The organism is Ruegeria sp. CDSC045 (assembly GCF_059610725.1).
Map to the genome: position 1 here is coordinate 171,651 of NZ_JBXWOE010000005.1, position 57,039 is coordinate 228,689.

A 57,039-nucleotide genomic window follows, 5' to 3' on the forward strand; every position below is an offset into this window, starting at 1 on the left:
GATGCACGCCGGCATCGTCGAAGCGCTGGGTGTATATCGGCACGTTTTCGTAAGCGTGACGCAGGGACCATTTCAGACGCTCCAACTGGGTGGCGCGGATTTCGTCAACCGAGGCGATCTCGATCGGGTCCAGGTCAGCTTTGTTAGGGGACAGGTCCTCCATCGCGTTACTCCTTCGGTCGCGAAGCTATTCTTGAAAATTCGTGCCACCAATCGCGCGGGACATGCCGCGGAATTCGGCGACCACGTTGCTGTCTTGATTGGTGACGCGCACGTCATAGATGCCGCTGCGGCCCGTAACCGAGACCTCGGTCGCGGTGGCCGTCAGGCGATCCCCCAGCTTGCCGGGGGCGAGATAGCTCATCATCGTGTGCTGGCCAACGGTCGCGTGATTACGGCTGTTGCAGGCAAAGGCGAAGGCGCTGTCGGCCAGGGCATGGGTCACGCCGCCATGGCACATGCCGTGCCCATTACAGTGATGCGCAACGACGGTCAGCGCCAGAACTGCGCAGCCTTCGTCCACCTCGACAAGCTCCATGCCAAACCATTTGCTGGCTTCGTCACTCGCCCACATCGCAGCGGCTGATTTGCTGGCACGTTCCTTTGGTGTCATCGTCATTTACCCTGAAAATTGGGCGCGCGCTTTTCAAGAAAGCTGGACACGCCCTCGGCATAATCCGCGCTTTCGCCGCAGATTTTCATCGCATCAGCCTCGAGTTCCAGATGATCGGACAAAGAGGTCGTCGCCGCTGCTTGGATACAGTGTTTGGTCTTGCCCAACCCAAGGGTCGGGCCATTGGCCAGTTGATCAGCCAGCCTACGAGCCTCTGCTAATAGCTGATCGTCGGGTATGGCTTTCCAGATCAGGCCCCAGTCTTCGGCCTGTTTGGCGGGCAGCGGCTGTGCGGTAAAGGCCAGCCCTTTGGCGCGCGCCTCGCCCAAAAGGCGGGGCAGGTGCCAGCTGCCGCCAGTGTCCGGTATCAGGCCGACCTTGGAAAAGCTCTGGATGAATTTCGCGCTTTCCGCTGCCAGAACCATGTCGCAGGCCAGTGCCAGATTGGCCCCGGCGCCGGCAGCGACACCATTCACCGCGCAGATGACAGGGCAGTCCAATGACCGGATCAGCCGCACGAGGGGGGCATAGAAACTGCGGACGGTCTTGCCCAGATCCGGTGGCCCGTCCATTTTCGACGGATCGCGGTCACCAAGGTCCTGACCGGCACAAAAGCCACGCCCGGCGCCCGTCAGCAGCACTGCCCGCGCGCCTGTATCGCGCGCGGAATTCAAGGCAGTCTGAAGCGCATGATGCATGTCTTCGTTGAACGAATTCAGCTTGTCTGGACGGTTCAACGTAATCTCGACCCAGTTCCCGTGATTTTCTACAAGAATCGTATCGCTCATCACTGCCTCGGCCGGTATCGTTTCAACTTTATGATTGCATTAACCGAACGGTTGGTCAATATATAAACGCAAGCCGAATCTGAGCAAATCAAAGGGATGGGTTATGGCAAAATCGCCGGTGGTGAGCGTTGAGCGGAAGGGTGACGTTGCCTGGGTAACGATCAACAATCCGCCAGTGAACGCGACATCCGCTGCGGTGCGTCAGGGGTTGGCCGACGCGGTAGGTGCCATCAAAGGCGCGCGCGTGGCTGTCCTGCGATGTGCGGGTAAAACCTTTGTTGCCGGTGGCGATATGACAGAGTTCGACGCCCCACCGGTTGAGCCACATCTGCCTGACGTAGTACAGATGATCGAAGACAGTGAAGTTCCCTTTATCGCCTGCATGCACGGTACTGTTCTGGGCGGCGGGTTCGAGATTGCCATGGCTTGCGCTTGGCGCATTGCCGCGTCGGACACCAGATTTGGTCTGCCAGAGGTCAATGTCGGCCTGATCCCCGGGGCAGGGGGCACCCAGCGTATTCCCCGTCTTGTGGGGATGGAGGCCGCGATTGACATGGCCTGCCGGGGCAAGATCCTGACTGCAGAAACGTTACTAGGGCTGGGTGGCCTTGATCTTGTCGCTGAACAGCCTGAGGCTGCCGTTGAGGCCTTTGCGGCCAACCTGCCGCAGCGACCAGTGCCAGTCAGTCAGCGTAGCCTCACCAGCTTTGCACCGGACCTGATAGAGGTTTCGCGCGCGGAACTTTTGAAACGGTCAAAGGGTCAGCAATCTCCGCTGGAAAATCTGACGGCATTGGGGTGGGCGACCGAACCCTTTGCCGATGCCTTGCCAAAAGAGCGCGTCCGCCATTTGGCCCTGCGCCAAGGTGCCGAAAGCCGAGCCCTTCGCCATGCTTTCTTTGCCGAACGGAGCGTGTCCAAACCTTCTTTGATCAGAGGCGTAACCCCGCGCGACATTAGCCGTGTCGCGGTGGTCGGCGGCGGTCTGATGGGGGCTGGGATTGCAACCGCCGCCCTGAATGGGGGGTTTTCTGTCACGTTGATTGAGCAGAACGCCGAAGCCGCTGCGGCGGCCTTGGGGCGTGTTAAGGGCCTGCTCGAAGGCGCCGCCAAACGGGGAAAGCTGACTGAGGCGCAGATGCAGAGCCGCCTGAGCGCCTTTCGCGCCGTTGACAGCTATGCCGACGCACGGGATGCGCAACTGGCCATTGAGGCGGTGTTCGAGGACATATCTGTCAAACAGCAGGTTTTCGCGGAACTCGCCCGGCATATGGACACAAACGCAATTCTTGCCACCAACACATCTTATCTGGATCCAAACCAGATTTTCGCCGGTATCGACAGTCCGGCCCGCTGTATAGGTCTACATTTCTTCAGCCCAGCCCATGTCATGAAACTGCTTGAAATCGTACATACCGGGCATTCGGACCCAGAGGTCATCGCCACCGGATTTGCGTTTGGCAAAAAGCTGGGCAAAGTGGCGGTCCTATCGGGCATTTGCGATGGCTTTATCGGCAATCGCATGCTGGCCGCCTATCGGCGCGAGGCTGATTATCTTCTGGCAGATGGTGCGCTGCCTTATCAAGTGGATCAGGCCATGCGCGACTTTGGTATGCCCATGGGTCCGTACGAATTGCAGGATCTGACCGGTCTTCAGATCTCATGGGCCAATCGCAAGCGCAATGCCGCAACACGCCCACCGGATGAGCGCTATGTCTCTGTGGCCGACCAGCTTTGCGAGATGGAGCGTTTCGGGCAGCGGTCCGGAAAAGGCTGGTATAGTTATGATGACGGCGACCGTACGCCGATCCGTGATACACAGGTCGAGGCTTTGATCGAAGCCAACTCGGCTGAACATGGCATCACCCGGCGCGCGTTTACGAGCACCGAGATTTCGTCCCGTTTGATCGCGGTACTTGCGAATGAGGGCGCATTGATCATCGAAGAGGGTATCGCCGAAAACGCGATGGCCGTGGATATGGTCCAGATCCATGGCTACGGATTCCCGCGCTGGCGCGGGGGGCCGATGAACTATCGGGATGAAATTGGGGTGCAGGTGTCGCGGGGAATAATGGAGACCGTCGCCTCTGAAAGCCCCGGGTCTTGGAGGATTGCGGGGCAGACCACATCACCATGACTATTGATGGTTACAAAACGGACTATTAACGCAGATTCAATGTATGTTTCAGAGGGAGGAGACAAAACCATGAAATTCAACAGTTTGAGCACGCTATTGGCCTCAGCCGCCTTGGCCGTTTCGGGCACCGTGGCGCTGGCCGCAGATTATACGCTGACCATATCCAGCTGGGCGCCGCCGACCCACGGTATCAACGCGAAGATGTGGCCAAAATTCGTGGAAATGGTTGAAGAGGCCACAGACGGTCAGGTCACCGCCGAACTGAAGTTGGGGATCGCGCCACCACCAGCACAGATGGACCTGATCATGGATGGCGCGGCGGATGCCTCGATCATTTTCCACGGCTACCAGCCGGGGCGCTTTGTCACCACAAAGATGATAGAACTGCCCGGATATGAAGGCTCGGCAGAGGCCGCATCGGTTGCATATTGGCGCACCTATGACGCGCATCTCAAGGCCGCGGACGAGCATCGCGGCGTGAAAGTGATCGCCCTGCATACCCATGGTCCGGCGCAGCTGCATTCCAGCAGCGCGGTGACCACGCTGGATGAAGTGTCGGGCCTCAAGGTCCGTATCCCGGGTGGGGTTGGCGGTGACGTCGGCACAGCGCTTGGCGCGACCGGCATCCAGGTGCCTGCACCGAAGGTCTATGAAACCCTTGCTTCGAAAGCAGCCGATGGCGTTGTCATGCCGTTTGAATCCCGCAAGGGTTTTAAGCTGACCGAGGTTGCCCAGAACGTTTACGAGGTTCCGGGTGGTCTGTATCGCGGGTCGTTCGCCTTTATCATGAACGAAGAAACGTTTGCCGACCTGCCCCCTGAGCTGCAGCAGGCGCTGGAGGAGAATGTGTTCGGTGAACCGCTGAGCCGCGAAATCGGCAAGATCTGGGACGAGATCGACGGGATCGGCCGCGAGGCGACCGAAGCCACTGAGGGCAACGCAATCAACGCGGCCTCGGCGGAAGATCTGGAAAAATTCAACGCGATCGCCGTTGATGTTCGCGCCAAGGTGATTGACGAGGTCAACGGCACCGGTGTTGACGCACAGGCGGCCTATGACATGATCGTAAATGAAATGGCTGCCCAGTAACGCAGTCCGGCTGGCGGGGTCTCTTCGCCAGCCAAATTCACCAGCCGGGACCCAATCATGCAATCTCTCGTGACTTTTGCGCGTCGCGTCAGCATCGCTCCGACGCTGCTGGCCTGTATCGCGCTGTTCATCCTGATGGTGATGACCTTTTTTGACGTCATCCTGCGGTCTGTCTTCAACGCCCCGATTGAGGCGGCGACTGAGCTGACACGTATTCTCATGGCGATCATGGTGTTTTCGGTTCTGCCGATGATCTCAGCCGGAAAGGGTCAGATCGCCGTCGACCTGACGGACGGAGTATTTTCCCGCTTGCGGCTGAGCCGAGCGCGTGACGCTGTTGTATATATTGTGTCGGGCGTGATGCTCATCTGGCCGATCAAACGCGTCTGGATTCTTGCCGAGCGCGCACGGGACTATGGCGATGTGACTGAATACCTGTCGATCCCGGTATTTTATGTCGGCTGGTTCATCGCCGGGTTCACTGCGATCACGGCCATGGCGATGATTGTCACGGGCCTGATTACTATCTTCTCCCCCCAATCCTTGTCGGAGACCTCTCAATGACCGCCGCACTTATCGGTTTTGCCCTTGTTCTGGTACTTGTACTGGTGCGTCTGCCTATCGTCTTCGCGATGGGTCTGGTTGGTACGCTTGGGTTCGCCTACGAACGTGGCGGCAGCATCTTTTCGGAGCGCGGCTTGAAGGCGGCGATGTCGATGGTGGGTCGCCAGATCACCGATACGGCACAGGATTACGGATTGTCGGTGGTGCCTCTGTTCATCCTGATGGGCCTGTTCGTGAACAAAGGCGGGCTCGCGCGCGAGCTTTATGCGGTATCCAATGCATTTCTCGGCCATTTCCGGGGCGGCATCGCCATGGCGACTGTCGCGGCCTGCGGCGGGTTCTCGGCAATTTGCGGGTCGTCTCTGGCGACAGCGGCCACCATGTCCAAGGTCGCGATGCCGGAAATGCGCCGGTATGGTTATGCGGATGAGCTTTCGACTGCGTCGATTGCAGCGGGTGGCACGCTTGGCATCCTGATCCCGCCCTCGGTGATTCTGGTCATATATGGCCTGCTGACGGAAACCTCGATTGGCAAACTGTTTGTTGCGGGCATTATCCCCGGTGTGCTTGGCATTCTGTTTTATCTTTTCGCGGTGCGCTGGACCGTCTGGCGCAAACCAGAGGCGGGACCGGCAGGCGAACGCCACGGTTGGGTCGAGCGCCTGAGGGCCTTGCGCTCAGTCTGGGCCGTGTTGCTGCTGTTCTTTCTGGTCATTGGCGGGCTTTATGGTGCCTTCGATTTTCAACCGCTGAACCTGACCTTCAGCCCGACCGAGGCGGCAGGGATGGGGGCCATGGGCGCCTTTTTGATTGCCTTGTCGCGCGGCGGGCTTAGCCTGGGTTCAACATTCGAGGTTTTGAAGGAAACCACCGCGACCGCAGCGGCCCTGTTCTCGGTCCTGATCGGGGCGCAGATATTTTCGAACTTCATCAACCTCGCCGGTTTGCCCGAAGCGCTGATCGCCATGGTCACAGCGTATGACGTTGCGCCCTTTGTGGTGATCCTGATGATCCTTGGCATCTACATCATTTTGGGGTGTGTTTTTGAATCCCTGTCGATGCTACTGCTGACCGTGCCGATCTTTTTTCCTCTGGTTACATCGCTGGGATATGACCCGATCTGGTTCGGCATTGTTGTGGTCGTCGTCACCGAAATCAGCCTGATCACCCCGCCCGTGGGGCTGAACGTGTTCATTCTGAAGGGTGTGGTCGGGGATGTGTCGACTGGGACGATCTTCAGAGGCGTCACGCCGTTTTGGATCGCAGATATCTTTCGGCTGGCCCTGATCGTTCTGGTGCCCTGGCTTGTGCTGGTTCTGCCGGAACAGATGGGGGCGATGGGCCACTGATGTTTGCGCTGACCAAGCTGCCTGACGGGTTCCACGATGATCCCTATCCTACCTATAGGGCGCTGCGTGAAGATACGCCCGTCTGCCTGCAACCCGATGGGTCGGTGATCCTGTCACGACATCAGGATCTGGACATCATCTATCGGGATACAACGCGGTTCATTTCGGACAAGAAGGCCGTGTTTGGCCCCAAATACGGGGTGGATAGCCCATTGTTTGAACATCACACCACCAGTCTTGTGTTCAATGATCCGCCCTTGCACTCGCGTGTCCGCAAGGTGATGGTCGGTGCGATGAATCCGCGCGCTTTGGCGCAGATGGAGCCGGGTCTGATCGAACTTGTCGACGCGCTGTTGGATCAAATGCAGGCCAAGGGCACAGTTGAGTTGATCGAGGATTTTGCCGGGGCGATCCCGATCGAGATCATCGGCAACCTGCTGGGAATCCCTCGGTCCGAGCGTGAGCCGTTGCGTGAGTGGTCCTTGGCCATTCTCGGGGCGTTGGAACCGCAGCTGACGCCCGAGCAGGAAGATTGGGGCAACCGCGCAGTCCGCGAGTTCAAAGCCTTTTTGCGCGATATCATCGACGACCGCAGGGCCAACCCGGGCAACCCGGAGACCGATGTTTTGACCCGGTTGATACAGGATGACACCGAGGGCGGCCTGACCGAAGTTGAACTGTACCAGAACTGCATCTTCATACTGAATGCCGGGCATGAGACCACAACAAACCTGATTAGCAACGCTTTGGATCTGTTGGACCGCCACAGGGATAAGCGGACCGAGCTGTTGGTTAATCCAGACCTGATTTTCACCGCAGTTGACGAGTTTCTGCGTCTGGAAAGCCCGAACCAGTTCGGCAATCGCCTGACCACTGAAGAGGTGGAATTTCACGGACATGTCATTCCAGCAGGAACCGATCTGCATCTTTGCATCGGCGCGGCCAACCGCGATCCGCGACAGTTTGATTGCCCCGACGACATGATGTTGGATCGCCGTCCCAACAAGCACCACGCGTTTGCGGGCGGACCGCATACTTGTGTTGGTCTGACCTTGGCCCGGATGGAAGGACGGGTTGCCATTAGCCGGTTTTTGAACCGGTTCCCTGATTACCAGATCACGGAAAGTGCTCAGCGTGGGGGGCGTATTCGGTTTCGGGGGTTCGCCCACCTGCCCGCGCAGGTTTGAACTAGCCGCGCTGCTTGTTCTGAAATTTATTGACCGACCGTACGGTTAATAATAAGATATCGCAAACGCCCCCGCGCGCTAGCCCTGCCGCGAGTAAGGAGAGACCTATGACGATCCAACAGATTTCAAGTTTTGCTGCGGGCGAGTGGATTGCGCCGGGGGCAGGTGCTCGCAACATCGCAAGCGCGGTGACGGGAGAGGTGATCGCAACAGCCGGAAACAACGCCTTGGACGTTCAGGGAATGCTGGATCATGCGCGCAATGTTGGTGGTCCTGCGCTGCGCAAGATGACGTTTCACCAGCGGGCCAAGATGCTCAAGGCGCTGTCTGTTCATCTGGGCAAGCTCAAGCAGGCGATGTACGATCTGTCCTTCAATACCGGCGCAACCCAGGCGGATCATCTGATCGACATTGACGGCGGTATTGGCACGATGTTCGTCTTTGCCTCAAAAGGGCGGCGCGAGATGCCGGACGGGCATGTCTATCTCGACGGCGAGGTTGAGCAGCTTTCGCGCAATGGCACCTTTCTGGGGCAGCATATCTGCACCCCGTTGAAAGGTGTTGCGATCCATATCAACGCTTTCAACTTTCCGGTATGGGGCATGCTGGAAAAGCTGGCTCCGACTCTTCTGGCGGGGGTTCCGGCCATCGTCAAACCGGCCACAAATTCCTGCTATGTGACCGAGCTGTGCGTTCGGTTGATGCTCGAGTCGGGCATATTGCCCAACGGTGCATTGCAACTGGTGTCAGGCGGGCTGGGCGACATGCTCGATCGCCTGACCATGCAGGATGTGGTCAGCTTTACCGGCTCGGCGGATACGGCGCTGAGGCTGCGCGCGAACCCCGTAATCCTGGAAAATTCGGTCCGGTTCGTGGCGGAACAGGACAGCTTGAACTGCTCGGTCCTGGGCCCTGATGCCGCGCCGGGAACGCCCGAATTCGATCTGTTCGTCAAAGAGGTTCAGCGCGAGATGACCACTAAGGCGGGTCAGAAATGCACTGCCATCCGCAGGATCATCGCGCCCGAGCCGCATGTGCAGGCCGTTATTGAGGCGCTGTCCGCGCGTTTGGCAAAGACCACCATTGGGGATCCGAAACTGGAAACCACCCGAATGGGTGCGCTGGTCTCGGCCAGTCAGAAGCGCGATGTTTTGGAGAAGGCCGCGATTATAGGGCACGAGGCCGAGTGCGTCTTTGGCAATCCGGACGACTTCGTGGTCGATGGGGCCGATGCGGATAAGGGCGCCTTTCTGCCACCGATGCTGTTCCATTGCAGCGATCCCGATGCCGCGCAACGTGTGCATGATACCGAAGCCTTTGGGCCCGTCAGTACAATCATGGGCTATCGCGATACCGACCACGCGATTGAGCTGGCGAACCGAGGGCAGGGGTCTCTGGTGGCCTCAGTCATCACACATGATGCTGATGTTGCCCGCAAATTTGTTATGGGGGCAGGGGCCTATCATGGGCGGCTCTATTTCAACAACCGAGACTCGATGAAAGAATCCACAGGCCATGGCTCTCCTTTGCCGCATATGGTCCATGGCGGTCCCGGCCGTGCTGGCGGCGGCGAGGAAATGGGCGGTGTGCGCGGTGTGATGCATTATATGCAACGTACGGCGATTCAAGGATCGCCGGACATATTGACAGCTATTGGCGAGAAATGGGTGCCGGGTGCCGCCGAGGAGGTCAATACGCCAGCCCATCCATTTACACGCCGCTATCACGATCTGGCCATTGGTGAGACGATCCACACCGCACCGCGGACCGTGACCATGGAAGACATTGAACACTTCGCCGAATTCACCGGCGACACCTTCTATGCTCACATGGATCAGGCCGCGGCTGAGCGTAACCCGTTCTTTCCGGGCCGGGTCGCACATGGATATCTTTTGCTGTCTTTCGCGGCGGGTCTTTTTGTGGAACCGAACGAAGGGCCGGTCCTGGCCAATACTGGGCTCGATAACCTGCGCTTTATGAAACCGGTAGAGGCAGGCGACAGCATCAAGGTGCGCCTGACAGTCAAAAAGAAAACCCGCCGCAATGATGAATATGGCGAGGTGCGCTGGCATGTCACCCTGACCCAACAAGATGATGAGCCTGTGGCCGAATATGAGCTGCTGACCATGGTGGCCTACTAAGATTCTTGGGCCGGATGGTAATTCGATCTGGCCCGATTATACTTGCCGTATGAAAGATTCAGCCCCCGATTGGTTTGAAACCTGCGTTAGCCATCTGACCTCTGAGGGTACGCAACGAGTGTGGTCCGTGCTGGTGACGATATTCGGTGATCTGGCGCAGGAAGAAACAGATCAAATAAGTGGTGCGGTGATCACCGCACTGACCAGCCTTGCCGGGATCAAGGCCGAAGCCACGCGTGTTGCCCTGCATCGGCTGCGCAAGGATGGCTGGATCGAAAGCACCCGCAAAGGGCGCAGCAGCTTTCACCGCCTGACCGCGTTTGGCCGTCATCAGAGTGTGACCGCCGCACCGCGTATCTATGCCAAGGAAACGCCGGAACCCGGCCTCTGGCATGTACTTATCGCCAGCAATTCGGACTCATCGCGTAAGGAATTGGCTGACCTGATGCTGACTGGGGACTACATCTCTCTCAATCCCGCAACGTCGATGGCTCCGGGTCAGGTTCCGGCGGGTCTTGAAGAGCTGATGGGCGTGGAAAGCAGCGCTATCTCTGTTCCTGGCTGGCTTCGGGATCTCTGCGGGCCAGAGGCGTTGAAAACCGCCTATGATCAGTTCTTGAGATCGACACAGATCATCGACCAAGAGATGCCGCCCGAGGGGGCGGGCGACCCGATGAAGGCGGCCATTCTGCGTGTCCTGATCGTGCATAATTGGCGTCGTATTGTTCTGCGCCATCCCGCCTTTCCTGCAGCGTTTCTGCCCGCTGACTGGAAAGGCGCTACATGCCGGGCGGCTGTATCTCAGTTGTTGGAAAAACTGCCGCGCCCGGATTTAACATCCTTGGAAGCCGAGCTGGACAGCTAGGTTTTCTTTAGCGTCACCTATCTGATCCGCCCGATGCTGGTCATTCGGCGATCAATGCGGGCGTTTCTCTCTCGCTTAATGTTACAGAAAAGCTAAAAAGTAAAAAGAATTCGTAACATAAAGCTTGCCTCGAATCGATGGACGCCCTAAAAACCGACCATGCGGTCAATGATACGGATCAGCACCTACAGGAGAACTAAGTGATGGACGCATTCATTTGCGACGCGACGCGCACTCCGATTGGGCGATATGGGGGGGCTTTGTCGTCAGTCAGGACAGATGATCTGGCCGCGATTCCATTGGCCGCCCTGAAAGAGTGCAACCCGCAGGTTGATTGGGCCAGCGTTGATGATGTGATCTATGGCGATGCCAACCAGGCGGGTGAAAGCAACCGCAATGTGGCGCGGATGGCGGCCTTGTTGGCTGGATTGCCGGTTGATGTGCCCGGAACAACAGTGAACCGATTGTGCGCCAGTGGAATGGATGCGGTTGGAATGGCGGCGCGGGGCATCAAGGCGGGCGATTATGATCTGGCTGTGGCCGGCGGCGTCGAAAGCATGTCGCGGGCGCCCTTTGTGATGCCCAAGGCGACCTCGGCCTTTACCCGCAGCAATGCGGTCTATGATACGACGATCGGCTGGCGCTTTGTGAACCCGAAGATGAAACAGGCCTATGGCATCGACTCGATGCCGCAAACGGCCGACAATGTGGCCGAAGACTTTGGTATCAGCCGCGATGACCAAGATGCTTTTGCGGCGCGCAGTCAGGCCCGATGGGCCGCCGCGCACGAGGCAGGTCTGTTCCGGGATGAAATCACCCCGGTCACGATCCCGCAACGCAAGGGCGATCCGATCATTGTCGATACGGATGAACATCCGCGCTCGGATGTGACCGTGGACAAACTGTCTGGTCTCAAAGGTGTCAACGGGTCGGACAAGACGGTGACCGCTGGCAACGCCTCGGGCGTCAATGATGGCGCTGCAGCCATTTTGATGGCCAATGAGGCGGCAGCGTCAAAGAACGGCCTGACCCCGATGGCCCGGGTCGTGGGCATGTCTGTCGCCGGGGTTGAGCCGCGTGTCATGGGCATTGGCCCGGTTCCGGCCAGCCGCAAAGTTTTGGCCCGCGCCGGGCTGAGCATCGAGCAAATGGACGTGATAGAGTTGAATGAGGCCTTCGCGTCCCAGGGTCTGGCGACACTGCGCGAACTGGGCCTGCCAGACGACGCGCCACAGGTGAACCCGAATGGGGGCGCGATTGCCCTTGGCCACCCGTTGGGCATGTCCGGCGCAAGGTTGGTTATGACCGCGGCCTATCAGTTGCGGCGCACGGGCGGGCGATACGCGCTGTGCACCATGTGTGTCGGCGTCGGACAGGGCGCAGCGCTTATTCTTGAACGCGTATAGGGGAGATGACGGGACATGTATGCTCAGATGGTTAAGTCCGAGGCGACACAGGAAGATCCTGCAAAGCTTGCTGCCTTTCAGGCGCGCATAGACGCTGACGAAAAGATCGAACCTAAGGATTGGATGCCCGAAGGCTATCGCAAGACGCTGATCCGCCAGATCGGCCAGCACGCCCATTCCGAAATCGTTGGGCAACTGCCCGAGGCGAACTGGATCACGCGGGCACCCACACTGGAACGCAAGGCGATCCTGTTGGCAAAAGTTCAGGACGAGGCCGGGCATGGTCTGTACCTTTACTGCGCCGCCGAAACACTGGGTGTCAGCCGGGATGAGATCACCGAAATGCTGCTGGACGGGCGCATGAAATACTCGTCCATCTTCAACTATCCCACCCTGAACTGGGCTGATGTTGGTGCCGTTGGCTGGCTGGTGGATGGCGCCGCGATCATGAACCAGGTGCCGTTGCAGCGCACGTCTTACGGTCCCTATTCACGCGCCATGATCCGCATCTGCAAAGAAGAGAGCTTTCATCAGCGTCAGGGCTATGACGCCATCCGCAAGATGGCCGAAGGCACGCCGGAACAGAAACGAATGGCGCAGGACGCTTTGAACCGCTTTTGGTACCCATCGCTGATGATGTTTGGACCGTCCGACAAGGACTCGGTGCATTCGACGCAGTCGATGAAATGGAAGATCAAGATGAACACCAATGACGAGCTGCGTCAGAAATTCGTCGATCAGACTGTGCCACAGGCCGAGTATCTGGGCCTGACCATCCCTGACCCAAAGCTGAATTGGAACGACGATCGCGGCCATTATGATTTCTCAGAACCTGACTGGTCCGAGTTCTTCGATGTCATCAGTGGCAATGGCCCCTGCAACACCGACCGGCTGGCCGCCCGAAACCAAGCCTGGGACGACGGCAAATGGGTGCGCGACGGGCTGATGGCCCATGCCGAAAAGAAACGCTCTGGCACAGTGGCTGCCGAATAAGTCGACCCTGAGGAGGAAACCCGATGAAAAACGAATGGCCCCTGTGGGAAGTCTTTATCCGCGGTCAGCATGGTATGAGCCACCGTCACGTCGGCTCGTTGCATGCCCCTGACGCGGAGATGGCCATCAAGAACGCGCGCGATGTCTATACCCGCCGCAATGAAGGTGTGTCGATCTGGGTGGTCGAGGCGAATAATATCTCGGCCTCCTCGCCCAGCGACAAGGGCCCATTATACGAGCCCAGCGAAAGCAAGGTCTATCGTCACCCGACCTTTTTCGACATCCCCGATGAAGTGGGGGCCATGTGATGGACCGGGACGCGGCATTTGTGCAATTCCTTCTGCGGATGGGCGACAACGATCTGATCCTTGGCCATCGCGTCAGTGAATGGTGCGGCCATGCGCCGGTGCTGGAAGAGGATATCGCGCTGGCCAACACGGCCTTGGACCTGATCGGGCAGACTCAGATGTGGTTGGGTCTGGCGGGGGAAATCCAAGGCGGCAAAACTGCCGACGATCTGGCCTTTCTGCGCGACGCCTGGGATTTCCGGAACGTGCTGCTGGTTGAGGTTCCCAACGGGGATTTCGGTCGCACATTGATGCGACAGTTCCTGTTCGATGCATGGCATTCCATCATGCTGGGACGCTTGCTCAACTCTACGGATGACCGTGTCGCGGCCATTGCCGCGAAAACCAGCAAAGAGGTGGCATATCACCTGGAACGCTCGGGTGACACGGTGGTTGGTCTGGGGGACGGAACAGCGGAAAGCCACGCCCGGATGCAGTCGGCTCTGGACTACCTGTGGCCGTATGTCGGTGAGATGTTCACCAGCGACGAAGTTGACGCCGAGATGGTCGCGGCGGGCATTGCGCCGAACCCCGCGGATCTGCGCGCGGAGTTTGACGCTTTGGTGCAGCGGATCCTGTCCGAGGCGACCTTGACGATCCCGGAAGGCGCGTTTGCCCATAAAGGTGGGCGTGACGGGCGGATGCATACGGAACATCTGGGTCATCTGTTGACACAGATGCAGTGGCTGCAACGCGCCTATCCCGAAGCAAGCTGGTAACGCCGATGGATCGGGCATCGACCAAACAAATCTGGGAATGGCTGGATGCTGTTCCTGACCCTGAAATTCCGGTGATTTCAGTGGTCGATCTTGGCATTGTGCGCGACGTGCAGTGGCAGGACGAGACGTTGAAGGTGACGGTCACTCCAACCTATTCCGGCTGTCCGGCAACATCCATTATCAGCCTGGATATCGAAACCGCCTTGCACGATCGCGGGATCAGTGACGTGCAGATTGAAACCAGCATCGCCCCGGCCTGGACCACCGACTGGCTCAGCGAAAAGGGCCGGGCACGGCTGGAAGACTATGGCATTGCCCCACCACAACCGGCGGGCGGCCCGGATCGCTGTCCACGCTGCGGCAGCAAAGCGGTCGAGAAGGTCAGCCAGTTCGGTTCGACCCCTTGCAAGGCGCATTGGCGATGCACCGACTGCCTGGAACCATTTGACTATTTCAAGTGCATCTGAGGAGGACCACCGGATGGCACGTTTCCACGACCTGAAAGTCACAGATATCCACAAAACCATTCGCGATGCGGTAGTGGTGACACTGGAACCTGTGAACGGCGCTGCAGATCAGTTCGATTTCACCGCCGGTCAATATCTGACATTTCGTCGCGAATTTGAGGGCGAAGAACTGCGCCGGTCCTACTCGATCTGCGCGGGCAAGGATGAAGGCGTGCTGCAGGTTGGCATCAAACGCGTTGAAGGCGGCGCCTTTTCCGGATGGGCGAATTCTGAACTGAATGTCGGCGACATCGTCGAGGCCATGCCGCCGATGGGCAGCTTTCATACTCCGATAGATGCGGGTGCGGAAAAGCAATATCTGGGCTTTGCAGGGGGCTCGGGGATTACTCCGGTGCTGTCGATCCTCAAGACGACCCTCGCGCGGGAACCGCAATCGCGCTTTACCCTGATCTATGCCAACAAGGGTATCAACACGATCATGTTCCGCGAGGATCTCGAAGACCTCAAGAACCTCTATATGGGCCGCCTCAACGTGATCCACATTCTTGAGACGGATTCACAGGAGATCGAGCTGTTCACAGGTCTGGTGACCCAGGAAAAATGCGCGCAGCTGTTCAAACATTGGGTCGATATCGACCATGTTGACACCGCGTTCATCTGCGGCCCGGAACCGATGATGCTGGGCATTGCTGCGGCGCTGCGCGAGCACGGTCTGGATGACGGCCAGATCAAGTTCGAGCTGTTCGCCAGCGCCCAGCCCGGGCGGGCCAGGGCCAAGCCGGTCTCGGCGGACGCAGCCACGCAAGGCAACCAAAGCAGCGCGTCGATCACGCTGGACGGATCCACCCAGACCGTGACCATACCCAAGGACCAGTCCATTCTTGAGGCCGCCCTGGCAAACGCTATGGATGCCCCGTTTGCCTGCAAGGCGGGGGTCTGTTCGACCTGCCGCTGCAAGGTGCTTGAGGGTGAGGTCGAGATGCTCGCCAATCACGCGCTGGAAGACTACGAAGTGGAAAAAGGCTATGTGCTAAGCTGCCAGGCCTATCCGGTAACAGACCGCGTGGTCGTGGATTACGACCGGTAGAAAGGGGGCAGATATGTCCGATTCAATGACACTCGACAGCTATCTGGCCGCAGGCGGTGTTCTGACAAACCCATCGAATGTGCCACCTCGCTATCGGGCCGAGCTGATGAAGCTGATGGCGACATTTGTCGACAGTGAACTGGCCGGGGCTGCCGGGTTTGCCGACATCATCAATCAGGGGCCGGGGATCAAAGAACGGATCGCCGCCGCAAAGATCGTGCTGGAAAAGTCAGATCACGCAAATTGTGTTCTCAGCATCATGGGCGAATTTGGCGCAGATACCGAACGCTATGCCAATCACCATCCTTGGACCATGCGCTTGTCGCGGGATGCGGATATCGGGGCCACCCGGTCCGAGCATGACATGCGTCTGGCGGTGTTCAACTATCCGCTGTCCGGCTGGACAGACGCTGTGGTCATGAACCTGCTGATGAGCCGCGCGGTGGCCGAACAACTGGCCGAGTATTCCACCATCTCGTATCAGCCTCTGGCCGAAGCCTTCCGATCCATCGCCCCGGTCGAGGCGCATCATGGCGAGCTGGCGTTGGAAGGGGCGGTCAAACTGATCGAGAACGGTGCGGCGGACGACATGCAGCACTCGGTCACTTACTGGTGGCCTCGGGTTGCGGTGTCCTTCGGCGGCGATGACCCGAAACGGTTCGAGCTGTTGAAATCAATGGGCCTGCGTCGCAACACAAACAGCGCATTGCAGGACCGTTGGGGCCAGACAATGGCTGCAACTCTGGCAACGCTTGGCCTCAAATCGCCTGCTTGAACGAAAGCGCCCTAGGCGGACACCCTTCTCGCCCTATCCAAAGAGCCGTCCGAACTGAGGGTTGAGGTCCTCAATGCCGGCCAATCGAAGCATATGCCAGGCAAGCGCCTGATTACTGGAAATGACTGGAATCCCGATCTTTTCTTCTGCCTGAACAATGACGTCAAGGCATCGCAGGTTCGTGCAAGAGACAATGACAGCATCGCAGGGCGCTTGAGCCGCGACCTTTTCAATAGCGTCAAGGATCGACCCTTCTGTGATCCGCGCAACAACGCGATCATTTCCTTCCTCGAACGACCCGAATCCTGCGATTTCGAAACCGGCCTGTTCCAGCTTTGTGCGCATCCCAGCGGAAACTTCGGGAATATAGGGGGTGACGAAGCCCAATCGTCGGGCTCCTAAATGCTGACCGGCAGCGATGATTGCCGCCAACGGATCTGTCACACGTGCATCCGGGCAGACCGTCTTTATCACCTTGGCCACATTCTCGGACCCGATCACGGTCGAGGCCGAGGTACAGCCAAATCCGATTGCATCAAAGCTGAGCGATGGTGGAAAAAGCCGTGCCGTCGCAGGCAGGTCCTGTTCCATCCGCGCCAGTGTGTCGGGTCGGATTTCGGGCACCATCGGAATCCGGCTGTGATAGAGCGCGACACCAGCTAGGCGCATGATCCGAGAGAATTCGTTCTCTAACGTCTCGTCAGTCTCAAGAACAATCACACCTAGATTGGCGCGGGTGCCAATGCCTTCGTCTGTTTCGAAATCAAGCTTCATGATTGGCCTCAGATGATTGGTAGTTCGGGCGCGGCGCGTTTGGTCAAAAGCTCTGCCCCACTTGCACGTATGACGATGTTCTCTTCGTGCACCATGACCCGACCGTCGCCATAGCCAAGCGATGGTTCAAGGGTCAGTACCATATTTTCGGTGATCTCAGTTGTATCCCAACTGGTGTGCGAGGGCCATTCGGTCAGCTGCATGCCAAGCCCATGACCCAGCCTGCCGACGTCACCACCCTGATCGTCGAGCTCAGCGATCACCTTCTGCATCGCTTGAAACAATTCTCGGCAAGTCGCTCCGGGGCGAGCTGCGGCGATCCCGGCCTCAGTCGCGCGCCAAAGAACATCATATGCACGGCGTGAGGCGTCATCGGCGCGGCCAATGGCCCAATTACGATCGAAGTCGCAAAAATACCCGTCCCAGTTGGCCCCCGTGTCGAGCATCAGCACATCGCCGCGCGCTAGCGGGCGGCGCGACGGGGGCGAGATGACGTCGTGATAGCCACCCGTATCCGCACCGCCGACCAAATACGGAACATCATCGGCACCCTGCGCCAGCCCTTCGCGCCGAAAGGAGCGGAAAACATCCTCAAGCGGCTGCCCTTCGCGGGCGATTTCGGGCACCCGCTCAAATGTGCGCGACCCGATGGCGCAGATATAGGTGAGTTTTTCGATCTCGGCATCGGATTTCACCATTCGCAAGCCTCGGACGATCTCGGTCGCGTCAGTGATCTTTAGCCCATTCAGGCCCGAGATCAGCCGCTCATAATCGCCAAGGGGCATCCGTAAATGGGTTTCGTGGCCCTTCATCAGGCCAACAGTCTCGCCGCGGCTGGCAAGCGGCGCCAGCAGTTCGGTCAACAGCCCGATACCGTCATCCTTTGGTGCAGGTGCGCCCCAGGTACGGATATCGGTGACCCAGGTTCGCCGCATAAGGTCTGCGCCGATCTCAGGGATGATTGCGATGGGCTTGCCGGTTGCCGGGATGAACAGGAACCATGGGCGGGTCGGGCTTTGCCAAAACAGCGTGTGGAACCCGCTGAAATAGCGCACATCCGGTTCAGTTGTCAGCAATATGCCCGCCATACCGGTTTCGGCCATCTTTGTCTGGGCCGCTGCGGTACGCGTTGCGAATTCTTGTTGGTCAAAACCACGTCGTGGGGCGTTCATGACTTTTGATCCTTTCGCAGGGGCAACCGGTCCTGAACCAATCGGGCCCAGAATTCAGCTCCGATCGGCAGCAGTTCATCATTGAAATCATAGTCAGAAGCATGGAGCGGTTGGCCATGCGGCCCGGTCTCGCCATTGCCCAGCAACAGGAAACATCCTGGCACGGCGGCCGAAAACTGGGCAAAATCCTCAGAAAAACTCATCGGTGCCCGATCTTTGATCAGGTCACAACCGGCGGCTTCGGCTGCGCGATATACCGCAAGGGCCGGGGTGGCAGCGTTGATGGTCTCAACGAACTGCGTATCAAAGCTGACCGATGCTTGAATGCCATGTGCTGCCGCTATCCCTTCGGTGATCTGGCGCATGAAACCTTCGATGGCGTTGCGGTCCTCGGGCGATCTGGCGCGAAAATCTCCTTTGAGAGTGGCGTTGCCCGGCAAGACGTTTCGCTGGCCGTCCGTCAGGAATTCGGTCACGGACACTACCGCGCCAGAGGCGGGCGCAAGCTTTCGTGCCACCACGGTCTGCAATGCCACCACAATCTCGGACCCTACGGTAATTGCATCAACGCCGGTTTGTGGCATCGAGGCATGACCGCCCTGGCCTTTAACCGTGATCTCGAACAGGGTTTCACTGTTACAGATAATACCGGCGCGGGTCGAAATCTGACCGGTTGGAGCGCCTGGCAAATTGTGGATTGCATAGATTTCTTCGACCGGAAATTGCTCTAGCACACCGTCGTCGATCATCGCGCGCGCGCCCAGGCCGTGCTCTTCGTTTGGCTGGAATAGAAAAACAACCGTACCGTCAAAGGTAGGTTCTTTCGCCAGACGCTCTGCCGCCCCAAGCAGCATGGTTGTATGTCCATCGTGGCCACAAGCATGCATCACACCGGGTGAGGTCGAGACATAGTCATGGGACGAGGTTTCGGTGATTGGAAGCGCATCCAAGTCAGCACGCAGGCCAATGGCTTTGTTGCCAACGCCGGATCGAAGCACACCGACAACGCCTGCGCCTTCGTGCACTTCGATCCCAAGGGCGCGCAGCCGTTCAGCGACAACCGACTTGGTCCGCGCCTCTTGAAAGCCCAGTTCCGGGTGCCTGTGCAAATCCCGCCGAAGCGCGATCATACGGTTTTCTAAATCGCTCATTTCTTCATCCGCGTGTGAGTTGCATCGGTTCTACAGGATAGGGCTGCGTGTTTCGCATCAAATTTCCGACCCTAAAGCAGAAAAAATTGCACAAAAGCGCCAAGTTCAGATCGGAAGTTCCAGACCAATCTTTGTACGGTCCATCGCGACGGATGTGCGAAATCTGCGGACATTCGAGTTATCGAAAAACAAGCGATGGGTCAGGTCCTCGAAATCCTCCATGTCCTGCGCGACGCAGATAAGAACAAAGTCGGCATCACCGGTCACATAATAGCATTGCTGAACTTGCGGCTCGTTCCTGGCGCGTTTTCGGAACAGATCGAGTTGCTGAAGCGATTCTCGGTCAAGTTCGACCAGAACAATGAAGGTCATCTTATAGTCAAAGCGCGACGGGTTGAGCACCGCGACCTCTTTCAGGATCAGCCCGGAATCTCGCAACCGCTTGAGCCGCCGCTGCACCGAGGGAACTGAAAGACTGCATTCTTGCGCCAGCTGTTCCAGCCCGATTCGACAATCCCTTTGCAGGGTTCTGAGGATTATCGTGTCTGCATCATCAAGTTGTTGGTTCATGAAAAATCCTCGCGATGGAAGAGGCAGGTTTGAAACATATTATCGAGATTAGGGTCAAATACGATAAATAGAAATAGGTCGGTCATGCACAATCTCTGCACATGGAAAAAGCGGATGAAAAATACATGACAGCGACGGACGACCTAAGCTTCGCCCCGGATTTCGTCCGTGCGCAGGAGTTTTTTCAGGGGCAAGAGATCTATGCTGTATCGCCGCTGATTGAAATCACGGGGCCGGATGGTCAGAGCATTCTGGCCAAGAACGAGACAGAGCGTATGGGGCTTGGCGCCTTCAAAGCTTTGGGGGCACCCTATGCGGTTGCACGCCTTCTCGAGGATGCATGGCACGAGAATACCGGTGAAACGCTCTCCCTCACGCGGATGAAGGATGCCGATTTTCGAGAATTCGCATCTGGCCACACATTCGTCTGCGCAAGTGCAGGCAACCACGGAATGGGCGTTGCGGCTGGGGCGCGGGCGATGGGTGCAAAGGCGCGAATTCATTTGGCGCAGACCGTACCGCAAGGGTTCGGCGACCGTCTTAGAACCTTCGGTGTTGAGGTTGTCCGTTCGGGCGATGTTTATGACGAAAGCGTCGCCGCCGCTATTGCTGACGCCAAAACCACCGGTGCCACGCTTTTGGCCGACGGAACCTGGCCTGGTTACACCGAGATTCCGAAACTGGTGATGGAGGGCTATTGCGTCATCGCCGAAGAGTTGCGTCAGCAGTTTGAAGCCTCGGGGCAGTGGCCTACGCATGTCTATCTGCAGGCCGGTGTCGGTGGATTGGCCGCCGCAATGTCGCATATGATCCGTCTGAACTGGGCGGAACAGCCTGAACTGATTGTTGTCGAACCCGGCGCTGCGTCCTGTTTGCGGGCCAGTCACTTGGCCGGACGGGCCACCCGCAGCGATGGGCCGGATTCGAATATGGGTCGGCTTGACTGCAAGGCACCGTCGATCGTGGCCTGGGATGTGCTCGAGCGCTGCGGCGTGAGCTACGAAACCCTTTCCGAAGAAGAAGGCCAGGCAGCCGCAGAAGCTGTCACAGCACTTGGAATCGCGACCACGCCGTCAGGCGCGGCCGGTTACGGCGCCCTGTGCAAGAGAACCAACCAACAGGCGAGGACGCAGGAAATACGTCCTCTTGTCATCATCTCAGAAGGGCTCGCATGAGCGGGCAAGAAAGGACTAACAGAATGACATCCATCTTTAGCAAGCTGATTACCTCGGCGGTTTTCGCGGCAGGTCTGTCGACTGCTGCCTTTGCGGACACCTGGAAATTCGCCTCGGAAGAGGACAAAGGCGACGTACAGGATATCTTTGCACAGGCCTTCGCCGAAAGTGTCAAAGAGCAGTCCGATGGCGACATCAAAGTGCGTATCTACTACTACGGTCAGTTGGGTACCGAGAACGATATTGTCGAGCTGACATCTAAGGGTACGGTCCAGTTCGTATCGGTGGGCACCGGTCACCTGGGGTCTTATGTGCCCGAGGCGCAGGTTCTTGATCTTCCCTATGTTCTGGGCGGTGATATCGACGTGATCCGCGAGGTTCTGACCACCAGCCCGACCATCTACGAAGACCTCAGCGAGAAATTCGAGAAGGTGAACCTCAAGCTGCTCACTATGATCTCGGAAGGCGACATGGCCTGGGGCGCCAACAAGGCGATCCGCAGCCCGGCGGATTTTGAAGGCCAGAAAATCCGTACCTTCACCTCGACCATTCCGGTGGAAACCTTCAAGGCGTTTGGCGCTAACCCGACTCCTTTGTCCTGGGGCGAGGTCTATGGCGCGCTGCAGTTGAAGACCGTCGATGGCATGGTGAACCCGATCTATTTCATCTACAACGCCAAGTGGCATGAGGTTCAGGATTACCTGATCTTCCCGGGCCAGCTTCCTTACGTCGGCACCGTTTCCACCAACAGTGAATGGTTCAACGGTCTGCCCGCGGATCAGCAAGAGATGGTCAAGAACGCCATCGCCGAGGGCGAGCAGGCTGCGCATGATTATCAGATCAAGATCAATCTGGAAAACATGGACAAGATCAAGGCAGAGCGCCCCGATCTGCAGGTCATTGTCCTGACCGAGGACGAGCGCGCTGTCTTTGAAGCCCAAAGCGCCACATTGCATGAAACATTCTTCGATGTGGTCGAAAACGCCTATGACGACGCCGAGAAACCTGCGGCCCGCGCGCAAGCCCAGAAGATCCTCGACGGCCTGCTTAACGAGGTGAGCGATGCGTCGCAATAAGAGCTGACATCACTGAAAGGCGCGGCGTCTAATTCAGGCGTCGCGTCTTTCATTTACGGAACGCTGACTGGCGGGCCGAGGGAGGGAAAATCATGAAAAGCGCATTGGTCGCCCTGAGTAGGGGCACCGAGTTCATCGAGAAATTCGTTATCATTCTGGCCATATTGTTGATGATGGTGAATTCGACCGCTAACGCCATTGGCCGCTACGCCTTTGGCAAAAGCCTGTTCTTCTCGGAAGAGCTGAACCAGTTTCTGATTGTCAGCGTGACCTTTTTTGGATTTGCCTATGCGGTTCGGAAAGGTCGGAACATTCGGATGACGGCGGTTTATGACACGCTGTCCCGCCGGTCCAAGAAAGTGATCCTGACGCTGATTTCGATCACGACCAGCATGCTGCTGGCCTTTTTGGCCTATAAGTCAGTGTTCTACGTGCTTGAGATCAAAGAGCTGAACCGTCTGAGCCCGGCGCTGCAGTTTCCGGTCTATATCATCTACTCGGTGATCCCGGTCGGCCTGTTTATGGCCAGCCTGCAATATCTGATCGCATTCATCATGAATGTCACTCATGTCGGCATCTGGCACTCGTACGAGGTCGAGGACAATGACGCAGTGGATTTAGGAGTCTGAGATGCCCGGATTCCTTGATTTCCTTGGCGATGTCATAGCTGGTGAGCTGGATATCTATGTCATCACCTTTGCTCTGGTCGTGGCGATGGTGGTTCTGCTGTTCCTCAGCTACCCGATGGTTGTTCCGCTAGCGGTTGCCACGCTGATTGGCCTTGTTCATTTCTCGCAAAGCGATACTGGCGTCATCATCCAGCAGATGGTCACTGGCATTTCGCCAAACGCGCTGATCGCTGTGCCGATGTTCATATTCGCCGCCGATATCATGGCGAGAGGTCATACGGCCAACAATCTGCTGGGGTTGATCGAAGCCTTTGTCGGTCACCGCCGGGCCGGATTGCCGATCACGGCCTGCATCAGTTGCACATTGTTCGGCTCGGTTTCGGGTTCGACTCAGGCGACCGTGGTTTCGATTGGTCAGATCATGCGGCCGAAGCTGCTGAAGGCCGGTTACAAGGACAGTTTTGTTATGGCGTTGATCATCAACGCAAGCGACATCGCCTTCCTTATCCCTCCAAGCATCGGGATGATCCTATATGGCACGTTGGCCAATACCAGCGTGGGCGAACTGTTCATTGCAGGAATTGGTCCGGGCGTTGTTCTGGCGCTGATGTTTTCGCTCTATTGCTATTTCTACAGCGTCCTGCAGGGCGATCTGATCGCGCGGGTGCCAAAGAAATCCGGGGCCGAGCGCCGCGCAGCGTTTCGCAAGGCCATACTGCCGCTTGGTTTCCCGGTCCTGATCGTCGGCGGTATCTACACCGGCGCAGTGACCCCGACCGAAGCAGCCTCGTTTTCGGTGCTTTATGCGCTGATCGTCGAATGCGTGATTTATCGGGAACTGAAACTCAACGACGTTTTGGATTCCGCTCTCAGCACAGGATTGATTACGGCGGTTGTGTTCATCCTTGTCGGGATCGGTCAGGCGTTTTCCTGGTATATTTCCTTCGAACAGATCCCACAGGGCTTGTTAGAGCCGCTGAACCTGGAAGGCGCGTCGCAGGAATACATCCTGTTCATCATCGCGCTGTGCTTCTTCGTGGGATGTATGTTCGTCGACTCGCTGGTCGTGCTTGTCATCCTTACGCCAATCTTCGTTCCGATCGTGGATGCCTCGGGGATTGATCCGGTTCTTGTCGGGGTTATGGTGACGCTGCAGATGGCCATCGGATCAGCAACACCGCCGTTTGGCTGCGATATCTTCACCGCAATCGCGATTTTCAACAGACCTTATCTTGAGGTGATCCGGGGCACTTTGCCGTTCTTCGCGATCCTGGCGCTGATGACGGCTATGCTGATCTACTTCCCGGGTATCGCGCTGTTCCTCAGGGATCTGGCGGCGTTTTGACAAAATGAATGACGGATGGCCGGTTGTTTTGAATCGGCCATCCAAACTTGATCCGAAGATCAGCGCCCAATACCGACGTAACTATCGAAGCCGGATTTCTTGACGGCGGGTTCGGAATAGATATTGCGCAGATCGACCATTCGGGGGGATTTCATCGTGCCAGCTAGTTCGCTCAGATTGAGCGCACGGAACTCGTTCCATTCGGTCAACAGCACAACGACATCCGCATCAGCAGCAGCAGCATAGGGGTCTTCGCACCATTCGACGCCGGGCAGCAGGGCCTCACCTTCGGAACGCCCCTGAGGGTCGACAACCCGCACCGTTGCCCCACCACCGATCAGTGCAGGCACGATAGTTAACGAGGGCGCATCACGCATATCGTCGGTATTGGGTTTGAAGGTCACGCCCAGAACAGCGATCGTTTTTCCATTGAAACTGTCGTCGCAGACATCTCGGATTTTCTGGATCATCCGTTTCTTGACCTCGTCATTCACCCGGATGACGGTTTCGGTGATCTGCATCGGGTGGGCATGTTCCTGACCGATCCGGGCCAGAGCGGCGGTGTCTTTTGGAAAGCACGATCCGCCATATCCCGGACCTGCATGTAGGAATTTATTGCCAATGCGCCCATCCAGACCGATGCCTCGGGCGACCTCTTTCACGTCGCCGCCAACACGTTCGCACAGGCCTGCGATCTCATTTATAAAGGTGATCTTGGTCGCAAGAAACGCGTTAGCGGCGTATTTGATCATCTCTGCGCTTTCCAGATCGGTGGTCAGGATCGGGAAGTCCCGCAGGTAAAGCGGGCGGTATATTTCCGCCATTACATCGGCGGCGCGGTCTGATTCAACGCCGACAACCACACGATCCGGGCGCATGAAATCATCAATGGCGGCCCCTTCGCGCAGGAATTCAGGGTTCGAGGCGACGTCGAATTCGGCCTTCGGGTTGGCGGCAGAAATGACCTGATGCACCTTGCGATTGGTGCCAACTGGAACGGTCGATTTGGTTACCACCACAGTGTAGCCCGTAATCGCATGCGCAATTTCTTCTGCGGCGGCCATCACATAAGTCAGATCGGCGTGACCGTCCCCGCGACGTGTGGGCGTGCCCACGGCAATAAAAACAGCATCCGCACCATCCACTGCTGCGGCCAGGTCCGTGGAAAAGCTGAGCCGACCAGCGGCTACGTTTTTGGCCATCAGGACGTCAAGCCCGGGCTCATATATCGGGACTTCGCCAGCCTGCAGCATCTCAATTTTCTGTTCGGCCTTGTCGACGCAAATGACATCATGGCCGAAATCTGAAAAACATACCCCGGACACCAAACCTACATAGCCGGTTCCGATCATCGCAATACGCATACTAAAATACCCTTCTTAACAAATACCGCCTTTGGCGCGCACACATTCGAAGAAAGTTCCGCCGGTTTCAATGCCTGTCAGCGTGCTTGGGTTGCATTCCGGGGATTCTTGCTGTTTTTGGGTCGGCAATCATACACATTTGTTTTCGTAGGGCGGAACTATGACAAAAACGGCATTAATCACCGGGATTACCGGACAAGACGGATCGTATCTAGCCGAGTTTTTGTTGGAAAAAGGTTATGAAGTTCACGGCATTAAGCGCCGCGCGTCCTCATTCAACACGCAACGCATCGACCACATCTATCAAGACCCACACGTTCCCAATCCCAAACTGCACCTGCACTATGGTGATCTGAGCGATACGTCTAACCTGACGCGAATCATTCGCGAAGTGCAGCCGGACGAGGTCTATAACCTTGGCGCACAGTCCCATGTGGCCGTCAGTTTTGAATCCCCGGAATACACTGCGGATGTGGATGCCATTGGTACTTTGCGTTTGCTGGAAGCGATACGTTTTCTCGGGCTCGAGAAAAAGACACGCTTCTATCAGGCCTCGACCTCGGAACTCTACGGTCTGGTGCAAGAGACCCCGCAACGCGAAACCACCCCGTTCCACCCACGGTCACCTTATGCGGTTGCCAAACTTTATTCTTACTGGATCACGGTCAATTACCGTGAGGCCTATGGCATGTATGCCTGTAACGGGATCCTGTTTAACCACGAAAGCCCGCGCCGGGGCGAAACTTTTGTTACCCGCAAGATCACACGCGGTTTGGCAAATATTGCGCAAGGGCTGGAAAGCTGCCTGTACATGGGCAATATCGACAGTCTGCGGGATTGGGGCCACGCGAAGGACTATGTGCGGATGCAATGGCTGATGCTGCAGCAGGACAATCCTGAGGATTTCGTGATTGCGACCGGGGTTCAGTATTCGGTACGTCAGTTCATTGAATGGTCGGCAGCCGAGCTTGGCGTTTCACTGGAATTCACCGGGTCAGGCGTTGACGAAACCGCGACTGTCGTCTCGATCGAGGGGGACAAAGCCCCGGGATTGAAACCCGGTGACGTCGTGATGCGGATAGACCCGCAATATTTTCGCCCGGCCGAGGTCGAGACCCTTCTGGGCGATCCCTCAAACGCCAAGAACAAACTGGGTTGGGTACCAGAACTGACCGTGCAGGAAATGTGCGCTGAGATGGTGACCGAAGACCTGAAGACGGCCAAACGTCACGCGCTTTTGAAAGAGCACGGGTTTGAGCTGCCAATGAGCCTGGAAAACGGCTGAGGAGGCCCTCATGCGTAAGATCTATGTTGCCGGGCATCGTGGTATGGTTGGCGGCGCAATCCTGCGCCGTTTGCAAAACCGCAAGGACGAAGGCGAAGCGCTGGAGTTGATCACGCGCAGGCATTCCGAACTGGATCTGACCGACCAACCCGCCGTGCGTGATTTTATGCAGACCGAGCGTCCGGATATGGTGATCCTAGCCGCGGCCAAGGTTGGTGGGATTCACGCAAATAACACCTACCCCGCAGATTTCATTTACGAAAACCTGATGATTGAATGCAACGTGATCCATCAGGCTTTTGCAGCGGGGGTAAAGCATTTGCTGCAACTGGGCAGCTCGTGCATTTACCCACGGGCTGTCCCTCAGCCCATGCGTGAAGACGCTTTGCTGACCGGCGTGCTGGAACCCACCAACGAACCCTATGCCGTTGCAAAGATCGCCGGGATCAAGCTGTGTGAAAGCTATAATCGCCAACATGGCGTCGATTACCGGTCGGTTATGCCAACCAATCTTTACGGACCCGGAGACAATTTTCACCCCGAAAACAGCCATGTCCTGCCGGCCCTGATCCGCAGATTCCACGAGGCACAGCGCGACGGGCTGGAAGAAGTGGTGATCTGGGGCACAGGAAAACCGCGGCGCGAGTTTTTGCATGTCGATGATATGGCCGAGGCGTCCTTGTTTGTGCTCGACTTACCGCGCGATATCTACGATGCGAATACCCAGCCGATGCTGAGCCATATCAATGTGGGATGCGGCGAAGATATCTCAATCGCTGAGCTGGCGGCCCTGGTGGCCGGAACAACCGGATTCACTGGTAAGATCACTCAGGATGTCAGCAAGCCTGACGGGACACTGCGCAAGTTGATGGATGTGTCCCGACTGGCCGATATGGGGTGGCGAGCACGCGTTGGACTCGAAGATGGTATCCGGGAGACCTATGCGTGGTTTCTGGAGCAGGCAGACACCGATTTGCGCGCCAAATGACCGCCTGGGCATAGCTCCGGACGGTCTAAAGCTCAGAACCAGCGACCGGTTGCGATTACCGTTGGGGACAGGCTGCTTGTGTCCGAGGATGCCGATAGAACCTTAAAGGGCACTTCTGTTTCAGTGGCCGCGCCCAAACCTATAAACCGGCTTGTCGCGCCGCCACTGCCACCGACCGAGGGTGAGGTTCCGGACGCAAAGGCTGCGGGAAAGCTCCAGGTGGTCTCGGCGCTGGAATACAGCGATCCTTCGGCGTTCACGCAATCGGTGGGCGTCAGAACGCCCGTGCAGATTTGTGTACCATCCGCAAACCGGACGTATTCGCCAATGGCGGTTGATCCGCGTTCGACGACCGCGCCGGTTGGCACCCCGGCGGTTTCTGACACAGAGCCCAGCAGGTTTCCGGGGCAGTAGCCATAGTCGGCCCGCATCAGGCGACCTGGGGTGATGTCTTCGGCATCGTTTTGAATGGCAGAGCCAAAGGCTGTTCCGGTGGCGGGGTCAAAGCTCAGCGCCTCGGTCCAGGATCCGCCATCAGCCGAGACTTTGATGGAAAAACCGGTATTGCCAGACAATCCCATTTCCGCATGGCCAACCCAGTTTGACTGGAACAAAAGCGACGCGGTATCCCCTGACGCCGCCTTGTTGATCTTCAACCGGTGACCAGCCCCGTCATGGCTGAGCAACGTCGCAGGCGACCGGATCGAAAGCCGATTGGTGCTATCATACCCGGTTGCGATACCCAACCCGTCCAGGTTTTGGGTCGCGACCTGAGGTTCGGACCAGTCTGCGCCGTCCCAGATCTTCAACCGGTTGGCCTGTTCATCCCAGGCCCGCCAGCCGATTCCCGGGGTCACAAAGTGCCAGGCGTCATCCAACCAGGCCGCAAGGGCGCCCGGCTGCGCGGCCCAATCCCCGGTAGGGTTGGCACCAAGCGCGTGAATCTCGCCCTGTTCCGGCACCGCAGGCGGGACCGAGGCGTTTGTCGACGCTACGCTCAGCTGGACAATCAGGTCCAGAGCACGCAGCGCCTCGTTATGGGTGACGTGTTTCTGGGCCTGCGAAGGTTGCAGGAAAGGTAAATCCAATCTGGGTGAGTTTTGTGACACGGGTGGCGTCCTCCTGTAGCTGTCGGTCCGACTATTGCATTGCGCGCTACATTGCCGTGCCCAGGATGAATCCGTTCTGATCTGACCGAACGTTCGAATAATCATTTGCTAACGTTTGGAGGATTCCATGGGGCGTAGCCAAAGGTCTGGATTCAACGAAAAAGGACAGCCGAAGCTGCCCTTAAGTTTACCAATCGCCGCTAAAGGTTAGCTGCGGGCGTACACATCCTCGTACCGGATGATGTCGTCCTCACCCAGATAAGACCCGGTCTGGACCTCGATCAGAACCATCGGCACCTTGCCCGGATTCTCCATCCGATGAACGGCGCCGAGCGGGATGTAGACAGATTGGTTTTCAGAGATCAGGCGCACATCTTCGTCGATCGTAACTTTTGCCGTGCCCTGAACAACGATCCAGTGTTCAGACCGGTGGTGATGAGATTGCAGGCTTAGTGAGGCGCCGGGGTGAACGTGTATGCGTTTGACCTGGAACCGATCCCCGATGACCAGGCTTTCGAACCAGCCCCAAGGGCGATGATCGACCGGCAGCGATTCCGCTTGTTTGGCGCCTTTGGCCTTCAGGGCCGCAACCGCCTGTTTGACGTCCTGAGCCTTGTCCATGCTGGCCACCAAAACCGCATCGGGCATGGCGACCGCAATCATGTTTTCCAGACCCATCGCAACAACTTCTTGCGTGGGGGTTTCTGAACGCACCAATACGTTCCGGCAGTCAATGGTGGTAACCTGGCCCGTGGTGGCAACGCCATCGGCGTCTGGATTGCTCAGCTCTTGAACTGCCGACCAGCTGCCGACATCCGACCAGCCAGAGGCGTAAGGAACAACGCTCAGATTGCGGGCTTTCTCCATGACCGCGTAGTCGATCGAGATATCCTCGACCGTGCCCCAGGCTTGGGGATCGAGGCGCAGAAACCCGAGGTCGGCCTTTGCCTCACGGACGGCCTTGCCGACCGGGTCCAGCAGTGCGGACGCATGTTCTTTGAATGCAGCAATTATGTCTTTGACCGCGAACAGAAATATCCCCGAATTCCAAAGATAGCTGCCATCGGCGATCATGGCTTGGGCATTCTGCAGATCAGGCTTTTCGACAAAACGGTCCAGCGCAATGGCGGTGTTGCCCGTATCTGGGGCATGGCTGAGCTTGAGATATCCATAGCCGGTTTCCGGCCGGTCCGGAGTGATCCCGAAAGTGACGAGATCCCCACGATCCGAAATCGCGCGCGCGCCTTCGGTAACTGCCTGATGAAAAGCAGCTTTGTCCGGGATGACATGGTCCGATGGGGCGACAAGCATGATCGCATCCGGGTTGCTGGCGGCCAGATACAACGCGGCGGCCAGAACCGCTGGTGCTGTGTTGCGCCCTTCGGGTTCGATCAGAATGGGGCCCGGATCTATGCCAATCGCGCCCAGTTGTTCCGGAACCACAAAACGGAATGCATCATTGGTAAGGATCAGCGGCTTGGCATAAGGCGCGTCCTTGGGTCCCTGCATTCGTTCAGCACAATCCTGAAGCAGGCTTGAATCACCGATCAGAGGGACGAACTGCTTGGGGTAACTTTTGCGCGACAGGGGCCACAGTCGGGTGCCGGACCCTCCGCAGAGTATGATGGGATGGATGGTGGTCATTGCGGCTTGCCTCGAAGGTTCTTGGACTTTGTCACTTTAGAAACGACATGCTGAAGGTTGCGGGCGCTATTGAGCGGCCTTCCCGGCGGCGACTATCTCGTTCAGATATTGGCTCAGGTCATCACGCAGATCGCTACGGGCCAGCGCAAAGGCAACAGTTGCCTGGAGGAACCCGGCTTTCGAACCGCAATCAAATCGCTGGCCGTCGAATTTATAGCCAAACACGGGCACACCGTTACAGATGTCTTCTGCGATAGCATCGGTCAGCTGAATCTCACCGCCACTGCCCGTTTTCTTTTGGTTGAGATTGTACAGCACTGACGGCCCCAGAATATACCGACCGATAACGGCTAGGTTCGAGGGGGCTTCTTCCGGCTTGGGCTTTTCAACCATTCCTCTGGCGCGAACCACTGAGCCGACGTTTTCGCCTACATCGAGAACGCCATAGGAACTGGTTTTTTCGTTTGGCACTTCCATCGTTGCGACCATATTGCCGCCGGTTTCCTCATAGGCTTCGACCATCTGCTGCAGACAGGGTTTATCAGCAGCAATGACGTCATCAGGCAACATTACTGCAAATGGCTCGTCGCCGATCAGACGGCGGGCACACCAGACTGCGTGGCCCAGACCAAGCGCCTTGTGCTGGCGGATATAGGCGATGGCACCGCTTTCCATATTCGTTGCATTCAGCGCTTCAAGCAGGTCATCCTTGCCCTTGGCCTTGAGCTCTTGTTCCAGAACGAGGTTGTGATCAAAGTAATCTTCCAGCGCAGATTTGCCACGCGAAGTTACAAAGATGAATTCGGTAATACCTGCGGCGCGGGCTTCGTCGATTGCGTATTGAACCAAAGGACGGTCAACCAGTGTCATGATCTCTTTGGGGACGGATTTTGTTGCTGGGAGAAAACGCGTGCCCAATCCCGCAACGGGGAAAATCGCCTTGGTGACCTTGCGTACCATGTTACCTCTCAAATTCAATTCTTGCCCGACCGCGTAGGGCAGGCCGGGGTTTCCTATTAGGCTGCGCAGTCAGAACAATCAATGACATCGCGGCCGCAGTCTAAAATCTGACAGGAAGGTGCCACCCGGGGTAGGGGAAGTCAAAACGAACCGCCGTTTGATGCCTTTGAAACCCGTCATTTACCGGTGTTTTGTTGTACAATCCGGCCCTTCGCCCATTCATTGACAAGAATACGCCAAGAATCGTCATGAAGTCGTGCAAAGCCGAACCTGTCCCCAAGGCTGTTCATGCGGCCTCGGGGACAGGGGATTTATGTGTTCGCCAGGATTGTCTCAAGCGGATCATGCTCGGCTACGAAATGGTTCGGTGCGACCTCGTTGAGCTGTGGAACATAATCGTTCTGACCGGCCGATAGCCGGCTGGGCAAGAACCTGAGCGCCGCTTTCGGGTCCATCGGCGAAGGCAGCTCTCCCGGTAATTTGAGGCGCTGGCGTTGCCGTTCCACATCCGGATCGGGGATCGGGACCGCCGAGATCAGCGATTTGGTATAGGGGTGCAGAGGCTGCGAACAGATCACCCCTCCATCTCCCAATTCGACGATGCGCCCCAGATACAGTACCATGATCCGGTTTGACACTGTCCGTACCACGGACAGGTCGTGGCTGATGAAAATCATCGACAGCCCGAATTCCTGCTGCAGCTCTTTCAAAAGCTCTACGATCTGGGCCTGGATCGACACGTCCAGAGCCGAGACCGCCTCGTCACAAATGATCAGCTTGGGCTTGTTGATCATCGCCCGCGCGATCCCGACCCGCTGGTTCTGCCCACCGGACAGCTCGTGCGGATAGCGGTTGATCATGTTGGCCTGCAGGCCGACCCGCTCCATCATTTCGCCGACCATTTTCTTGCGCTCACGCTCTGTCAGATCCGGGCGATAGGTTTTCAGCGGTTCGGCGATAGAGGCCGAGATGGTCATTCGCGGATCGAGGCTGGCCAGCGGATCCTGGAACACAATCTGCAGGTCCTTGCGGTACTTGTTCAGCTCGGCCCGCTTTAGCCCGACTATCGGATGGCCCAACCAGCTGACATTGCCACCGCTGGGTTCGATCAGCTGCAGAACCGCCCGCGCCAGTGTGGATTTGCCACAGCCGGATTCACCCACAACGCCCAGCGTCTCGCCCTTGCGGATGTCAAAGCTGACGCCGTCCACAGCTTTCAGCGGTACCTTGCGCCCGAACAACCCGCCCGACACGTGGATCGGGAAATGCACCTTCACGTCATCGACCCTAAGCAAAGGTGCGTCGGTTTCTTCCAGAGCTTTTGGCGCGTCACCGGCATCAATGCGCGGCATCGCTTCAAGCAGGGTGCGGGTGTATTCATGCTGCGGCGCGCGGAAGATCTCGCGTGTGTCCCCGGCCTCAACAAACTGACCCAGACGCATGACCTGAATGCGGTCACACATCCGTGCCACCACGCCCATGTCATGCGTGATCAGCGCAATGGCAGTGCCTTCGTCTTTTTGCAGGTGCACCATCAAGTCCAGGATGTCGGCCTGGACCGTCACATCCAGCGCCGTGGTCGGTTCATCGGCGATCAGCAGCTTTGGGTTGCACAACATTGACATGGCGATCATGACACGCTGGCGCATGCCCCCCGACAATTCGTGCGGGTATTGATCCAGACGACGGTTCGCCTCGGGGATGCGGACCCGGTCCAACCACTCCAGACAGCGCGCCCGAGCGGCCGCACCCTGCAACCCTTCGTGAACCTGCAGAACCTCACGCATTTGTTGCCCGACCCTCAGATGCGGGGTCAGGGCTGTCAGCGGATCCTGAAAGATCATGCCGACGTCATCGCCCCGGATCTGGTTCAGCTTGTTGATAGGCAGATTCAGGATTTCCTTGCCGTTCAGCGTGGCCGAACCGATTGCACGACCCGCTGAAGGCAACAGCCCCATCGCGGCCATGAAAGTCTGGCTTTTACCGGACCCGCTTTCGCCCACAATACCAAGGCATTCGCCCGGATTAATGTCAAAGCTGATGCCTTTGACGGCCTCGACCACACCATCGGGGGTGTCGAACTGGACGCTTAGGTCCTTAACAGAGAACAAGCTCATATCAGCGATCCTTTGGGTCCAGAGCGTCACGCAGCCCATCGCCGATGAAGAACATCGTGATGATAATGGCGACATAGAATGTCAGAGGGAACATCAGCTGCCAGAGGGTTCCGTACCCCATTGTGCCTGCCCCTTCAGCGATCAGACGGCCTAGCGAGGTATAGGGCTCCGAGATGCCAAGTCCGAGGAACGAGATAAAGCTTTCGGTCAGGATCATCTCGGGCACCAGAAGCGAAGCATAGACGATTACCACGCCCAGCAGGTTGGGCAGGATATGGCGATACATGATGGTGAATTCGCTGACACCGGCGGCACGCGCGGCCTCGATGAATTCGCGGTTTTTCAGGGCCAGAGTCTGCCCTCTGACGATCCGTGACATGGTCAACCAACCAACCGCGCCCAACGCGATGAACAGGGTAAAGAACGACCGACCGGCCACCACAAGCAACAGAATGATGATCAGAGTCGTCGGAATGGCCAGAAGGATATCGACGAACCGCATCATCGCGCCGTCAAGGCGCCCGCCAATATACCCGGCGGCGATGCCATAGCAGGTGCCAACAATCAACGCGGTGGCCGCCCCGACGAGCCCCACCAACAACGATGTTGTTGTGGCCTGAATGACCCGGCTGTAAAGGTCGCGCCCCAGATCGTCGACGCCAAAGAAGTGCCCGGTCTCGATCGACGGCATTCCCATGCCACGGATGTCACCCATAACGTTCCAATCGATTTCCTCATTGCTCCAAACGGCGAAATAGGGGCCGAAGATTGTGAACAGAACGATCATCAGCAATATGAATACGCTCGCCATTGCGGCTTTGTTGCGGACAAACCGCATCCGCGCATCCTGCCAAAGGGAACGCCCCTGAACGGCCGTGAAATCGGTGATGTCCTCGGCCAGATGGGCGGCTTTTTGTGATTTTCCTAGCATTTTGTGCCCCTCAGTACCGGATTTTCGGATCGAACCAGGCATATGCCAGGTCGGTCAGCAGGTTCACGATCACTGTCAGCGTGCCGTACAGGATCGTGACCCCCAGCAGCACCGCATAGTCACGCGACAGGGCCGAGCCGACATAAGCCTGCCCCAGACCACCGGTCGAGAAATAGATGTCGACGAAAACCGATCCGGTCAGAACATAGACAAAGACCGGCCCCAAATAGGACACCACCGGCAGAAGCGTGGGCTTCAACGCATGGCGCCAGATTACGGTCCTGGTAGGCAAACCCTTGGCCCGGGCCGTGCGGATGAAGTTCGAGTTCAGAACTTCCAGCATCGACGAACGGGTAATCCGCGCGATCGACCCCATATAGGAGGTGGCCAATGCGATGACAGGCATGATCAGGTATTGCCACTGACCGCCGTTCCAGCCACCACCCGGCAACCATCCCAGCCACAAAGTGAAGGTCAGGATCAGGATCGGGCCCATGATGAAGTTCGGCAGAGCCTGCGCAGCGATACCCAGACCTACGGCAAAATAGTCGATCCAGCTGTTGTGTCGGATGGCTGCGGCGATCCCAAGGCCAATACCTACGACACTCGCCAGCAGGAATGACAATGACCCGTAAGTCAGCGAGATCGGGAAGCCTTGCGAAATGATATCATTGACGTCCCGGTCCTTGAACTTGAAGGACGGGCCGAAATCGAAATGCACGACAATGTTGTACAGATAGTCCCAAAGCTGTTTCCACAGCGGTTGGTCCAGACCATAGCGCGCCTCGATATTGGCCAGTACCTGCGGCGGCAATGGCCGTTCCGAGGTAAACGGCCCGCCGGGCGCGTAGTGCATCAGAAAGAAACAGGCAACGATCAGCAACAGGATCGTTGGAACGGCGATCAGCAATCGCCGGATGATATAGGCAAGCATTTCATGCCCCCATTATTGGCTTTGCCCCGGGGTGATCCTCGGGGCAAAGCGTGGTCTAAGGAAGGTTATTCGGCGATCTTGTAGAGGTTCTTGGAGTACCAGTTCTGCTCTACGTTCTTGACCGGCCAGTTGCCGACATCGCTGTCCATCATGTAGACGCCAGCATAGTGATAGATCGGGATAACCGGAGTCTCTTGTGCAATGATCCGCTCAACCTCGGTATACAGTGGTGCTGCGTCATCTGCTGTCTTGGCCTGGGTCAGCAATTCGTCAACCTTGGAGTTGTTGTACTTGCCGTCGTTATAGCCGGAATCCGATTGCAACAGGTCCAGGAAGGTCGAGGCTTCGTTGTAGTCGCCACACCAGGCGCCACGGGCCAGATCGAAGTTCTGGTTGCCGCGCTCTTCCAGGAACACTTTCCATTCCATGTTGGCCAACTCGACCTGTACGCCCAGTTTCTGTTTCCACATCTGGCTCAGTGCCACTGCGACTTTTTTATGGGCCTCTGATGTGTTGTAGACCATGTCAAAGCTCAGCGGGTTGTCGGGGCCAAATCCGGCCTCGGCCAGCAGCTCCTTGGCCAGCTCGTCACGCTCGGCTTGCGTCATCGAAGCCATTTCGACTTCAGGGACGGTGAACCCAGCGGTTGCTTCGGGTGCGAACGTATATGCGGGCGGCTCACCACCGGCTTTAACGTTCTTGGTGATGATGTCGCGGTCAACTGCAAGAGACAGGGCTTGACGTACATTTGGGTTCTTGAATTCTTCCGGTCCGCTGTCAGACAGGTTGAATGTATAGTAATAGTTGCACAGGCGCGGGAAGCTGATGGCCTCTTCGGGGTGCTCTTTCTGTAGGCGCGGGAACTGACCAGCAGGTACTTCAGTGCGGTCCAGCTCGCCTGCGAGGTAACGGGTCAGGGCTACGTTTTCGTCGTTGATGACAAGGGCCACGACTTTTTCGACAATCGTATTGTCGTTATCCCAATACATCTCGTTGCGCTCACGGACCGAGCGTTCCTGTGGCAGGTGTTCGGTCAGAACATAGGCGCCGTTCGAGACGATGTTTTCCGGCTTAGTCCAGGCGTCGCCAAACTCTTCGATCACCTTCTGCGGGGCAGGGAAGGTGGTGGAATGGGTGGTCATTTGCGCGAAATAAGGCAGTGCTGCGCTCAGCTTGACCTCAAGTGTGTGGTCGTCGATGGCGGTTACGCCCAGTTCGTCCACCGGCTTCTCACCAGCAATGATTTCGGCCGCATTTTCGATCGACATCAGCTCCATGAACCACGCATAAGGCGAGGACAGAGCGGGATCGACGGCACGTTTCCATGCAAAGACGAAATCGCCTGCCGTGACCGGATCACCATTGGACCATTTGGCGTTATCACGCAGTGTAAATGTGTAAACGTCCTTGGTATCGTTTGTGGTATAGCCGGTTGCGACACCGGGCACCAAATTGCCGTCTTCGTCTTGGTTCATCAGGCCTTCGAACAGGTCGCGGACAATTTCCGCACCGGTAACGTCTTCAACAACCTGCGGGTCAACTGAACTGTGCTCATCCAGAACGCGATAGGTGAAGGTTTGATCATCCGCCAGCGCCTCGCCGGTTTCGGGATGGGTGCCGGCGGCAAATGCAGCGCCGGTGATCATGGTCGAGGTCAGTAGCCCCGCCAGAGATGTCCGAATGTATTTGTTCATATCTTTCTACTCCCATTTGTGTGGTGGCAAGGTACGCACATCCGTTCAGGATGGTCGCTGACCACCATGATTGTCCGACTCAGATAGACCGGGACTTGTTCGAATTTTGCTTTTTCAGATCGCAATGAACACCGCGTCGCAGTCTTTCGGTTTGCTGTCGGAAACGTAGTTGCGAAAGTCGCCTTTCACTGATGCAGAACGTGGCACTATTTCAAAAAAGGTTAAAGCCTTTGCGTGCAAAATGGCCAGGTGCGGCCGAAATCTAAAAAATTCCACGGGAGAACGGAAATATTATAATGATACGCGATGGTTTCTTGACATTTTTGTGAAGCTCTTGAGTAAGCGGTTGAGCGTTGACGCAAGGTCCGCTTTTGCGGCTTTCCAAAAATTGGCGCGAATCGCTATTGGGTCAGTGCCCGGACCATATGGGTCTGAGGAAAGCATGTGGCGGACTGATTGGTGGCCTCTTGCCAGCGCCCGATAGAGCGGCGTGTTCGAAAGCCCGGCAGGCCGTCAGCGCCGCCGACGTCATGGCCCATCTGTTCCAATGCGCGCTGCATGGCTGCTATATCCGATCGGTAAAGACCGCCGACTTTGTCCCACCGGCCGCGGAAATCCTGGACGCCATATTCTATCCTATCCCCAACATGGCCGACGAACAGGGCGTAGAGATCGCTTTTGTTGTATTCCTTCAGGACATAAAAATTGGGGGTGACAATGAAGGCCGGGCCATTGCGCCCGGCGGGCATCATCAAAAACCCTTGTCCCTGCATTTCTTGTTTTGGAAACGGCTTGCCAGATACACGGGTGATCCCCAACCCGGCCCAGTCGCGAATAGGACGGCCTTGATCCGGCCCTTCAAGGGTGCAGGAAACCGAAGACGGGACAGTTACTTCGAACCCCCAATCACGACCCGAGACCCAGCCATGTTGGTCGAGGTAGTTTCCGATCGATGAAATTGTGTCTTCGGCCGAGGTCCAGATATCCGCGCGCCCGTCGCCATTTCCATCGGCCGCATAAGTCAGGTAGTTCGATGGCATGAACTGCGGTTGCCCAAGCGCACCGGCCCAACTGCTTTTCATTTGATCCGGCGGTATGTGGCCAGCATCGGCAATCTTGAGCGCGGCGATAAGCTCTGACGTGAAATATTCTGAGCGGGTGCTCATGAAACCTTTGGTGCCCAGAACCTGAAACGCATTATGCCGGATAGCCACCTGCCCATATCCGCTTTCGCGGCCCCAGATCGCCAGAATGACGCGCGCTGGTACACCGGTATCGGATTCTACCTGTTTCAGTGTCGTGTGATAGCGCCGGGCCATCTTGCGTCCGACAGAAGTGGCCCCCTGAACCGAACCAGCGTTGAAATAGCGCCCGGGTGATCCGAACTCGGCCTGCTTTTGTTCCTTGGGAACCGCTGTTGCCGTACCCGGAGGAACCAGGTCTGGCAGTTTCCAGTTCAGCGTGACGCCGTTGAAGGCCCCGTTCATCGTGCGCTTTGAAACGCCCTCGGATTTCGCCCGCGCCCAGACCGTGTGTTTCAGCCATGACTGAAACTGAGCCTCGATCGCCGCACGATCCTGTGCTGTCGCACTTGTCGACAGGTAGCAAAGTCCAAGAGTAAGGATTAACCAACGCATTATCCTATGATCTCACCTGCGATCTGCTTTAAGTCAACCTACCAGAATGGCGTTTCTGCCGCTGTGATCGGGGTGGCAAGATCAAATCTCGGGAAACTGGCAGAGCTGCGTAAAAATCCTTGTGAATTTTCAGGACTCTGCCGATAGTTGTCCCAATCAATTTTGAAATGAGGATGAACAGGCGTGACATATTCCAGACCGTCTTTTGCATCCTTGGTTGTCTTGTCTGCCGCTATCGCAGGTCTTGGCTTTGTGCCGGTTGCCGAAGCCAGCAACAATTTCTTGGACCCTCAGGGACCCGTCGCCGCCCTTCAGAAAAGCCACCTTTTACGGGCAACTGTTCTGATACTGGTCGCAGTTGTTCCGGTTCTGATCCTGGTGCCTTTGATTGCCATACGGTATCGAAGGCGAAAGGAGGGGCAGGCAGACTATCGACCGGAATGGGATTTTTCCGCCCGGTTGGAATTTCTCATGTGGGGTATCCCGGTTGTTATTGTGGCCATCCTTTCATTCTATTTGTGGAAAGCCACCCACCGGCTGGACCCTTACGAGACCTCATTCGGAGAAGAACCGGCGCTTAAAGTGCAGGTTGTTGGTCTCGACTGGAAGTGGCTGTTCATCTACCCCGATCTTGGCATCGCCAGCGTCGGTGAGATGGGGCTCCCGGTCAACCAACAGGTGGCTGTCACACTGACAACAGATACGGTGATGCAGTCCTTTATGATCCCGGCACTGGCCGGGCAAATCTATGCCATGCCGGGGATGACGACCAAATTGCACCTTGTCGCCGATAGGCCCGAAACAATGCAGGGCGAAAATACGCAGTATAACGGACGCGGCTTTACCAAGCAGAAATTCAAAGCCATTGCCATGGCGCCTCAGGAGTTCAATGACTGGGCCGAGAATGTCCAGGCAAACGGGGTTCCGTTGAGCGCTGAAACATACCGAACGCTTGCCATGCGAACGGACCGGGACGAGGTGCAGGCCATGTTGGGCAATGATCAGATGCCGACTGATGCGCTGTATTTCACGCTAGCCGATGGTGATCTGTTTCAGTCGATCCTGCACCGCTATCACGGGGCCACACCCTTGCCTGCCGATCAGCAACCGGGCACTGCCGAATATGGTCAGGAGAAAACACAATGACCGATGTCGAGACTGGTTTTTTCGGCCGTCTAAACTGGGATGCTTTTCCGATCACCGGGTTGATCCAGTCGCCCAACGCAAATGAGATCGTGGCAAATGCTGCCGCTGGGATCGTGATTGTGGGCGTCATTGCCGTTGTGGGGCTGCTGACATGGTTTCGTCTGTGGGGGCCGCTGTGGCGTGACTGGCTGACCAGCGCCGACCACAAGAAGATCGGCATCATGTATATCGTCTTTGCCATCGTGATGCTGGCGCGGGGGGTTCTGGAAGGCGTTGTCATGCGCGCCCAGCAAGCCGCAGGGCCGGGCGAAGGCTTTCTGGAAGCCGAGCATTTCGCCGAGCTTTTCAGTACCCATGGCACGATCATGATCTTCTTCGTGGCCGTTCCGTTTGTGTTCGGCGCCGCCAATTTCCTGATCCCGCTGATGATCGGCGCCCGCGACGTGGCATTCCCGGTGATGAACCAGATCAGCCTAGGCCTGACCGTGTCCTCGGGCATGATGCTGATGGTTTCCCTGGTGGTCGGAGAGTTCTCGACCGGGGGCTGGACGGCCTACCCTCCCTTTACCGGTGCAGCCTTCAATCCCGGCGTTGGGCCGGATTATTGGATTTGGGCCATCGTCGTTTCGGGAATCGGCACGACGCTGACCGGGATCAACTTTGCCGTTACGATCTACAAGATGCGCGCGCCGGGGATGCAGTTCATGCGGTTGCCGATGTATTGCTGGACGATCATCTGCAGCTCGATCCTGATTGTCTTTGCCATGCCGCCGCTGGGTGTTGCGGCGCTGATGCTGGCCGCAGACCGGTACCTGGATTTCCACTTTTTCACCAATGACCTAGGCGGCAACATGATGAACTATGCCAACCTGTTTTGGCTGTTCGGTCACCCCGAGGTCTATCTGTTGGTCCTGCCCGCCTATGGTATCTATTCCGAGGTGTTTGCGACCTTCTCGGCCAAGCGCCTGTACGGGTATAATTCTCTGGTCATTGCCACGATGTCGATTGCGGTGCTGTCCTTCACGGTCTGGCTGCACCACTTTTTCACTATGGGCCAAAGCGCGTTGATCAATGCGGTGTTTGGGATTGCCACGATGCTGATCGCCATACCGACTGGCGTGAAAGTCTATGATTGGATGGCCACGCTGTTTCGCGGGCGTATCCGGTTCTCGGTCCCGATGCTCTATGGGTTGTCTTTCCTGATGCTGTTCGTGATCGGAGGGTTGTCGGGCGTCATCCTGGCCAATCCGACCATCGACTATCAGGTGCATAACACCCTGTTCCTGGTCGCGCATTTTCACAATGTGCTGTTGCCTGGCGTCCTGTTTGGCCTGCTTGCGGGATACAACTATTGGTTCCCCAAAGCCTTTGGTTTCCGCCTGAATGAAGGCTGGGGACGGATATCTGTCGCGTTGTGGACCGTTGGATTTATGTTGACCTTCCTGCCGCTTTATTTTGTCGGCCTGATGGGGATGCCGCGTCGATCTTACAGTTGGGAAGACCCCAGCTTTCACCCCTATATGATCGTCGCCGTGCTTGGGTCTATGGTCATTCTCGCAGCGCTTCTGTCGATCATTGTCCAGCTTTGGGTCAGCATTCGAGACCGGGAAAAAACCCGCGTGCCGGTTGGCGACCCTTGGGATGGGCGCACGCTGGAATGGTCAATTCCGGCACCGCCGCCTCCGTATAACTTTGCAATCATTCCGCATGTGACCGACCGGGATGATTTTGCCGCCGCAAAAGAGCGCGGCAACGCCTATCCGTCCCTTGATGCCTATGAAGATATCCTCATGCCACGCAATACGGCGATCGGGTTCGGTCTGTGCGTGCTCAGCGGTATCTGGATGTTTGCCCTGGTCTGGTGGATCTGGTGGCTGGCTATTGCGACGACAGCCGCGATGTTGGCGGCTTTCATCGCCTGGACTTTCAGAACCGACACCGAAGAGGTTATTCCGGCCGAGCAGGTCCGCAAAGAGCATGAAGCCTGGCTTGATCTCGTGCGCGCATCGATTCCGGTCAATCGCGATCATGAATACGCGCCCGAGAACCGCGGCCTGGCCCGTCCCGATCTGGAGGCCACTACATGAAACGCGCGCCGACACACAGCTATCCGGGCCTAAACTTGGGCCGACGGCATCCGGGTGCCGACAAGGCCAGCGAAGTGGTCACCTTTGGGTTCTGGGTCTTTCTGATGAGCGATCTGGTCTATTTCGGCCTGATGTTCGCGATCTATATCACCATGATCGACGCGCAGGCGGGTGGGCCCGGTCCGCATGAGCTGTTCGACCTGACCAGCATTTTTGCCCAGACCCTGATCCTGTTGACCAGCAGCCTTACAGTGGGCCTTGCGATGCTGGCGTTGAAATACAACCTGCCACGGCCCCGTATCGTGCTTTGGTTCGCGGTAACTCTGGTTCTGGGTCTCAGCTTTCTGGTACTTGAGATACGTGACTTTCTGGCTATGGCGGAAAAGGGTGGCATTCCACAGCGCAGCGGGTTTCTGTCAGCGTTTTACGGGCTTGTGCCGCTGCACGGGCTGCATGTCGCTGCGGGGTGTCTGTGGTTGATCGTTCTGGGTATTCAGCTGCGTGTGTTTGGTCTAACCGACGTTCTGATGTCACGGGTGGTTCGTCTGGCCCTGTTCTGGCATTTTCTCGACCTCATCTGGATCGGCATAATCACGATCGTCTATTTCGGAGGGCTGACCTATGGATAGGCGCAGCGAAATGCACCGACGTGAACGCCGCCGATATGTGATTGGTTATGGCGGATCGCTGCTGCTGACACTGGCGGTCTTTACCATTGCCTATACGTTCGGGATCGAGACCAAGGGTGTTTATTTGTCGATCGGTTTGTTGGGGCTTGCGCAGCTGATTGTTCAACTGGTGTATTTCCTGCATATCGACCGTCGACGCAGCAGCCGCGAGGACCTGGACCTAGTCCTGTTTTCCACGATGGTTCTATTGATCATCATTGTTGGGACGGTCTGGATAATGGGGAATCTGGCGGTGCGGATGCATACTTATCCGATGTAGGTTCGGCTGCACCGGATCAGCGCATCGCCATCAGCCCAAGCCACAGCGCGCCCCAACACAGCAAGAGGCTCAGCACGATATTGCCCGCCGCCGTAGCGATTGTGCGTTCGCGCCGCAGTTCCAGGGACTGGTAGGCAAAGCTGGAGAAAGTGGTGAAGCCGCCACAAAAGCCGAACACCAGGCGCTGTTCCTCCTGGCTGACGCCCGTCGGTCCGCCCAGATACCCGACCCAAAGCCCAAGCAACAGACTGCCAAAGACGTTCACGATCAGCGTTGCAACGGGCAGGTCATGGCGAATTCGAATGGCGATCCAGTGCCGCAGAACCGCGCCCAGACCGCCGCCTAAACCAAACATTGCATGCAGATAGAGATCGCTCACTCTGACGACCTCCGCGGGGAAAAGCGACGCCCGGCGGTTTCACCCAAAATCGCCGCAAAAAGACCCGCCACAATTTCCAAACCCGCTGCGGTTAGGGCAAGCCCGAAACTGACCTCTGCCAGACGTTCCAATTCCGCAACAAATGAGGAAAACGTAGATAACCCGCCACAAAACCCAACCGCGCCCAGATGCAGGACGTGCGCATGTACCCGGTGTCGGATGGCGTATAACCAGCCAAGCACAAAGCATGCGGCTATATTGATTCCAAAGGTCTCGGTCAGGATCGGCAGGCCCGAGATCCCGAGCGACAACGCTTCTCTGACCAGTGACCCAGTCGCGCCACCCGTGAAAACGGCGCAGAACATGAGAGCCGTGGCCAATGCTGTTTGCGATTTTTTCACAGCCAATGATCCTGCCCGCGTTGCCCTGCCATCCGGGATACCGATTGGCGCGGCCGGGATCAACTGCGCATGGCGGATCACAAGTTTCACCATTTACGTGATTTCGGGCGTAAAGGCTTGCGTGCAATCGCGAATTTGTACCACGGTGACTCAGCTAACAGCCACAGTGGGAGAGCACGAATGATTATACGCAGACTCTATTACGTGTTGAGCCTCGTGTGCCTGCCACTGACAATCGTGGCCGGGTTTTTCTGGCCCCCGGCCCATTGGCTGCTGCTTTTCCTGATCCCATACGCGGTGGTCGGGCTATATGATATCCTGACCACAAGGCATAACGTGCTGAACAACTATCCGGTTCTGGGGCATTTCCGGTACATGCTGGAATTCGTCAGCCCAGAGATACGGCAATATTTTGTTGAAACCAACGAAAACGGCCGTCCCTATAATCGCATCATTCGCAGCCTGGTTTATTCCCGTGCCAAAGGGCAGGTTGATACCCAGGCATTTGGAACCCAATACGACATCCAAACCGTTGGATACCACAGGGCCAATCACTCGCTTGCGCCCAAACAGGTGCCGGAAAGCGAAGAACGGGTGATGCTGGGCGGGCCGCAATGTTCCCAACCCTATAGTGCCTCGCGCCTGAACGTTTCAGCGATGAGCTTTGGGGCCCTCAGCGCCAATGCAATCCGAGCATTGAATGGTGGGGCAAAGGATGGAGGTTTTGCGCATAATACGGGTGAGGGTGGTCTGTCGCCGCACCATCTGGCCGAAGGTGGCGATATCATCTGGCAGATTGGCACTGGGTATTTCGGATGCCGCGCACCGGATGGCGGGTTCGACAAAGACAAATTCACCGAAAGAGCCAGGAACGAGGTCGTCAAGGCGATTGAAATCAAGCTGTCGCAAGGGGCCAAGCCCTCGCACGGGGGGGTGTTGCCTGCGGCCAAGGTGGATGAAGAGATTGCGCAGATACGCGGTGTTCCCCTGCATCAGGACGTGATCTCTCCGCCAATTCATTCCGCATTTGACGGACCTACCGGCTTGATGAATTTCGTTCAGAATCTGCGCGAGATGTCGGGTGGCAAACCTATTGGGTTTAAGTTGTGCATTGGTCGTCCGTCCGAGTTCTTAGCGATATGCAAAGCCATGCTGGAAACAGGCATCCTGCCTGATTTCATCACCATTGATGGTGCCGAAGGCGGCACGGGCGCGGCCCCTGTAGAATTCACCAACCGGTTGGGCATGCCTTTGAACGAGGCGTTGATTTTCGTGAATAACTGTCTACGCGGTGTGGGTTTGCGCGATAAGATTCGCATAATTTGCTCGGGCAAAGTCGCCACAGGCTATGACATCATCGAGAAATGCGCGCTTGGGGCCGATATGTGTAATGCGGCAAGGGCAATGATGTTTGCAGTGGGATGCATTCAGGCGCTTCACTGCAACACAAACCGATGCCCGTCCGGCGTGGCCACACAGGATCCGGTACGAGGCCGCGCTGTGAATGTTCCGCAAAAAAGACAACGGGTACATCGCTATCACGACGCGACATTAGAGAGCTTTCGCGAGTTGCTGGGCGCCATGGGCAAGGAAAAGGTCTCCGAACTTCACCCTTCGGACATCCTTCGGCGTACTGCAGATGAAAGAGATCGCTCTTATGCTGAACTCTATTTGCATCTTGAAGAAGGCGCTTTGCTGAAGGCTCCGCTTCCGGATGAATATGCAGAGGACTGGAATCGCGCATCGGCGGATCATTTCTGATTTTTTTGTGTGCATTGCCAAGGATTGATGTTTTTGGTTCGTCTTACCCATTGTGATGCGCATGAAAACATCGGATGAGAATCTGGCAAAGGCCGCTGCTGCAGGGGACGCTGATGCGTTTGCCACGCTATTGGCACGCCACTACGACACGGTCTTTCGGTTGGCTTTTCGACTGACAGGACGCGCGGATCAGGCCGAAGATCTGACGCAGGATATATGCGCCGCCTTGCCGTCAAAGATCGTAGGTTTTCGTGCCGAAGCCCGGTTTACGACATGGTTGTACCGTGTTGTTGTCAATGCAGCCGAGGATGCACGCCGTCGCGCGACCCGTTACACGCGGGCGGCCCACGGCTGGGGGTATGTGGAACAGATGCGCCGGGCCGAGGTGCAGGAAACGGCCGAGGCTGTCGATTGGTTGCAACGGGCCATGCGGTCCTTGCCGCAGGACTTGCAAGACACTCTGGCCCTGACCCTCGAGGATGAGATGACCCATGCAGAAGCTGCAGAGGTGCTGGGTGTTTCCGAAGGGACAGTGTCCTGGAGGATGTCAGATATCCGCAAACGGCTGCGCGCCTTGCGGCAAGAGGAACTGGCACAATGACCGATGAACTGGACAAGCTGAAGATGCTGATGGAAGCCGCCACGCCGACCCCGGATGCGTCGCGACGGATTGAAAATCTGAGCCAGGCGCAAAAAAAATTCGATAATATCCAAGGATCGACCTCTGCGCGACGTCCCACTGTCAAGCGCGGCCTCATAGCCCGCCTGACAGAAGGAGCGAAAGCCATGTTGAATGCCCTCTCTTATCGCGGTGCCCTGACCGCTACCACCGCAGTTGCTGCTGTGGCTCTGATTGTGATCTTGCCGCAGACGCGCGACGAGGTTGTTGCGCCACTGCCCTGGTCCGAGGACCGCGCCGACGCACAGCAGGAGTCTGACCTATTGGTGGCGGATATGCCCGAGGCCAATCTCGAAGAACCAGTTGTTGAGGCGCCTGTTGTGATTGAAGAAACAATCGAACCTTCCGCCAAGAGGCAGGGGGCCGTTGCGCAGCTGGGGGCTGCGGACCTTTTACAGCGCGCGCCGGCATCGGCGGTCGGGAAATTTGACATTCAACATGAGACTGTTCCCGCGCCGGAACAGAATACCGAAACTTTCGCCAACGCGGACAGCAACTCGCTGAAGATCACGACGGACGAACCGGTTTCGACTTTTTCGATTGATGTAGATACCGCCTCTTACGCCATTGTTCGGTCGTCTTTAATGAATGGCCATCTGCCGCCCAAGGATGCGGTGCGGGTTGAAGAGATGGTGAACTATTTCCCCTATTCCTACCCGGCGCCTGATGGGGCGGAACCGTTCCGTTCTACGATCACCGTGACACCGACGCCTTGGAATGAGGGGACGCAGCTTGTTCATGTCGGCATCCAAGGGGTCATGCCCCAGATCGAAGACCGTCCTCCATTGAACCTGGTTTTCCTGATCGACACATCGGGCTCAATGCAGGATGCTGACAAATTGCCGCTGCTGAAACAGTCTTTCAGGTTGATGCTGTCTGAACTCAGTCCGGAAGATCAGGTTTCGATCGTCACCTATGCGGGAAGTGCCGGGCAGGTTTTGCCACCGACCGCGGCAGCCGAAAAGACGACCATTCTCTCAGCCCTCGACAGGCTCGAAGCCGGTGGCTCGACAGCTGGGCAGGCCGGGTTGCAGCAAGCCTATCAAGTGGCAGAAGGTATGGCTGCGGACGGTGAGGTGACCCGCGTAATTCTGGCCACCGATGGCGATTTCAATGTGGGTCTGTCAGACCCTGATGCCCTGAAGGATTTTATCGCCCGCAAGCGCGACAGTGGTACATTCCTAAGCGTTCTGGGTTTTGGCCGAGGCAATCTGGACGATGCCACCATGCAGGCTCTGGCCCAGAACGGAAACGGGCAGGCGGCATATATCGATACGCTGGTTGAGGCGCAAAAAGTATTGGTCGATCAACTTACCGGGGCGCTTTTTCCCATCGCCAACGACGTCAAAATCCAGGTCGAGTTCAACCCGTTACAGATCGCTGAATACCGTCTGATCGGTTATGAAACCCGATCCCTGCAGCGCGAGGACTTTTCAAATGACAAAGTGGATGCTGGTGATATTGGAGCAGGTCACACTGTAACGGCGATCTACGAGGTCACGCCAGTTGGTTCCGATGCGATCAGAAACGGCCCGTTGCGGTATGCTGAACAATCCATATCGGATGATTCAGCGGAAATTGGTTTCTTCAAAATGCGTTACAAGCTTCCTGGTGAAGATCAAAGCAATCTGATGGAGCAGCCTATTTTACCCGGACAAGGGACAGTCACGGATGACATCCGCTTTTCCTATGCGATTGCAGGATTTGGTCAGTTGCTCCGGGGCGGAGAATATCTTGGCGGCTGGTCCTATGCGGATGCCATTGATCTGGCCACGCTGTCCCGAGGTGAGGATTCTTTCGGATATCGGGCTGAAGCTGTCACCTTGATGCGTCTGGCCCAGACGCTGGCTGAGTAAGGCCCGGGCTTGGGAGTAACTAGAATGACCTAGGGTTGTTGGCTGTATGGGTACTAATTCTACGAATGCTCCATTCGACAGCATCCCGCATGGTTTTACCCAGAGCAACGTCAAAGGCAGTAACCAGATCTTCGGTCTGGTTACTTTTGGCAATTACGTTCTCTTGGAACGAATTCGATGCGATGATTTTGTCGTCGAACTCGTCCACGATCTTGATATTCATGCGAACTTCGACGCGTACGGTCGAGCTTTCACCATCCTGGTTAACGACAATGCCCTGAAACTCGCGTAGATCGGGAACAATCACATAATCCGGACGAAGCCCCACGGTCGAACGACCCACGGCGGATACCCGTCCGCTGTTTTCATAGCTTTCGACCAAAAGAGCCTGGACGATCAGCGGCGCGCGATCCACCCATCTGGCACGCGGCAGATATTGAACCTGCAAAGGTGTCGGCTGAACTGCAATTTGATCGGTATTTACCGCGGCAGTCGCGGTTGGCTCTTGGACCACGATCTGTTTCTGGATGCGCGGCAGCGAAGAAGAAAACGTGCTTTTGGGTGTCAGCAGATAGAGATCATTGGGTTCTGAGGCCTGCCGCAGCGTTTCCAGTCCGGTACACGCCCCCAAAGACGCCAAAACTGCGGTCATTATCAAATGCCTGATCATTGACGATACTCCGAGGCTTGGGTCCCAAGAAGGAAACGGGCGGGGTCGCGTTCAACTTTGTCCACCAGACGATCGAGGCTGATCACCAGTCGTTGGGATTCTTCTATGAAACGCGTGAATTGTGGCAGGCCAACCCGCATGAAATCGGACAGTTGACGGCGATTGTCCTGAACGATGCCGTCGATCGTTCCCAAAAGTTCCGAGGCCGATTTGGACGCGCTGAGGATATCGGCTGAAATATCATCAAGCCTGTCTGTCACTTTCGTCACCGTGGACGCCACTTGGTTGGCGGCATTGCGGACATCATCCATGACGACGCCGATATCTTTGTTGATCACCTCATTGGCCGAGTCAAATGCGCGTTCAGCTGAGGTCAAAGTGCCCTTTGCTGTTTCCATCGCACCAGTGACGGAGCCAAGCGTTTTGTTTGCGTTCACGAAAGTCTCGGAAACCGTGGCCAGCGCGACGCGCCCATCTTCGGTCAGGACCGTAAGGTGGTCTGCCAGGGTCGAGGCCCGTTCGATGAAGGGCTGCAGATCCTGCTGCATGATGCGATCTGCTGCGTCAAAAGTATCTTTTGCGCTGTCTAGGGCCGATACAGCCGTGTCGGATGCGGTTTTCAGGCTATTTAATGTATTTGTTCCGGCTTCCAGCGTTGTTTCTGCGGTGTCTGCCAATTTTTCGAGGCGTTTTGAGAAGGCTGAAATTTCTTTAGCTGCGCCGCCCAAATCTGAGGACAAGTTTTCGAAATCTGCAAGGGTTTTGTCCAGCCTTCCGGTGGCCGAAGATACGTTCTCCAGAATCTGAGATACCTGCTGGCGGTTCTTGTCATCCACCACCTTGTCGATATCCTCGATCAGCGTAATCGCCTTTTCCAACAGTTTAGGGGCACCTTCGAACAAGGACTGGATGGTGCTGCGTTTGCTTTTGATAAGGCTGTCCTGCTCTAGTCGTTTGGCCGATGCCGAACCTCCGGTCAGTTCCACATAGCTGACCCCAGTGACCCCAAGCGATTGTAACTGGGCGACGGTATCCTCGGTCACCGGGATACTTGCGTCTACTTCAATGCGGACGCGCACTTTGGATGGGTGCTCGTCATCCAAGTTAAGGGAGATTACCTGCCCGACTGGCAGTCCGTTGTAACTGACGCCACCTGCCGCAGACAGGCCGGAAACATTGTCGAACAGTACATTGTAATAGGCGTATTGCCGGGAAACCTCGAATTTGGCCAGCCATAGAAAAAAGCCAAACGCACCCAGTATTCCAGCCAGGGTGAATGCACCGATCAGGATATAATTTGCTCGGGTTTCCATGGGTGTTACCTGTCCTGACCCTTTTTTTGTGCTGCGCGCGCCCGGGGGCCGGTGAAATATTCTTGGACCCAAGGATGATCGACTTTGGTCATCTCTTCAATCGGACCATCAACCAGAACACGTTTTTCTGCAAGAACTGCGATCCTGTTGCAGATCGCATAAAGGCTATCCAGATCGTGCGTGACCATAAACACAGTCAGACCCAGCGCTTGCTGAAGCTCGCCAATCAGGTCGTCATAAGCAGCGGCGCCGATGGGATCCAAACCGGCCGTTGGTTCATCAAGAAATACGATCTCAGGGTCCAGCGCCAGCGCGCGCGCCAAAGCGGCACGTTTGCGCATCCCGCCCGACAGTTCAGACGGGAATTTGCCACGGCTCAGCTGCGGCAGTCCGACCAAGCTGATTTTCAGACCGCCAAGCGCCGACATAAGGCTTTCACTTATTCCTGTATGCTCGCGCAGGGGGGCTACGACATTCTGCAACACGGTGAGCGACGAGAAAAGCGCGCCGTCCTGAAAGGCGACGCCCCAGCGGCGTTCGATGCGCCGCCTCTCTTGTTCGGGGCCGTTCAGGACGTCGACGCCCAGAACTTCGATGCTTCCAGCGGCCGGTTTGTTCAGGCCGACGATGGTGCGGAGCAAGACGGATTTGCCCGTGCCCGAGCCGCCGACAATGCCCAGTACTTCGCCCCGCCAGACATCCAAATTCAGATCCTGGTGCACGATCTGCGGTCCGAACCGGTTGGTCAGATTGCGGACCCGTATCACCGCCTCGCGCTGGGTGTCGCCAATCGGCATCTGTTCGCGGGTTACACCGTCCATTTCAGACCCCCAGTACCGAGAAAAAGATCGAGAACATGGCATCCAGCGCGATCACCAAGAAGATCGCCTGGACCACGGACGCGGTGGTTCTTTGCCCAACACTTTGTGCCGATCCTTTGACCTGTAAGGCCTGCCAACAGGCGATGATACCGATGACCAGCGCAAAGAACGGTGCCTTGATCATACCGATGGCAAATTGCCAGATGCCGGTGTTTTCCTTGAGGCGGGTCACGAACATTCCGGGGCTGACCCCAAGGTCGATCCAGCTCATAAGTCCGCCGCCAATCAAGGCGGCGATATCGGCGATGAACCCTAGGATTGGCAGCATGATCAGCAACGCCACAACGCGTGGAATGACCAGAACCTCGATCGGATCCAGGCCCAGCGTCCGCATGGCATCTATTTCTTCTTGCACCTTCATCGAGCCGATGGAAGCTGTAAAGGCAGATCCCGAGCGACCCGCAACAATGATTGCCGTCAACAAAATGCCCAGCTCACGCAGCACAGAGATCGAGATCAATTCGACCACGAATATCTCGGCCCCGAACTGCTTGAGCTGCGTGGCCCCCTGAAATGCTAGTACAACGCCGATCAGAAAACCCATAAGGGCAACGATCGGAATCGCTTTCAAACCGGTTTCTTCCATCTGCGATACCAGCGCAGCCCGCCGCAGACGCCGCGGCATCAAGATTGTGCGGACCAGCCGGTGTAGCGTCAGGCCCAGAAACTCAAGCAACGACAAGCTGTCTTTCCAGCCACCGACTGTACGCTCGCCGACACGTGCCACCCAATCCAGAAAATCTGGCTTTCCGGGATCAGGGGCGGATTCGTCCGGCATGTTGCGGGAAACCGTTTCGATCAGCGCGGAATGCGCGGCGGTTACACCGTGCAGCTCTACTTGCCCGCCGCTGGACTTCACCTTGCGGACAAGGCCGGCAATCAGCCAAGCCCCGCCAGTGTCGAGTGCCTTAACGCCTGTCAAATCAACTGTGACCGTTCCACCGTTGGGATGGAAATTCGCGAATTCACGCTCAACCATATCCAGAGACTGGGTGTGAAGATCACCCGATATCTGCAGGTGAACCTGATCCGTATCCAGGTCAGTTGTGAATGTAGGCGGGGTCATGGGGGTATCTGATGTGAATCTGCATGGTGCTGCAACGGGTTTTTGTCACGCTTCAAGTATTTAGCCATCAGGCGATGCAAGATGGCATTCATCGCAAGAATGATGGTGTGAGCTTGCAAAAGGCTTGTTTCGGCAACCAGTAGTGTTATTCTTTGCGCAGGTTTTTTGTTTGGTTATTATGGTTGTGTTCAATGTCTGATCATCACGCGAAGGTAGAAGTCGAAATTGGGTCCGAACGGGGCTTTGGTTACGTCTTCACCGCTGTCTTCATAATTATCGCTCTTTGGCCCTTGTGGGGCGGAGGGTCGGTGCGCCTGATCCCAATGGTTATCGCTGGGGTTATTCTGGCTTTGACAGTTTTTGCACCCGCTACACTGAAGGTGCCGAACCGGCTTTGGTTCAAACTCGGCATGCTTTTGGGTGCGATTGTGGCCCCAATCGTCATGTTTTTGGTGTTTATCACTACGTTTGTCCCGTTTGGGCTGGTTACGCGCCTGTTGGGAAAAGACCTGCTGTCACAGAAACTGGACAGTTCATCAGATAGCTACTGGATTGTTCGTGAAGAGCAGCCCGGCAGCATGAAACAGCAATTTTAACAAGGGAGTACCAGGCGTGACATTCGTATCCGAGCTCTGGTCATTTATGAAAGTCAGAAAGAAATTCTGGCTGTTGCCCATTCTGATCGTTTTGGGTGTGTTTGGTGGATTGATCGTGTTGAGCCAAGGCTCGGCGATTGCACCTTTCGTCTACACGTTGTTCTGATCACATGGCATACATTTTAGGTATTTCGGCGCTGTATCACGACAGCGCAGCGGCGTTGCTTTGCGACGGCAAGATCGTTGCGGCCGCGCAGGAAGAGCGTTTTACACGGCGCAAACACGACCCCGGATTTCCGGTAGAAGCCATCAATTACGTGCTGGCCGAATCGGGGGTTGCGCTTGAAGACGTCGACAATGTGGTTTTCTACGACAAACCGTTTCTAAAATTCGAACGGTTGATCGAGACTTACATTGCGGTGGCGCCACGCGGGTTCAATTCCTTCCGCATGGCAATGCCGGTCTGGCTGCGAGAGAAGCTGTTTCTCAAGGATCTGCTTGCAAAGCAGCTTCGCAAAATCGACCCGGAATTCGATCTCGAAAAACTGCTGTTCGCCGAGCACCACATCAGTCACGCGGCCAGTGCGTTCTATCCTTCGCCCTTCGAAGACGCGGTCGTGCTGACTGTCGATGGAGTCGGAGAATGGGCAACCACCACCGTGGGTATTGGTCGCGGTAACGAGCTGACCATGGTGAAAGAGCTGCATTTCCCGCATTCGCTGGGTCTGCTGTATTCTGCATTCACCTATTACACCGGGTTCAAGGTGAATTCTGGTGAATACAAGGTCATGGGCTTGGCACCCTATGGCGACCCCAAATACAAGGATCTGATCCTTGAGCATCTTGTCGACCTGAAAGAGGACGGTTCGTTCCGCCTGAACCAGAAGTATTTCAACTATACAGCTGGTCTGACCATGACGAGCAAAGCGATGGAAGAGCTGTTCGACCAACCGGTTCGAAAAGCCGAAACCGACCAGCTGACGCAGTTCCACATGGATATTGCCGCCTCGGTTCAGGCCGTGACCGAAGAGATCATGCTGCGGATCACTCGGGACCTGGCGAAAGAGCATGGTATACGCAACCTCTGCATGGCCGGAGGCGTTGCTCTGAACTGTGTCGCGAATGGCAAAATTCTTCGCGATGGCGCCTTCGACAATGTTTGGGTGCAGCCCGCAGCGGGTGATGCGGGCGGGGCGCTGGGTGCTGCCTATGCGGCCTGGCATCAAGAGCTAGCGCAGCCGCGGCAGGTGACCTCGGGTGACCAGATGCTGGGAGCCTATTTGGGTCCACGTTACGAAGATGATGACATCGCACAAGAACTGGCGGCGGCCGGTGCGAAGTTCTCCACCTATGAAAATGGTGAGTTGATTGACCAGACGGCGCAGGCGCTGGCTGACGGGAAGGCCGTTGGTTGGTTCCAGGGGCGGATGGAATTCGGGCCGCGCGCGTTGGGTGCCCGCTCCATTCTGGGCGATCCACGGTCAGCTTCGATGCAGAAAACGCTGAACCTGAAGGTCAAGTATCGCGAAAGCTTCCGCCCATTTGCCCCATCCGTTCTGCGCGAAGACGTAGCCGATTGGTTCGAACTGGATGGCGATAGCCCTTACATGTTGATCGTGGCGGATGTGCAGGAAAAAATCCGGCGCAAGATGACCGAGGAAGAAGACGCTCTGTTCGGGATTGAAAAACTGAACGTCAAACGATCTGACATCCCTGCTGTGACCCATGTTGATTATTCTGCCCGTATCCAGACAGTCCACCAAGAGACCAACCCAGCCTATCACGCGCTGATTTCAAAGTTTAAAGAACTGACCGGATGCTCTTTGGTGGTGAACACTTCATTCAATGTGCGCGGCGAACCGATTGTGTGCACGCCCACCGATGCGTTCCGCTGTTTCATGGGAACGGATATCGAGGTCCTGTCCATCGGGAACTGCCTGTTGCGTAAGGAAGATCAGGATCCCGCGCTTAGGGAGAATTACGAGACAAAATACGAGCTGGACTAATCTGTTGCGCAAGCGACGGAACCGCGACACAGTCTGCCCCTGAGACCTATTTGGTGGAATCGGGGGCAGGGAATGCGGCAGCGTGGAAATGTCTTGTTTGTCGTGATTGACCAGCTTCGGGCAGATTGTCTGACCGGCGCGCTGGCCGAGCATGTCAATTTGCCTAACTTGCGCGCTTTTATGGACGAGGGCGTCACGTTTCAGCGCCATTTCTCGGTTACTAACCCTTGTGGCCCGTCGCGTGCGTCCATCCTGACCGGGCAATATGCGATGAATCATAGATCGGTTCGCAATGGAACGCCTTTGCGGCACGACACGCCAAACATCGCAACCGAGATGCGTAAGGCGGGATATCTGCCCTTGCTCTACGGGTATACCGACACCTCGGCTGACCCACGGGTTTACGATGCCAATGACCCGATCCTGAAATCTTACGAACGTCCCATGGAGGGGTTTGAAGAGGTCGTGGAAATGCGGCTTGAAGAATCTTATCCCTGGCGCGCTGACCTGCTGAAAAAAGGTTATAGGTTCGACACATACTGGGATCTGCACAAACCTGTTTCAACCTCAGGTGAGCCATCCAAATTGAACGACCCGGCGGTGTACTGCGCCGAAGACAGCGACACCGCCTTTTTGACCAATGCTTTTCTGGACAGTATCGCGGCCTTCGGCGACCAAAGCTGGTTTGCGCATCTGACCTATATCCGGCCTCATCCTCCTTTGGTCGCACCCGCTCCCTATAACGATATGTACGATCCCGTCGCGTTGCCGGGGCCAGTTGGTCATGTCAGCCCAGAAGATGAACAGGCAATACACCCGTTTTTTGGGCCAACGATGGCTCGGTATTCGGCTTCGGATTTCGTTTTGGGTTTTGATGAGGTGCAACCCTCCACGGCCAATATTCAGGCGCTGCGCTCTGTTTATCTGGGCCTTGCAACAGAGGTCGATTATCATATCGGCCGCGTTGTCCAGTTTCTCAAGGACAGCAATCAATATGATGAGACATTGATCGTAATCACAGCTGACCACGGTGAAATGCTGGGTGATCGACATAGCTGGGGTAAGATGACCGTCTATGACGCAGCTTATCACACGCCTTTACTGATCCGGATGCCAGGCAATCAGGCGCAGGCCGGAGCCGTGGTGACGGCACCGACCGAGTCGATTGACATCACGCCAACCATTTTGGATTGGGTGGGCCAGAGTATCCCGAATTCTATGGATGGGCGGTCTTTGATGCCGTTTCTGCAGGGGCAGGGACCCAAGGATTGGCGAAGCTTTTCTTTCAGCGAGCTTGACTTTGCCGAGCCGGAAAATCCAACCCTTTGGCAACAGGAATTGGGAACGGGTAGTAGCAATTCATGCCTGTCCATCTTGCGTGACGAACGGTTTACGCTGGTCGAGTTTGCGGCAAACCTGCCACCGCTTTTGTTTGACCACCTGCGTCGCGGCGAAATGGAAAACGTGGCGAGCAACCCGGAATACGCAACAGACCTGGCCAGGTTGGGGCGCGAGATGCTGCGGCACCGTATGCGAAATATGGACCATACGCTTTCCCTGCATTCCATCACCAAAGAGGGGCCAAAATCCAAGCTCAGGCATTAGTCGGGAATGTTGCCCTGTCTCTGCTACACCTGCGATCAATCTGATGTTACGCATAGCTTCAGAGAGGGGGCAGATTGAACATCACAGATAACCAGATAAAGGCAATGACGACAGCTGGGCTGAATCTGATCGGTCAGGCGTTGTCGATCTACGACAGTCAGTTGCGGCTGGTGCTTTGCAACCGGCCTTTTCAGGTGATGTTCGACCTTCCGGATGATCTGGTCCGGCCGGGTGCGTTGTTCCGTGACACAATACATTTTCTGGCGAGCATCGGCGAGTATGGCCATGATGAGGTTGTCGAGGACATCGTCGCACATAGGGTCAGTCAGGCCCTCACTTTTGAACCGCACTATATTGAGCGCGTCAGGGCGAATGGGCAGGTGATTTCGGTCGAGGGTGCACCGCTGCCCAACGGCGGATGGGTAACGGTCTATACCGACATCACAGATACCAAACAGGCCGAAGCGCTATTGCGGGCGCGTTCCGAAGAATTGTCGGACGAATTGTTGACCCGGGCCGAGGAAATGGCGGCGACCAACCGAAAGCTAGCGTCGACCATTTCG

54 protein-coding genes (2 of these 54 running past the window's edge) are annotated in these 57,039 nt (G+C 56.7%); 32 read left to right on the forward strand and 22 right to left on the reverse strand.

The window, feature by feature from the left end:
- The 3 genes in view from paaK to paaG are tightly spaced (at most 24 nt apart) and all read right to left on the reverse strand, a layout consistent with a single transcriptional unit that may run on beyond the window.
- A protein-coding gene (gene paaK / locus AC2FH6_RS11415; RefSeq protein ID WP_142639891.1) for a phenylacetate--CoA ligase PaaK crosses the window boundary here: on the reverse strand, positions 1-163 show its beginning. 1,148 nt of this gene lie to the left of the window's left edge; only the first 163 of its 1,311 coding nucleotides appear in the window; it begins with the start codon at positions 161-163; the stop codon falls past the left edge of the window.
- A 24-nt stretch (positions 164-187) separates the two neighbouring features.
- Positions 188-613 carry a hydroxyphenylacetyl-CoA thioesterase PaaI gene (gene paaI / locus AC2FH6_RS11420; RefSeq protein WP_142639944.1) on the reverse strand — a complete coding sequence of 142 codons (426 nt, stop codon included), beginning with the start codon at positions 611-613 and terminating at the stop codon, positions 188-190.
- Positions 614-615: 2 nt separating this feature from the next.
- On the reverse strand, positions 616-1,401 hold the full coding sequence (paaG, locus tag AC2FH6_RS11425) for a 2-(1,2-epoxy-1,2-dihydrophenyl)acetyl-CoA isomerase PaaG (RefSeq protein WP_496676838.1): 786 nt from the start codon (positions 1,399-1,401) through the stop codon (positions 616-618).
- A 103-nt stretch (positions 1,402-1,504) separates the two neighbouring features.
- Between paaG and AC2FH6_RS11430 the strand changes: the two genes are divergently transcribed.
- The 14 genes from AC2FH6_RS11430 (at position 1,505) to AC2FH6_RS11495 (ending at position 16,527) form a co-directional block, all read left to right on the forward strand.
- On the forward strand, positions 1,505-3,538 hold the full coding sequence (locus AC2FH6_RS11430) for an FAD-dependent oxidoreductase (protein WP_496702646.1): 2,034 nt from the start codon (positions 1,505-1,507) through the stop codon (positions 3,536-3,538).
- A 69-nt stretch (positions 3,539-3,607) separates the two neighbouring features.
- Positions 3,608-4,627: a TRAP transporter substrate-binding protein gene (locus tag AC2FH6_RS11435; RefSeq protein ID WP_271949076.1), complete on the forward strand. Its 1,020-nt coding sequence runs from the start codon at positions 3,608-3,610 to the stop codon at positions 4,625-4,627.
- A 57-nt stretch (positions 4,628-4,684) separates the two neighbouring features.
- Positions 4,685-5,191: a TRAP transporter small permease gene (locus AC2FH6_RS11440; RefSeq protein WP_496691527.1), complete on the forward strand. Its 507-nt coding sequence runs from the start codon at positions 4,685-4,687 to the stop codon at positions 5,189-5,191.
- Entirely contained in the window at positions 5,188-6,540 is a 1,353-nt protein-coding gene (locus AC2FH6_RS11445) for a TRAP transporter large permease (RefSeq protein ID WP_496693796.1), read from the forward strand. The genes AC2FH6_RS11440 and AC2FH6_RS11445 overlap by 4 nt, the downstream gene beginning before the upstream one ends.
- Positions 6,540-7,727: a cytochrome P450 gene (locus AC2FH6_RS11450; RefSeq protein WP_496702647.1), complete on the forward strand. Its 1,188-nt coding sequence runs from the start codon at positions 6,540-6,542 to the stop codon at positions 7,725-7,727. The genes AC2FH6_RS11445 and AC2FH6_RS11450 overlap by 1 nt, the downstream gene beginning before the upstream one ends.
- A 107-nt stretch (positions 7,728-7,834) precedes the next feature.
- Positions 7,835-9,868 carry a phenylacetic acid degradation bifunctional protein PaaZ gene (gene paaZ, locus AC2FH6_RS11455; RefSeq protein WP_496702649.1) on the forward strand — a complete coding sequence of 678 codons (2,034 nt, stop codon included), beginning with the start codon at positions 7,835-7,837 and terminating at the stop codon, positions 9,866-9,868.
- A gap of 49 nt (positions 9,869-9,917) precedes the next feature.
- The gene (locus AC2FH6_RS11460) at positions 9,918-10,733 is read left to right on the forward strand and encodes a PaaX family transcriptional regulator C-terminal domain-containing protein (RefSeq protein WP_496702651.1); all 816 of its coding nucleotides are present in this window, start codon (positions 9,918-9,920) and stop codon (positions 10,731-10,733) included.
- A 203-nt stretch (positions 10,734-10,936) separates the two neighbouring features.
- Complete coding sequence (gene pcaF / locus AC2FH6_RS11465; protein ID WP_496702652.1) at positions 10,937-12,139, forward strand: 3-oxoadipyl-CoA thiolase; 1,203 nt, start codon at positions 10,937-10,939, stop codon at positions 12,137-12,139.
- Positions 12,140-12,154: 15 nt separating this feature from the next.
- Entirely contained in the window at positions 12,155-13,132 is a 978-nt protein-coding gene (gene paaA / locus AC2FH6_RS11470; protein ID WP_281972861.1) for a 1,2-phenylacetyl-CoA epoxidase subunit PaaA, read from the forward strand.
- Between the two features lie 23 nt (positions 13,133-13,155).
- Positions 13,156-13,440, forward strand: coding sequence for a 1,2-phenylacetyl-CoA epoxidase subunit PaaB (gene paaB / locus AC2FH6_RS11475; protein ID WP_142639870.1), 285 nt, complete (start codon positions 13,156-13,158; stop codon positions 13,438-13,440).
- On the forward strand, positions 13,440-14,198 hold the full coding sequence (gene paaC, locus AC2FH6_RS11480; RefSeq protein WP_496702655.1) for a 1,2-phenylacetyl-CoA epoxidase subunit PaaC: 759 nt from the start codon (positions 13,440-13,442) through the stop codon (positions 14,196-14,198). The genes paaB and paaC overlap by 1 nt, the downstream gene beginning before the upstream one ends.
- Positions 14,199-14,203: 5 nt before the next feature.
- Positions 14,204-14,665: a 1,2-phenylacetyl-CoA epoxidase subunit PaaD gene (gene paaD / locus AC2FH6_RS11485; protein WP_142639942.1), complete on the forward strand. Its 462-nt coding sequence runs from the start codon at positions 14,204-14,206 to the stop codon at positions 14,663-14,665.
- Between the two features lie 13 nt (positions 14,666-14,678).
- A complete protein-coding gene (locus AC2FH6_RS11490; protein WP_496702657.1) occupies positions 14,679-15,752 on the forward strand; it encodes a 2Fe-2S iron-sulfur cluster-binding protein in 1,074 nt (357 codons plus the stop codon).
- A gap of 13 nt (positions 15,753-15,765) precedes the next feature.
- A complete protein-coding gene (locus AC2FH6_RS11495) occupies positions 15,766-16,527 on the forward strand; it encodes a Phenylacetic acid catabolic protein (RefSeq protein ID WP_496702659.1) in 762 nt (253 codons plus the stop codon).
- Between the two features lie 33 nt (positions 16,528-16,560).
- Here the strand turns inward: AC2FH6_RS11495 and AC2FH6_RS11500 are convergent, their stop codons facing one another.
- From AC2FH6_RS11500 to AC2FH6_RS11515, 4 genes are all read right to left on the reverse strand, one after another.
- Positions 16,561-17,301 (reverse strand): maleate cis-trans isomerase family protein, encoded by a 741-nt coding sequence (locus AC2FH6_RS11500; protein ID WP_496702661.1) that lies wholly within the window; start codon positions 17,299-17,301, stop codon positions 16,561-16,563.
- Between the two features lie 8 nt (positions 17,302-17,309).
- Complete coding sequence (locus AC2FH6_RS11505) at positions 17,310-18,473, reverse strand: M24 family metallopeptidase (RefSeq protein WP_496702662.1); 1,164 nt, start codon at positions 18,471-18,473, stop codon at positions 17,310-17,312.
- Positions 18,470-19,624 (reverse strand): amidohydrolase, encoded by a 1,155-nt coding sequence (locus AC2FH6_RS11510; protein ID WP_496702664.1) that lies wholly within the window; start codon positions 19,622-19,624, stop codon positions 18,470-18,472. The genes AC2FH6_RS11505 and AC2FH6_RS11510 overlap by 4 nt, the downstream gene beginning before the upstream one ends.
- A 105-nt stretch (positions 19,625-19,729) precedes the next feature.
- Positions 19,730-20,194: an Lrp/AsnC family transcriptional regulator gene (locus AC2FH6_RS11515; protein ID WP_271949042.1), complete on the reverse strand. Its 465-nt coding sequence runs from the start codon at positions 20,192-20,194 to the stop codon at positions 19,730-19,732.
- A gap of 125 nt (positions 20,195-20,319) precedes the next feature.
- On the opposite strand from AC2FH6_RS11515, the gene AC2FH6_RS11520 reads away from it, so the two are divergent.
- The 4 genes from AC2FH6_RS11520 (at position 20,320) to AC2FH6_RS11535 (ending at position 24,419) form a co-directional block, all read left to right on the forward strand.
- Positions 20,320-21,369, forward strand: coding sequence for a pyridoxal-phosphate dependent enzyme (locus AC2FH6_RS11520; RefSeq protein ID WP_496702666.1), 1,050 nt, complete (start codon positions 20,320-20,322; stop codon positions 21,367-21,369).
- Between the two features lie 23 nt (positions 21,370-21,392).
- Entirely contained in the window at positions 21,393-22,445 is a 1,053-nt protein-coding gene (locus tag AC2FH6_RS11525) for a TRAP transporter substrate-binding protein (RefSeq protein ID WP_496702668.1), read from the forward strand.
- 92 nt (positions 22,446-22,537) lie between these two features.
- Complete coding sequence (locus AC2FH6_RS11530) at positions 22,538-23,074, forward strand: TRAP transporter small permease (protein ID WP_496702670.1); 537 nt, start codon at positions 22,538-22,540, stop codon at positions 23,072-23,074.
- A gap of 61 nt (positions 23,075-23,135) precedes the next feature.
- Positions 23,136-24,419 carry a TRAP transporter large permease gene (locus tag AC2FH6_RS11535; RefSeq protein ID WP_496702730.1) on the forward strand — a complete coding sequence of 428 codons (1,284 nt, stop codon included), beginning with the start codon at positions 23,136-23,138 and terminating at the stop codon, positions 24,417-24,419.
- Positions 24,420-24,478: 59 nt separating this feature from the next.
- Here the strand turns inward: AC2FH6_RS11535 and AC2FH6_RS11540 are convergent, their stop codons facing one another.
- Positions 24,479-25,783, reverse strand: coding sequence for a UDP-glucose dehydrogenase family protein (locus AC2FH6_RS11540; RefSeq protein ID WP_142639848.1), 1,305 nt, complete (start codon positions 25,781-25,783; stop codon positions 24,479-24,481).
- Positions 25,784-25,943: 160 nt separating this feature from the next.
- On the opposite strand from AC2FH6_RS11540, the gene gmd reads away from it, so the two are divergent.
- Positions 25,944-27,068 carry a GDP-mannose 4,6-dehydratase gene (gene gmd / locus AC2FH6_RS11545; protein WP_142639846.1) on the forward strand — a complete coding sequence of 375 codons (1,125 nt, stop codon included), beginning with the start codon at positions 25,944-25,946 and terminating at the stop codon, positions 27,066-27,068.
- 10 nt (positions 27,069-27,078) lie between these two features.
- Positions 27,079-28,056, forward strand: a complete 978-nt coding sequence (gene fcl / locus AC2FH6_RS11550) for a GDP-L-fucose synthase (RefSeq protein WP_496702161.1) — start codon at positions 27,079-27,081, stop codon at positions 28,054-28,056.
- Positions 28,057-28,088: 32 nt separating this feature from the next.
- On the opposite strand, the gene AC2FH6_RS11555 is transcribed toward fcl, so the two are convergent.
- From AC2FH6_RS11555 to AC2FH6_RS11590, 8 genes are all read right to left on the reverse strand, one after another.
- Positions 28,089-29,165: a DUF2793 domain-containing protein gene (locus AC2FH6_RS11555; RefSeq protein ID WP_496702672.1), complete on the reverse strand. Its 1,077-nt coding sequence runs from the start codon at positions 29,163-29,165 to the stop codon at positions 28,089-28,091.
- Between the two features lie 207 nt (positions 29,166-29,372).
- Positions 29,373-30,809 (reverse strand): mannose-1-phosphate guanylyltransferase/mannose-6-phosphate isomerase, encoded by a 1,437-nt coding sequence (locus tag AC2FH6_RS11560; RefSeq protein ID WP_142639840.1) that lies wholly within the window; start codon positions 30,807-30,809, stop codon positions 29,373-29,375.
- 66 nt (positions 30,810-30,875) lie between these two features.
- Complete coding sequence (galU, locus tag AC2FH6_RS11565) at positions 30,876-31,769, reverse strand: UTP--glucose-1-phosphate uridylyltransferase GalU (RefSeq protein WP_281995135.1); 894 nt, start codon at positions 31,767-31,769, stop codon at positions 30,876-30,878.
- Positions 31,770-32,080: 311 nt separating this feature from the next.
- Positions 32,081-33,886, reverse strand: a complete 1,806-nt coding sequence (locus AC2FH6_RS11570) for an ABC transporter ATP-binding protein (protein ID WP_496702674.1) — start codon at positions 33,884-33,886, stop codon at positions 32,081-32,083.
- A 1-nt stretch (position 33,887) separates the two neighbouring features.
- Positions 33,888-34,817 (reverse strand): ABC transporter permease subunit, encoded by a 930-nt coding sequence (locus AC2FH6_RS11575; RefSeq protein WP_142639834.1) that lies wholly within the window; start codon positions 34,815-34,817, stop codon positions 33,888-33,890.
- A 10-nt stretch (positions 34,818-34,827) separates the two neighbouring features.
- Entirely contained in the window at positions 34,828-35,751 is a 924-nt protein-coding gene (oppB, locus tag AC2FH6_RS11580; protein ID WP_142639832.1) for an oligopeptide ABC transporter permease OppB, read from the reverse strand.
- A gap of 65 nt (positions 35,752-35,816) precedes the next feature.
- Complete coding sequence (locus tag AC2FH6_RS11585; RefSeq protein ID WP_142639830.1) at positions 35,817-37,445, reverse strand: peptide ABC transporter substrate-binding protein; 1,629 nt, start codon at positions 37,443-37,445, stop codon at positions 35,817-35,819.
- Between the two features lie 401 nt (positions 37,446-37,846).
- Complete coding sequence (locus AC2FH6_RS11590; RefSeq protein ID WP_496702676.1) at positions 37,847-39,082, reverse strand: lytic murein transglycosylase; 1,236 nt, start codon at positions 39,080-39,082, stop codon at positions 37,847-37,849.
- A 183-nt stretch (positions 39,083-39,265) separates the two neighbouring features.
- On the opposite strand from AC2FH6_RS11590, the gene AC2FH6_RS11595 reads away from it, so the two are divergent.
- The 4 genes from AC2FH6_RS11595 to AC2FH6_RS11610 are packed head-to-tail and all read left to right on the forward strand — an operon-like array spanning position 39,266 to position 43,263.
- Positions 39,266-40,228, forward strand: coding sequence for a cytochrome ubiquinol oxidase subunit II family protein (locus tag AC2FH6_RS11595; protein WP_271949015.1), 963 nt, complete (start codon positions 39,266-39,268; stop codon positions 40,226-40,228).
- The gene (locus tag AC2FH6_RS11600) at positions 40,225-42,315 is read left to right on the forward strand and encodes a cbb3-type cytochrome c oxidase subunit I (RefSeq protein ID WP_496702679.1); all 2,091 of its coding nucleotides are present in this window, start codon (positions 40,225-40,227) and stop codon (positions 42,313-42,315) included. The genes AC2FH6_RS11595 and AC2FH6_RS11600 overlap by 4 nt, the downstream gene beginning before the upstream one ends.
- Positions 42,312-42,944 carry a cytochrome c oxidase subunit 3 gene (locus AC2FH6_RS11605; protein WP_142639822.1) on the forward strand — a complete coding sequence of 211 codons (633 nt, stop codon included), beginning with the start codon at positions 42,312-42,314 and terminating at the stop codon, positions 42,942-42,944. The genes AC2FH6_RS11600 and AC2FH6_RS11605 overlap by 4 nt, the downstream gene beginning before the upstream one ends.
- Before the next feature lie 10 nt (positions 42,945-42,954).
- On the forward strand, positions 42,955-43,263 hold the full coding sequence (locus AC2FH6_RS11610) for a cytochrome o ubiquinol oxidase subunit IV (protein ID WP_496676890.1): 309 nt from the start codon (positions 42,955-42,957) through the stop codon (positions 43,261-43,263).
- Between the two features lie 16 nt (positions 43,264-43,279).
- On the opposite strand, the gene AC2FH6_RS11615 is transcribed toward AC2FH6_RS11610, so the two are convergent.
- Together AC2FH6_RS11615 and AC2FH6_RS11620 are read right to left on the reverse strand one after the other, a co-directional pair.
- Positions 43,280-43,642, reverse strand: coding sequence for a fluoride efflux transporter FluC (locus AC2FH6_RS11615; RefSeq protein WP_281972876.1), 363 nt, complete (start codon positions 43,640-43,642; stop codon positions 43,280-43,282).
- A complete protein-coding gene (locus tag AC2FH6_RS11620; RefSeq protein WP_496702680.1) occupies positions 43,639-44,136 on the reverse strand; it encodes a fluoride efflux transporter FluC in 498 nt (165 codons plus the stop codon). Before AC2FH6_RS11620 ends, AC2FH6_RS11615 begins: the two co-directional genes overlap by 4 nt.
- 87 nt (positions 44,137-44,223) lie before the next feature.
- Here AC2FH6_RS11620 and AC2FH6_RS11625 point away from each other — a divergent pair, with 87 nt between their 5' ends.
- From AC2FH6_RS11625 to AC2FH6_RS11635, 3 genes are all read left to right on the forward strand, one after another.
- Complete coding sequence (locus AC2FH6_RS11625; RefSeq protein ID WP_496702146.1) at positions 44,224-45,804, forward strand: FMN-binding glutamate synthase family protein; 1,581 nt, start codon at positions 44,224-44,226, stop codon at positions 45,802-45,804.
- Between the two features lie 61 nt (positions 45,805-45,865).
- Positions 45,866-46,405 carry an RNA polymerase sigma factor gene (locus AC2FH6_RS11630; protein WP_496702421.1) on the forward strand — a complete coding sequence of 180 codons (540 nt, stop codon included), beginning with the start codon at positions 45,866-45,868 and terminating at the stop codon, positions 46,403-46,405.
- The gene (locus AC2FH6_RS11635; RefSeq protein ID WP_496702683.1) at positions 46,402-48,339 is read left to right on the forward strand and encodes a vWA domain-containing protein; all 1,938 of its coding nucleotides are present in this window, start codon (positions 46,402-46,404) and stop codon (positions 48,337-48,339) included. Before AC2FH6_RS11630 ends, AC2FH6_RS11635 begins: the two co-directional genes overlap by 4 nt.
- Before the next feature lie 19 nt (positions 48,340-48,358).
- Here AC2FH6_RS11635 and AC2FH6_RS11640 read toward each other — a convergent pair whose 3' ends face one another.
- From AC2FH6_RS11640 to AC2FH6_RS11655, 4 genes are read right to left on the reverse strand one after another with little or no spacing between them, the layout of a single operon-like run.
- Positions 48,359-48,991 (reverse strand): ABC-type transport auxiliary lipoprotein family protein, encoded by a 633-nt coding sequence (locus tag AC2FH6_RS11640; protein ID WP_246097221.1) that lies wholly within the window; start codon positions 48,989-48,991, stop codon positions 48,359-48,361.
- 14 nt (positions 48,992-49,005) lie between these two features.
- Positions 49,006-50,322, reverse strand: a complete 1,317-nt coding sequence (locus AC2FH6_RS11645) for an MlaD family protein (RefSeq protein ID WP_271949005.1) — start codon at positions 50,320-50,322, stop codon at positions 49,006-49,008.
- 5 nt (positions 50,323-50,327) lie between these two features.
- A complete protein-coding gene (locus AC2FH6_RS11650) occupies positions 50,328-51,143 on the reverse strand; it encodes an ABC transporter ATP-binding protein (RefSeq protein ID WP_496702684.1) in 816 nt (271 codons plus the stop codon).
- A 1-nt stretch (position 51,144) separates the two neighbouring features.
- A complete protein-coding gene (locus AC2FH6_RS11655) occupies positions 51,145-52,269 on the reverse strand; it encodes an ABC transporter permease (protein WP_496702686.1) in 1,125 nt (374 codons plus the stop codon).
- Positions 52,270-52,460: 191 nt separating this feature from the next.
- Here AC2FH6_RS11655 and AC2FH6_RS11660 point away from each other — a divergent pair, with 191 nt between their 5' ends.
- The 5 genes from AC2FH6_RS11660 to AC2FH6_RS11680 form a co-directional block, all read left to right on the forward strand.
- Positions 52,461-52,865 (forward strand): SxtJ family membrane protein, encoded by a 405-nt coding sequence (locus AC2FH6_RS11660; protein WP_142636423.1) that lies wholly within the window; start codon positions 52,461-52,463, stop codon positions 52,863-52,865.
- A 16-nt stretch (positions 52,866-52,881) separates the two neighbouring features.
- A complete protein-coding gene (locus AC2FH6_RS11665; RefSeq protein WP_142636421.1) occupies positions 52,882-53,031 on the forward strand; it encodes a DUF5989 family protein in 150 nt (49 codons plus the stop codon).
- Positions 53,032-53,035: 4 nt separating this feature from the next.
- Positions 53,036-54,871, forward strand: a complete 1,836-nt coding sequence (locus AC2FH6_RS11670; RefSeq protein ID WP_142636420.1) for a carbamoyltransferase family protein — start codon at positions 53,036-53,038, stop codon at positions 54,869-54,871.
- A gap of 72 nt (positions 54,872-54,943) precedes the next feature.
- Positions 54,944-56,476 (forward strand): alkaline phosphatase family protein, encoded by a 1,533-nt coding sequence (locus AC2FH6_RS11675; protein WP_496702688.1) that lies wholly within the window; start codon positions 54,944-54,946, stop codon positions 56,474-56,476.
- Between the two features lie 104 nt (positions 56,477-56,580).
- Positions 56,581-57,039 carry the 5' end (the start) of a PAS-domain containing protein gene (locus AC2FH6_RS11680; RefSeq protein ID WP_496702690.1) on the forward strand. The gene runs 1,407 nt beyond the window's last position, so only the first 459 of its 1,866 coding nucleotides appear in the window; the start codon lies at positions 56,581-56,583; the stop codon falls past the right edge of the window.

Excerpts from the sequence above, each read along its gene's own strand:
- paaI (WP_142639944.1), bottom strand. The coding sequence starts at position 613 with ATGACACCAAAGGAACGTGCCAGCAAATCAGCCGCTGCGATGTGGGCG.
- paaG (WP_496676838.1), bottom strand. The coding sequence starts at position 1,401 with ATGAGCGATACGATTCTTGTAGAAAATCACGGGAACTGGGTCGAGATT.
- AC2FH6_RS11430 (WP_496702646.1), top strand. The coding sequence starts at position 1,505 with ATGGCAAAATCGCCGGTGGTGAGCGTTGAGCGGAAGGGTGACGTTGCC.
- AC2FH6_RS11435 (WP_271949076.1), top strand. The coding sequence starts at position 3,608 with ATGAAATTCAACAGTTTGAGCACGCTATTGGCCTCAGCCGCCTTGGCC.
- AC2FH6_RS11440 (WP_496691527.1), top strand. The coding sequence starts at position 4,685 with ATGCAATCTCTCGTGACTTTTGCGCGTCGCGTCAGCATCGCTCCGACG.
- AC2FH6_RS11445 (WP_496693796.1), top strand. The coding sequence starts at position 5,188 with ATGACCGCCGCACTTATCGGTTTTGCCCTTGTTCTGGTACTTGTACTG.
- AC2FH6_RS11450 (WP_496702647.1), top strand. The coding sequence starts at position 6,540 with ATGTTTGCGCTGACCAAGCTGCCTGACGGGTTCCACGATGATCCCTAT.
- paaZ (WP_496702649.1), top strand. The coding sequence starts at position 7,835 with ATGACGATCCAACAGATTTCAAGTTTTGCTGCGGGCGAGTGGATTGCG.
- AC2FH6_RS11460 (WP_496702651.1), top strand. The coding sequence starts at position 9,918 with ATGAAAGATTCAGCCCCCGATTGGTTTGAAACCTGCGTTAGCCATCTG.
- pcaF (WP_496702652.1), top strand. The coding sequence starts at position 10,937 with ATGGACGCATTCATTTGCGACGCGACGCGCACTCCGATTGGGCGATAT.
- paaA (WP_281972861.1), top strand. The coding sequence starts at position 12,155 with ATGTATGCTCAGATGGTTAAGTCCGAGGCGACACAGGAAGATCCTGCA.
- paaB (WP_142639870.1), top strand. The coding sequence starts at position 13,156 with ATGAAAAACGAATGGCCCCTGTGGGAAGTCTTTATCCGCGGTCAGCAT.
- paaC (WP_496702655.1), top strand. The coding sequence starts at position 13,440 with ATGGACCGGGACGCGGCATTTGTGCAATTCCTTCTGCGGATGGGCGAC.
- paaD (WP_142639942.1), top strand. The coding sequence starts at position 14,204 with ATGGATCGGGCATCGACCAAACAAATCTGGGAATGGCTGGATGCTGTT.
- AC2FH6_RS11490 (WP_496702657.1), top strand. The coding sequence starts at position 14,679 with ATGGCACGTTTCCACGACCTGAAAGTCACAGATATCCACAAAACCATT.
- AC2FH6_RS11495 (WP_496702659.1), top strand. The coding sequence starts at position 15,766 with ATGTCCGATTCAATGACACTCGACAGCTATCTGGCCGCAGGCGGTGTT.
- AC2FH6_RS11500 (WP_496702661.1), bottom strand. The coding sequence starts at position 17,301 with ATGAAGCTTGATTTCGAAACAGACGAAGGCATTGGCACCCGCGCCAAT.
- AC2FH6_RS11505 (WP_496702662.1), bottom strand. The coding sequence starts at position 18,473 with ATGAACGCCCCACGACGTGGTTTTGACCAACAAGAATTCGCAACGCGT.
- AC2FH6_RS11510 (WP_496702664.1), bottom strand. The coding sequence starts at position 19,624 with ATGAGCGATTTAGAAAACCGTATGATCGCGCTTCGGCGGGATTTGCAC.
- AC2FH6_RS11515 (WP_271949042.1), bottom strand. The coding sequence starts at position 20,194 with ATGAACCAACAACTTGATGATGCAGACACGATAATCCTCAGAACCCTG.
- AC2FH6_RS11520 (WP_496702666.1), top strand. The coding sequence starts at position 20,320 with ATGACAGCGACGGACGACCTAAGCTTCGCCCCGGATTTCGTCCGTGCG.
- AC2FH6_RS11525 (WP_496702668.1), top strand. The coding sequence starts at position 21,393 with ATGACATCCATCTTTAGCAAGCTGATTACCTCGGCGGTTTTCGCGGCA.
- AC2FH6_RS11530 (WP_496702670.1), top strand. The coding sequence starts at position 22,538 with ATGAAAAGCGCATTGGTCGCCCTGAGTAGGGGCACCGAGTTCATCGAG.
- AC2FH6_RS11540 (WP_142639848.1), bottom strand. The coding sequence starts at position 25,783 with ATGCGTATTGCGATGATCGGAACCGGCTATGTAGGTTTGGTGTCCGGG.
- gmd (WP_142639846.1), top strand. The coding sequence starts at position 25,944 with ATGACAAAAACGGCATTAATCACCGGGATTACCGGACAAGACGGATCG.
- fcl (WP_496702161.1), top strand. The coding sequence starts at position 27,079 with ATGCGTAAGATCTATGTTGCCGGGCATCGTGGTATGGTTGGCGGCGCA.
- AC2FH6_RS11560 (WP_142639840.1), bottom strand. The coding sequence starts at position 30,809 with ATGACCACCATCCATCCCATCATACTCTGCGGAGGGTCCGGCACCCGA.
- galU (WP_281995135.1), bottom strand. The coding sequence starts at position 31,769 with ATGGTACGCAAGGTCACCAAGGCGATTTTCCCCGTTGCGGGATTGGGC.
- AC2FH6_RS11570 (WP_496702674.1), bottom strand. The coding sequence starts at position 33,886 with ATGAGCTTGTTCTCTGTTAAGGACCTAAGCGTCCAGTTCGACACCCCC.
- AC2FH6_RS11575 (WP_142639834.1), bottom strand. The coding sequence starts at position 34,817 with ATGCTAGGAAAATCACAAAAAGCCGCCCATCTGGCCGAGGACATCACC.
- oppB (WP_142639832.1), bottom strand. The coding sequence starts at position 35,751 with ATGCTTGCCTATATCATCCGGCGATTGCTGATCGCCGTTCCAACGATC.
- AC2FH6_RS11585 (WP_142639830.1), bottom strand. The coding sequence starts at position 37,445 with ATGAACAAATACATTCGGACATCTCTGGCGGGGCTACTGACCTCGACC.
- AC2FH6_RS11590 (WP_496702676.1), bottom strand. The coding sequence starts at position 39,082 with ATGCGTTGGTTAATCCTTACTCTTGGACTTTGCTACCTGTCGACAAGT.
- AC2FH6_RS11600 (WP_496702679.1), top strand. The coding sequence starts at position 40,225 with ATGACCGATGTCGAGACTGGTTTTTTCGGCCGTCTAAACTGGGATGCT.
- AC2FH6_RS11605 (WP_142639822.1), top strand. The coding sequence starts at position 42,312 with ATGAAACGCGCGCCGACACACAGCTATCCGGGCCTAAACTTGGGCCGA.
- AC2FH6_RS11610 (WP_496676890.1), top strand. The coding sequence starts at position 42,955 with ATGCACCGACGTGAACGCCGCCGATATGTGATTGGTTATGGCGGATCG.
- AC2FH6_RS11620 (WP_496702680.1), bottom strand. The coding sequence starts at position 44,136 with ATGGTGAAACTTGTGATCCGCCATGCGCAGTTGATCCCGGCCGCGCCA.
- AC2FH6_RS11625 (WP_496702146.1), top strand. The coding sequence starts at position 44,224 with ATGATTATACGCAGACTCTATTACGTGTTGAGCCTCGTGTGCCTGCCA.
- AC2FH6_RS11630 (WP_496702421.1), top strand. The coding sequence starts at position 45,866 with ATGAAAACATCGGATGAGAATCTGGCAAAGGCCGCTGCTGCAGGGGAC.
- AC2FH6_RS11635 (WP_496702683.1), top strand. The coding sequence starts at position 46,402 with ATGACCGATGAACTGGACAAGCTGAAGATGCTGATGGAAGCCGCCACG.
- AC2FH6_RS11640 (WP_246097221.1), bottom strand. The coding sequence starts at position 48,991 with ATGACCGCAGTTTTGGCGTCTTTGGGGGCGTGTACCGGACTGGAAACG.
- AC2FH6_RS11645 (WP_271949005.1), bottom strand. The coding sequence starts at position 50,322 with ATGGAAACCCGAGCAAATTATATCCTGATCGGTGCATTCACCCTGGCT.
- AC2FH6_RS11650 (WP_496702684.1), bottom strand. The coding sequence starts at position 51,143 with ATGGACGGTGTAACCCGCGAACAGATGCCGATTGGCGACACCCAGCGC.
- AC2FH6_RS11655 (WP_496702686.1), bottom strand. The coding sequence starts at position 52,269 with ATGACCCCGCCTACATTCACAACTGACCTGGATACGGATCAGGTTCAC.
- AC2FH6_RS11660 (WP_142636423.1), top strand. The coding sequence starts at position 52,461 with ATGTCTGATCATCACGCGAAGGTAGAAGTCGAAATTGGGTCCGAACGG.
- AC2FH6_RS11670 (WP_142636420.1), top strand. The coding sequence starts at position 53,036 with ATGGCATACATTTTAGGTATTTCGGCGCTGTATCACGACAGCGCAGCG.
- AC2FH6_RS11675 (WP_496702688.1), top strand. The coding sequence starts at position 54,944 with ATGCGGCAGCGTGGAAATGTCTTGTTTGTCGTGATTGACCAGCTTCGG.